Annotated in this window: 62 protein-coding genes, 1 pseudogene and 1 other annotated feature; of the genes and pseudogenes, 53 read left to right on the top strand and 10 right to left on the bottom strand. The window is 42.9% G+C overall.

The window, feature by feature from the left end; all coding sequences use genetic code 11:
• Window positions 1–7: 7 nt before the first annotated feature.
• Genes aroE through Q3W56_RS11410 form a run of 6 tightly spaced genes read left to right on the top strand, consistent with a single transcriptional unit; the run spans window position 8 to window position 3,379 of the window.
• The gene (gene aroE, locus Q3W56_RS11435) at window positions 8–850 is read left to right on the top strand and encodes a shikimate dehydrogenase (protein WP_302895553.1); all 843 of its coding nucleotides are present in this window, start codon (window positions 8–10) and stop codon (window positions 848–850) included.
• Window positions 844–1,134: a ribosome assembly RNA-binding protein YhbY gene (gene yhbY / locus Q3W56_RS11430; protein WP_003226133.1), complete on the top strand. Its 291-nt coding sequence runs from the start codon at window positions 844–846 to the stop codon at window positions 1,132–1,134. The genes aroE and yhbY overlap by 7 nt, the downstream gene beginning before the upstream one ends.
• A gap of 11 nt (window positions 1,135–1,145) precedes the next feature.
• Entirely contained in the window at window positions 1,146–1,715 is a 570-nt protein-coding gene (locus Q3W56_RS11425) for a nicotinate-nucleotide adenylyltransferase (protein WP_166850596.1), read from the top strand.
• The gene (gene yqeK / locus Q3W56_RS11420; protein WP_166850599.1) at window positions 1,705–2,265 is read left to right on the top strand and encodes a bis(5'-nucleosyl)-tetraphosphatase (symmetrical) YqeK; all 561 of its coding nucleotides are present in this window, start codon (window positions 1,705–1,707) and stop codon (window positions 2,263–2,265) included. The genes Q3W56_RS11425 and yqeK overlap by 11 nt, the downstream gene beginning before the upstream one ends.
• 17 nt (window positions 2,266–2,282) lie before the next feature.
• Window positions 2,283–2,639: a ribosome silencing factor gene (rsfS, locus tag Q3W56_RS11415; protein ID WP_166850602.1), complete on the top strand. Its 357-nt coding sequence runs from the start codon at window positions 2,283–2,285 to the stop codon at window positions 2,637–2,639.
• On the top strand, window positions 2,636–3,379 hold the full coding sequence (locus Q3W56_RS11410; RefSeq protein WP_302895552.1) for a class I SAM-dependent DNA methyltransferase: 744 nt from the start codon (window positions 2,636–2,638) through the stop codon (window positions 3,377–3,379). Before rsfS ends, Q3W56_RS11410 begins: the two co-directional genes overlap by 4 nt.
• Before the next feature lie 65 nt (window positions 3,380–3,444).
• Here Q3W56_RS11410 and comER read toward each other — a convergent pair whose 3' ends face one another.
• Window positions 3,445–4,266 carry a late competence protein ComER gene (gene comER, locus Q3W56_RS11405; RefSeq protein WP_302895551.1) on the bottom strand — a complete coding sequence of 274 codons (822 nt, stop codon included), beginning with the start codon at window positions 4,264–4,266 and terminating at the stop codon, window positions 3,445–3,447.
• Between the two features lie 83 nt (window positions 4,267–4,349).
• Here comER and Q3W56_RS11400 point away from each other — a divergent pair, with 83 nt between their 5' ends.
• From Q3W56_RS11400 to Q3W56_RS11390, 3 genes and pseudogenes are all read left to right on the top strand, one after another.
• Entirely contained in the window at window positions 4,350–4,973 is a 624-nt protein-coding gene (locus Q3W56_RS11400) for a helix-hairpin-helix domain-containing protein (protein ID WP_302895550.1), read from the top strand.
• Window positions 4,974–5,039: 66 nt separating this feature from the next.
• Window positions 5,040–5,609, top strand: coding sequence for a ComE operon protein 2 (locus tag Q3W56_RS11395; RefSeq protein WP_019715037.1), 570 nt, complete (start codon window positions 5,040–5,042; stop codon window positions 5,607–5,609).
• A gap of 3 nt (window positions 5,610–5,612) precedes the next feature.
• Window positions 5,613–7,900 (top strand): annotated as a pseudogene (locus Q3W56_RS11390) (DNA internalization-related competence protein ComEC/Rec2).
• Window positions 7,901–7,940: 40 nt separating this feature from the next.
• On the opposite strand, the gene Q3W56_RS11385 reads toward Q3W56_RS11390, so the two are convergent.
• Entirely contained in the window at window positions 7,941–8,075 is a 135-nt protein-coding gene (locus Q3W56_RS11385; RefSeq protein ID WP_003229983.1) for a YqzM family protein, read from the bottom strand.
• A 40-nt stretch (window positions 8,076–8,115) separates the two neighbouring features.
• Here Q3W56_RS11385 and Q3W56_RS11380 point away from each other — a divergent pair, with 40 nt between their 5' ends.
• Window positions 8,116–8,265, top strand: coding sequence for a hypothetical protein (locus tag Q3W56_RS11380; protein ID WP_302895549.1), 150 nt, complete (start codon window positions 8,116–8,118; stop codon window positions 8,263–8,265).
• A 39-nt stretch (window positions 8,266–8,304) separates the two neighbouring features.
• Window positions 8,305–9,348 (top strand): DNA polymerase III subunit delta, encoded by a 1,044-nt coding sequence (gene holA / locus Q3W56_RS11375; protein ID WP_302895548.1) that lies wholly within the window; start codon window positions 8,305–8,307, stop codon window positions 9,346–9,348.
• A gap of 14 nt (window positions 9,349–9,362) precedes the next feature.
• Here the strand turns inward: holA and rpsT are convergent, their stop codons facing one another.
• Window positions 9,363–9,629: a 30S ribosomal protein S20 gene (gene rpsT / locus Q3W56_RS11370; protein ID WP_003229989.1), complete on the bottom strand. Its 267-nt coding sequence runs from the start codon at window positions 9,627–9,629 to the stop codon at window positions 9,363–9,365.
• Window positions 9,630–9,832: 203 nt separating this feature from the next.
• Here rpsT and gpr point away from each other — a divergent pair, with 203 nt between their 5' ends.
• From gpr to mtaB, 12 genes are all read left to right on the top strand, one after another.
• Window positions 9,833–10,939: a GPR endopeptidase gene (gpr, locus tag Q3W56_RS11365; RefSeq protein ID WP_019715034.1), complete on the top strand. Its 1,107-nt coding sequence runs from the start codon at window positions 9,833–9,835 to the stop codon at window positions 10,937–10,939.
• A 62-nt stretch (window positions 10,940–11,001) separates the two neighbouring features.
• On the top strand, window positions 11,002–12,207 hold the full coding sequence (gene spoIIP, locus Q3W56_RS11360; RefSeq protein ID WP_302895547.1) for a spore autolysin SpoIIP: 1,206 nt from the start codon (window positions 11,002–11,004) through the stop codon (window positions 12,205–12,207).
• A 16-nt stretch (window positions 12,208–12,223) separates the two neighbouring features.
• Complete coding sequence (locus Q3W56_RS11355; RefSeq protein WP_019715032.1) at window positions 12,224–12,562, top strand: YqxA family protein; 339 nt, start codon at window positions 12,224–12,226, stop codon at window positions 12,560–12,562.
• Window positions 12,563–12,695: 133 nt separating this feature from the next.
• A complete protein-coding gene (lepA, locus tag Q3W56_RS11350) occupies window positions 12,696–14,531 on the top strand; it encodes a translation elongation factor 4 (RefSeq protein WP_114150366.1) in 1,836 nt (611 codons plus the stop codon).
• A gap of 55 nt (window positions 14,532–14,586) precedes the next feature.
• Window positions 14,587–15,726, top strand: coding sequence for a radical SAM family heme chaperone HemW (gene hemW / locus Q3W56_RS11345; protein ID WP_302895546.1), 1,140 nt, complete (start codon window positions 14,587–14,589; stop codon window positions 15,724–15,726).
• A gap of 80 nt (window positions 15,727–15,806) precedes the next feature.
• Window positions 15,807–16,838: a heat-inducible transcriptional repressor HrcA gene (gene hrcA, locus Q3W56_RS11340; RefSeq protein ID WP_302895545.1), complete on the top strand. Its 1,032-nt coding sequence runs from the start codon at window positions 15,807–15,809 to the stop codon at window positions 16,836–16,838.
• Window positions 16,839–16,909: 71 nt separating this feature from the next.
• Complete coding sequence (gene grpE, locus Q3W56_RS11335; protein ID WP_019715028.1) at window positions 16,910–17,473, top strand: nucleotide exchange factor GrpE; 564 nt, start codon at window positions 16,910–16,912, stop codon at window positions 17,471–17,473.
• A 23-nt stretch (window positions 17,474–17,496) separates the two neighbouring features.
• The gene (gene dnaK, locus Q3W56_RS11330; protein WP_302895544.1) at window positions 17,497–19,332 is read left to right on the top strand and encodes a molecular chaperone DnaK; all 1,836 of its coding nucleotides are present in this window, start codon (window positions 17,497–17,499) and stop codon (window positions 19,330–19,332) included.
• A 197-nt stretch (window positions 19,333–19,529) separates the two neighbouring features.
• Window positions 19,530–20,657 (top strand): molecular chaperone DnaJ, encoded by a 1,128-nt coding sequence (gene dnaJ / locus Q3W56_RS11325; RefSeq protein ID WP_302895543.1) that lies wholly within the window; start codon window positions 19,530–19,532, stop codon window positions 20,655–20,657.
• A 24-nt stretch (window positions 20,658–20,681) separates the two neighbouring features.
• A complete protein-coding gene (gene prmA, locus Q3W56_RS11320) occupies window positions 20,682–21,617 on the top strand; it encodes a 50S ribosomal protein L11 methyltransferase (RefSeq protein ID WP_019715025.1) in 936 nt (311 codons plus the stop codon).
• Between the two features lie 22 nt (window positions 21,618–21,639).
• Window positions 21,640–22,410, top strand: coding sequence for a 16S rRNA (uracil(1498)-N(3))-methyltransferase (locus tag Q3W56_RS11315; protein WP_302895542.1), 771 nt, complete (start codon window positions 21,640–21,642; stop codon window positions 22,408–22,410).
• Window positions 22,410–23,765, top strand: a complete 1,356-nt coding sequence (mtaB, locus tag Q3W56_RS11310) for a tRNA (N(6)-L-threonylcarbamoyladenosine(37)-C(2))-methylthiotransferase MtaB (protein WP_302895541.1) — start codon at window positions 22,410–22,412, stop codon at window positions 23,763–23,765. Before Q3W56_RS11315 ends, mtaB begins: the two co-directional genes overlap by 1 nt.
• Window positions 23,766–23,798: 33 nt before the next feature.
• Here mtaB and Q3W56_RS11305 read toward each other — a convergent pair whose 3' ends face one another.
• A complete protein-coding gene (locus tag Q3W56_RS11305) occupies window positions 23,799–24,722 on the bottom strand; it encodes a Na/Pi symporter (protein WP_302895540.1) in 924 nt (307 codons plus the stop codon).
• Between the two features lie 172 nt (window positions 24,723–24,894).
• Between Q3W56_RS11305 and rpsU the strand changes: the two genes are divergently transcribed.
• From rpsU to Q3W56_RS11180, 25 genes are all read left to right on the top strand, one after another.
• A complete protein-coding gene (gene rpsU, locus Q3W56_RS11300; protein WP_003152957.1) occupies window positions 24,895–25,068 on the top strand; it encodes a 30S ribosomal protein S21 in 174 nt (57 codons plus the stop codon).
• A gap of 14 nt (window positions 25,069–25,082) precedes the next feature.
• Complete coding sequence (locus Q3W56_RS11295; RefSeq protein ID WP_302895539.1) at window positions 25,083–25,529, top strand: GatB/YqeY domain-containing protein; 447 nt, start codon at window positions 25,083–25,085, stop codon at window positions 25,527–25,529.
• Window positions 25,530–25,659: 130 nt separating this feature from the next.
• Window positions 25,660–26,973, top strand: coding sequence for an NfeD family protein (locus Q3W56_RS11290; protein WP_302895538.1), 1,314 nt, complete (start codon window positions 25,660–25,662; stop codon window positions 26,971–26,973).
• 21 nt (window positions 26,974–26,994) lie between these two features.
• Window positions 26,995–27,990, top strand: a complete 996-nt coding sequence (floA, locus tag Q3W56_RS11285; RefSeq protein WP_302895537.1) for a flotillin-like protein FloA — start codon at window positions 26,995–26,997, stop codon at window positions 27,988–27,990.
• Window positions 27,991–28,014: 24 nt separating this feature from the next.
• A complete protein-coding gene (locus Q3W56_RS11280; RefSeq protein ID WP_302895536.1) occupies window positions 28,015–28,428 on the top strand; it encodes a hypothetical protein in 414 nt (137 codons plus the stop codon).
• Between the two features lie 56 nt (window positions 28,429–28,484).
• Window positions 28,485–28,766 carry a sporulation protein YqfC gene (gene yqfC / locus Q3W56_RS11275; RefSeq protein WP_003226191.1) on the top strand — a complete coding sequence of 94 codons (282 nt, stop codon included), beginning with the start codon at window positions 28,485–28,487 and terminating at the stop codon, window positions 28,764–28,766.
• Between the two features lie 18 nt (window positions 28,767–28,784).
• The gene (gene yqfD / locus Q3W56_RS11270) at window positions 28,785–29,981 is read left to right on the top strand and encodes a sporulation protein YqfD (RefSeq protein WP_019715018.1); all 1,197 of its coding nucleotides are present in this window, start codon (window positions 28,785–28,787) and stop codon (window positions 29,979–29,981) included.
• On the top strand, window positions 29,978–30,937 hold the full coding sequence (locus tag Q3W56_RS11265; protein ID WP_003226195.1) for a PhoH family protein: 960 nt from the start codon (window positions 29,978–29,980) through the stop codon (window positions 30,935–30,937). Before yqfD ends, Q3W56_RS11265 begins: the two co-directional genes overlap by 4 nt.
• Before the next feature lie 78 nt (window positions 30,938–31,015).
• Window positions 31,016–33,151 carry a cyclic-di-AMP phosphodiesterase PgpH gene (gene pgpH, locus Q3W56_RS11260; RefSeq protein ID WP_302895535.1) on the top strand — a complete coding sequence of 712 codons (2,136 nt, stop codon included), beginning with the start codon at window positions 31,016–31,018 and terminating at the stop codon, window positions 33,149–33,151.
• Complete coding sequence (gene ybeY, locus Q3W56_RS11255; protein WP_302895534.1) at window positions 33,152–33,625, top strand: rRNA maturation RNase YbeY; 474 nt, start codon at window positions 33,152–33,154, stop codon at window positions 33,623–33,625.
• Window positions 33,606–33,977, top strand: coding sequence for a diacylglycerol kinase family protein (locus Q3W56_RS11250; RefSeq protein WP_019715015.1), 372 nt, complete (start codon window positions 33,606–33,608; stop codon window positions 33,975–33,977). Before ybeY ends, Q3W56_RS11250 begins: the two co-directional genes overlap by 20 nt.
• Before the next feature lie 120 nt (window positions 33,978–34,097).
• Complete coding sequence (locus tag Q3W56_RS11245; protein WP_019715014.1) at window positions 34,098–34,508, top strand: cytidine deaminase; 411 nt, start codon at window positions 34,098–34,100, stop codon at window positions 34,506–34,508.
• A complete protein-coding gene (gene era, locus Q3W56_RS11240; RefSeq protein ID WP_302895533.1) occupies window positions 34,489–35,394 on the top strand; it encodes a GTPase Era in 906 nt (301 codons plus the stop codon). The genes Q3W56_RS11245 and era overlap by 20 nt, the downstream gene beginning before the upstream one ends.
• A gap of 144 nt (window positions 35,395–35,538) precedes the next feature.
• Window positions 35,539–35,682, top strand: coding sequence for a YqzL family protein (locus Q3W56_RS11235; protein WP_003230053.1), 144 nt, complete (start codon window positions 35,539–35,541; stop codon window positions 35,680–35,682).
• Window positions 35,683–35,718: 36 nt separating this feature from the next.
• The gene (gene recO / locus Q3W56_RS11230) at window positions 35,719–36,486 is read left to right on the top strand and encodes a DNA repair protein RecO (RefSeq protein WP_302895532.1); all 768 of its coding nucleotides are present in this window, start codon (window positions 35,719–35,721) and stop codon (window positions 36,484–36,486) included.
• 39 nt (window positions 36,487–36,525) lie between these two features.
• Window positions 36,526–36,701: a binding site (T-box leader), on the top strand.
• Window positions 36,702–36,783: 82 nt separating this feature from the next.
• Window positions 36,784–37,671, top strand: a complete 888-nt coding sequence (gene glyQ / locus Q3W56_RS11225) for a glycine--tRNA ligase subunit alpha (protein WP_003226213.1) — start codon at window positions 36,784–36,786, stop codon at window positions 37,669–37,671.
• Entirely contained in the window at window positions 37,664–39,703 is a 2,040-nt protein-coding gene (glyS, locus tag Q3W56_RS11220; RefSeq protein WP_302895531.1) for a glycine--tRNA ligase subunit beta, read from the top strand. Before glyQ ends, glyS begins: the two co-directional genes overlap by 8 nt.
• Before the next feature lie 132 nt (window positions 39,704–39,835).
• Window positions 39,836–40,474 (top strand): transcriptional regulator CcpN, encoded by a 639-nt coding sequence (ccpN, locus tag Q3W56_RS11215; protein WP_003237058.1) that lies wholly within the window; start codon window positions 39,836–39,838, stop codon window positions 40,472–40,474.
• A gap of 25 nt (window positions 40,475–40,499) precedes the next feature.
• Window positions 40,500–41,312 (top strand): pyruvate, water dikinase regulatory protein, encoded by an 813-nt coding sequence (locus Q3W56_RS11210; protein WP_003226219.1) that lies wholly within the window; start codon window positions 40,500–40,502, stop codon window positions 41,310–41,312.
• Between the two features lie 253 nt (window positions 41,313–41,565).
• On the top strand, window positions 41,566–42,060 hold the full coding sequence (locus Q3W56_RS11205) for a YaiI/YqxD family protein (RefSeq protein ID WP_302895530.1): 495 nt from the start codon (window positions 41,566–41,568) through the stop codon (window positions 42,058–42,060).
• Between the two features lie 33 nt (window positions 42,061–42,093).
• Window positions 42,094–43,905 (top strand): DNA primase, encoded by a 1,812-nt coding sequence (dnaG, locus tag Q3W56_RS11200; RefSeq protein ID WP_302895529.1) that lies wholly within the window; start codon window positions 42,094–42,096, stop codon window positions 43,903–43,905.
• A 198-nt stretch (window positions 43,906–44,103) separates the two neighbouring features.
• Entirely contained in the window at window positions 44,104–45,219 is a 1,116-nt protein-coding gene (gene rpoD, locus Q3W56_RS11195) for an RNA polymerase sigma factor RpoD (protein WP_003226225.1), read from the top strand.
• A gap of 328 nt (window positions 45,220–45,547) precedes the next feature.
• Window positions 45,548–45,910 carry a cytochrome c550 gene (cccA, locus tag Q3W56_RS11190; RefSeq protein WP_019715007.1) on the top strand — a complete coding sequence of 121 codons (363 nt, stop codon included), beginning with the start codon at window positions 45,548–45,550 and terminating at the stop codon, window positions 45,908–45,910.
• Window positions 45,911–46,166: 256 nt separating this feature from the next.
• Complete coding sequence (gene trmK, locus Q3W56_RS11185) at window positions 46,167–46,817, top strand: tRNA (adenine(22)-N(1))-methyltransferase TrmK (protein WP_302895625.1); 651 nt, start codon at window positions 46,167–46,169, stop codon at window positions 46,815–46,817.
• Window positions 46,810–47,931: a Nif3-like dinuclear metal center hexameric protein gene (locus Q3W56_RS11180; protein ID WP_302895528.1), complete on the top strand. Its 1,122-nt coding sequence runs from the start codon at window positions 46,810–46,812 to the stop codon at window positions 47,929–47,931. The genes trmK and Q3W56_RS11180 overlap by 8 nt, the downstream gene beginning before the upstream one ends.
• A 22-nt stretch (window positions 47,932–47,953) precedes the next feature.
• Here the strand turns inward: Q3W56_RS11180 and Q3W56_RS11175 are convergent, their stop codons facing one another.
• On the bottom strand, window positions 47,954–48,898 hold the full coding sequence (locus tag Q3W56_RS11175; RefSeq protein WP_302895526.1) for a 4-hydroxy-3-methylbut-2-enyl diphosphate reductase: 945 nt from the start codon (window positions 48,896–48,898) through the stop codon (window positions 47,954–47,956).
• 122 nt (window positions 48,899–49,020) lie between these two features.
• Window positions 49,021–49,743, bottom strand: a complete 723-nt coding sequence (vrrA, locus tag Q3W56_RS11170) for a VrrA/YqfQ family protein (protein ID WP_302895525.1) — start codon at window positions 49,741–49,743, stop codon at window positions 49,021–49,023.
• A gap of 168 nt (window positions 49,744–49,911) precedes the next feature.
• Here vrrA and cshB point away from each other — a divergent pair, with 168 nt between their 5' ends.
• Window positions 49,912–51,228: a DEAD-box ATP-dependent RNA helicase CshB gene (cshB, locus tag Q3W56_RS11165; protein WP_302895524.1), complete on the top strand. Its 1,317-nt coding sequence runs from the start codon at window positions 49,912–49,914 to the stop codon at window positions 51,226–51,228.
• 9 nt (window positions 51,229–51,237) lie between these two features.
• Window positions 51,238–52,131, top strand: coding sequence for a deoxyribonuclease IV (locus tag Q3W56_RS11160; RefSeq protein WP_302895523.1), 894 nt, complete (start codon window positions 51,238–51,240; stop codon window positions 52,129–52,131).
• 26 nt (window positions 52,132–52,157) lie between these two features.
• On the opposite strand, the gene Q3W56_RS11155 is transcribed toward Q3W56_RS11160, so the two are convergent.
• Window positions 52,158–52,412 (bottom strand): DUF2624 domain-containing protein, encoded by a 255-nt coding sequence (locus tag Q3W56_RS11155; protein WP_019715000.1) that lies wholly within the window; start codon window positions 52,410–52,412, stop codon window positions 52,158–52,160.
• Window positions 52,413–52,527: 115 nt separating this feature from the next.
• On the opposite strand from Q3W56_RS11155, the gene Q3W56_RS11150 reads away from it, so the two are divergent.
• Complete coding sequence (locus Q3W56_RS11150) at window positions 52,528–53,409, top strand: YitT family protein (protein WP_302895522.1); 882 nt, start codon at window positions 52,528–52,530, stop codon at window positions 53,407–53,409.
• A 139-nt stretch (window positions 53,410–53,548) separates the two neighbouring features.
• Window positions 53,549–53,968 (top strand): zinc uptake transcriptional repressor Zur, encoded by a 420-nt coding sequence (zur, locus tag Q3W56_RS11145; RefSeq protein WP_302895521.1) that lies wholly within the window; start codon window positions 53,549–53,551, stop codon window positions 53,966–53,968.
• A 54-nt stretch (window positions 53,969–54,022) separates the two neighbouring features.
• Here zur and Q3W56_RS11140 read toward each other — a convergent pair whose 3' ends face one another.
• The gene (locus tag Q3W56_RS11140) at window positions 54,023–54,604 is read right to left on the bottom strand and encodes a hypothetical protein (RefSeq protein ID WP_302895520.1); all 582 of its coding nucleotides are present in this window, start codon (window positions 54,602–54,604) and stop codon (window positions 54,023–54,025) included.
• A 133-nt stretch (window positions 54,605–54,737) separates the two neighbouring features.
• Between Q3W56_RS11140 and Q3W56_RS11135 the strand changes: the two genes are divergently transcribed.
• A complete protein-coding gene (locus tag Q3W56_RS11135) occupies window positions 54,738–55,127 on the top strand; it encodes a DUF308 domain-containing protein (protein ID WP_302895519.1) in 390 nt (129 codons plus the stop codon).
• Between the two features lie 25 nt (window positions 55,128–55,152).
• Here Q3W56_RS11135 and ispG read toward each other — a convergent pair whose 3' ends face one another.
• Together ispG and Q3W56_RS11125 are read right to left on the bottom strand one after the other, a co-directional pair.
• Entirely contained in the window at window positions 55,153–56,274 is a 1,122-nt protein-coding gene (gene ispG / locus Q3W56_RS11130) for a flavodoxin-dependent (E)-4-hydroxy-3-methylbut-2-enyl-diphosphate synthase (RefSeq protein WP_302895623.1), read from the bottom strand.
• 115 nt (window positions 56,275–56,389) lie between these two features.
• On the bottom strand, window positions 56,390–56,689 hold the full coding sequence (locus Q3W56_RS11125; RefSeq protein ID WP_302895518.1) for a LysM peptidoglycan-binding domain-containing protein: 300 nt from the start codon (window positions 56,687–56,689) through the stop codon (window positions 56,390–56,392).
• Window positions 56,690–56,908: the final 219 nt, after the last annotated feature.

Below are 56,908 nucleotides of genomic sequence, written 5' to 3'. Positions count from 1 at the left end.
GAGGAGTATGAAAAAGCTGTACGGGGTTATCGGAAATCCGATTGGCCATTCCATGTCACCTGATATTCATAACGCATCATTGAAAGATCTCAGTCTAGACGGACATTACCATGCCTTCAAAGTAGAAGCGGATGATCTGGAAGATGCGGTAAAAGGAATAAAAGCACTTGGCGTACAAGGAATCAATGTGACTGTTCCTCATAAGGTTTCCATTATGGATTACCTGGATCATATTGATGATAGTGCAAAAGTGATCGGTGCCGTAAATACGGTCAGAAGAGAGGGAGACAAGCTTGTTGGATACAATACCGACGGGGAAGGCTTTGTGAAGTCATTAATGAAGGTATTGGACAAGCCCATCTCTGAACTGTCATTCTTAATGATCGGCGCGGGCGGAGCGGCAAGAGCCATTTTCACAACAATTGCCCGCAATGTTCCGAAAAAGTTTGACATTTGCAACCGGACGTTGGAAAAAGCAAAGCAGCTTACAGAATCCACTCCCTCGTTTCACAATAAAGAAGTGTTAAGCATAAAAGAAGCAGAAGCAAGGCTTGAGCAGTATGATGTTATTATCCATACAACGTCTGTGGGCATGTATCCGAACGTGAACGATGTGCCGATTTCATTACAGCGTGCCGCAAGCAGTGCCGTCGTATGTGATATCGTGTATAATCCAATTCAGACGGCTCTTTTAAAAGAAGCAAACCAAAAAGGCCTGAAAACACTCGATGGAGTGGGCATGTTTCTTGAACAAGCAGCATTGTCTTTCCAACTGTGGACTGGACAAGAGCCTGATATTGAAAAAATGAGATCAATTGTCATAGGAAAATTAGGAGGAACAGAATGTTAACAGGTAAACAAAAACGTTTTTTGCGCTCAAAAGCGCATCATTTAACGCCGATTTTTCAAGTAGGTAAAGGCGGAGTAAACGACAACATGATTAAGCAAATTGCTGAGGCGCTTGAAGCGAGAGAGCTGATTAAAGTCAGTGTTCTTCAGAATTGCGAAGAGGATAAAAACGATGTAGCGGAAGCCCTAGTAAAAGGAAGCCGCTCTCAATTGGTGCAGACAATCGGCAATACGATTGTGTTATATAAGGAATCAAAGGAAAATAAACAAATCGAGCTTCCTTAAAGGTGGTTGAAATGAAGAAAATCGGAATTTTCGGAGGCACGTTTGATCCTCCGCATAACGGTCACCTCTTAATGGCCAATGAGGTGCTGTATCAAGCGGGGCTTGATGAAATTTGGTTTATGCCCAATCAAATTCCGCCGCATAAACAGGACGAAAACTATACGGACAGCTTTCATCGCGTGGAAATGCTGAAGCTTGCGATTCAGTCTAATCCGTCCTTTAAGCTGGAACTCGCTGAAATGGAAAGAGAAGGGCCTTCATATACCTTTGATACCGTTTCTTTACTGAAGCAGCGTTATCCGAATGATCAGTTGTTTTTTATTATCGGTGCCGATATGATTGAATATTTGCCGAAATGGTATAAGCTGGACGAGCTGCTGAACCTCATTCAATTTATTGGAGTAAAGCGCCCCGGTTTTCATGTTGAAACCCCTTATCCGCTTCTCTTTGCAGACGTTCCGGAATTTGAGGTATCATCAACTATGATAAGGGAACGGTTTAAAAGCAAGAAGCCCACTGACTACTTAATCCCTGACAAAGTGAAGAAGTATGTAGAGGAGAATGGTTTATATGAATCGTGAGGAGGCACTTGCATGCGTTAAGCAGCAATTGACCGAACACCGATATACCCACACGATTGGCGTGATGAACACGGCGATCGAACTTGCGGAGCGTTTTGGAGCCGATCCTAAAAAAGCGGAAACAGCAGCTATCTTTCATGATTACGCCAAATTCCGCCCGAAAGAAGAAATGAAACAAATTATTGCGCGAGAAAAAATGCCTTCACATTTATTGGATCATAATCCGGAGCTATGGCACGCTCCGGTCGGCGCTTATTTGGTCCAAAGAGAAGCGGGAGTTCAAGATGAAGACATTCTTGACGCCATCAGGTATCATACCTCTGGGCGGCCTGGCATGACACTTTTAGAAAAAGTCATTTACGTTGCCGATTACATTGAGCCCAACCGGGCATTTCCCGGTGTCGATGAGGTACGTAAACTTGCTGAGACAGATTTAAATCAAGCGCTGATTCAATCCATCAAAAATACAATGATGTTTCTTATGAAAAAAAATCAACCGGTTTTTCCAGACACATTTTCAACGTATAACTGGCTTGTGTCTGGCAACTGAACAGGAGGAATTTGTGAATGAACCAAAAGTCCATTTTAAAGATCGCAGCTGCGGCTTGCGATGATAAACGGGCAGAGGATATTTTAGCACTGGATATGGAAGGCATTTCTCTGGTTGCTGATTATTTTCTGATCTGCCACGGGAATTCAGATAAACAGGTGCAAGCGATTGCCCGTGAAATCAAAGATCAAGCTGAAGAAAACGGCATTCAAGTCAAAAAGATGGAAGGCTTCGATGAAGCAAGATGGGTGCTCGTTGATCTTGGTGATGTGATTGTCCATGTCTTCCACAAGGACGAAAGAAGCTACTACAACCTTGAAAAGCTGTGGGGGGACGCTCCGCTCGCAGATCTTGAGCTTGGATTGAACCAATGATTTACCAAGGCTTTGCAAGCGTGTATGACGAGTTAATGTCACACGCACCTTACGATCAATGGACAAAGTGGATTGAAACATCTCTCCCGGAAAAAGGCCGTATCCTCGATCTTGCATGCGGCACGGGAGAAATCTCAATCCGGCTTGCCGACAAAGGCTTCGAGGTCACGGGGATCGACCTCAGTGAGGAAATGCTTTCCTACGCCCAGCAAAAGGTCTCTAGTAACCAGCCTATTCTTTTTCTTCAGCAGGATATGAGAGAGATTACCGGCTTTGATGGCCAGTTTGACGCTGTTGCGATATGCTGTGACTCATTAAATTATTTAAAATCGAAAAATGATGTGATCGAAACCTTTAAAAGTGTATTTCGAGTGCTGAAGCCTGGAGGCATTTTGCTGTTTGATGTTCACTCATCTTATAAAATGGCCGAAGTCTTTCCAGATAGCACATTTGCTGACCAAGATGAAGATATCAGCTATATTTGGCAGAGCTTTGCCGGGAGTGAAGAGCTTTCTGTCATTCATGACATGTCGTTTTTTGTGTGGAACGGTGAAGCGTATGACCGCTTTGATGAGACGCACGAGCAAAGAACGTTCCCAGTGGATGAATACCAAGAAATGCTGAATAGCTGCGGTTTTCAGCTTCATCGCGTGACAGCTGATTTTACGGATTCAGAGCCATCAGCACAATCAGAACGCCTATTTTTCAAGGCGCAGAAATTAAAAACCATCGTTTCCTAAGACGATGGTTTTTTAAAATGTTTTTTTATGTTTTTGCAGTACAGACAAACGTATGACATACTCGTCTACACATCAAACTGCTTCTTCACTGCGGATATATCCTCTTCGTACTTCAAATGAGTATTTTGAAACACCCGGTGAAACATATCCTGCACACCGCTTTCCAGTGCTTTAATGCCTTCTCCTGTCACACCGCCTTTAACGCAAACCTTTTCCTGTAATGCAGGCAGGGTATACAATTCGGTTTCTAACAGTTTCCCCATTCCGACAAGCATTTCCTTACACATCAGAATGGCGTCCTGTTTGGACACTGACGTTTCCGAAACAGCTGCATCTATAAACCGCTGAATCAGATAGCTCATAAAAGCGGGACCGCAGCTTACAATATCTGATGCCACCCTCGTGATGTCACTTTCAATTTGCAGCGGATGAGAGATATGCTTCATCAGCTCATTGATTTTCGTTTCTGCAGATTCTCCGCAGCTTGTGCCAAAAGTGACGAGAGAAACGCCTGCCAGCGCCCGGTTCGTAATACTTGGGATCACTCGCGCCACTTGACATGGCACATACTGTTCGAGCTGTTCGGTTTGAACTGGGCTTGTTATTGAAATGAGAATATGATCCTTTCTTAAATAAGGTAACGCTCTTGCAAGTAAAGGATATATATCAAGCGGCTTAACACAAATAAAAATCATTTCGTTCTCAGAAACAAGCTTTTCCAGACTTTCTGTTACGTTTATGCTGTTGTAGCGGTTTTTTATGTGCAACGCTTTTTCAATTGTGCGGTTTGTGATTGTCATGTTTGAGGGATCGGCTGCTCTTGATTCAATAAATGATTCTATAAGGATCGTACCCATATTTCCTGTGCCGATAAAGCCTATCTTCAATGGTTTCCCCTCCTTTTAGCTATTATCCTCTAAACCATATGTGTTATTAAAATAAAATATGACGAAAGCGGGGAACATGCACGATGAATTGGTTGAATCAGCATAAGAAAGCAATTATGTTAGTGGCCTCTGCCGCTGTTTTCATAGCGATTATTTTCTTCCTGGCCAGCGGGAGCGGGAAAAACAAAGAGCAGATAAAGCAGACTGTATTAGCTGAGACAGATTATACGGAGGTAAAGCAGGAAGCGGTCAAAGATGAGTCAAACGAAACGATTGTGATTGACATCAAAGGAGCTGTTAAGCACCCTGGTGTTTATGAAATGCAAACAGGGGACAGAGTATCTCAGGCAATTGAGAAAGCCGGCGGGACCAGTGAACAAGCAGACGACATGCAAGTGAATTTGGCGGAGCTGCTGCAGGACGGGGTAGTGGTGTATATTCCGAAAAAGGGAGAGGAGTCACCAGTGTCGCAAGGAACCGGAGGCGCAGTCAAAACCAATGGAGAGAAGGGATCACTTGTAAATATCAATACAGCAACCTTAGAGGAGTTACAAGGCATCTCAGGGGTGGGGCCATCCAAAGCTGAAGCTATTATTGCATACAGGGAAGAAAATGGGCGGTTCAAGACAATTGAAGATATCACGGAGGTTTCAGGAATCGGTGAAAAGTCGTTTGAGAAAATAAAGTCTTCCATTACAGTAAAGTGATTTGACGGTCATGCATATTGATAGGTAAACTATAGGTCAGGCAACACAACATTTGGAGGGAACAACGTGGAAAGAATTTCATGGAATCAATACTTTATGGCTCAAAGCCATTTACTGGCGCTGCGCAGCACCTGCCCGAGATTGTCTGTCGGCGCTACTATAGTCAGAGACAAACGCATGATTGCAGGAGGCTATAACGGGTCAATCGCGGGCGGCGTGCATTGTGCAGACGAAGGATGCCTGATGATAGATGATCATTGCGCAAGAACGATTCATGCGGAAATGAATGCAATTCTTCAATGCTCTAAGTTTGGAGTGCCGACAGATGGAGCGGAGATTTATGTGACGCATTATCCATGCATTCAATGCTGTAAATCTATCATTCAAGCTGGTATCAAAACGGTTTATTATGCTGAGGATTACAAAACAAATCCGCATGCACAGGAATTATTTGAACAGGCGGGTGTAACTGTTGAACAGGTTGAACTCGATGAAATGATTGTTGATCTGAAAAACAGAGAAAAGCTTTCATTTGTAGCAGGTCTATTAGAGAAACTAGCGGATGCCGGTCTAGCAGAGGAAGATTTGAAAAAGATACATGAACAGGCTAATACACTTTTCACGAGCTACGTGTGATTCATGCGTAATTCGCGTTTGTTATTGCCTTTGGCGGCAGCTTCGGCAACTGCTGGAATTACTGCCGCCGCTTATTTCTCCGCTGTTTTTCTCTTCTTCCTCTTTCTCCTTATCGTTTTAATCAAAACGAGACATGCTTTTCTCATTTTAGTTTGTTTCTTCTCATTTATATTGTTTTTTTTACTGTATACAGTCACAGACTCCCTGAATGTTTCTTTATATCAGCGGGGCACCTATCAATTCAAGGCAGTGATTGACAGCATTCCTAAAATTGATGGTGACCGTATGTCTATGGTAGTTAAGACACCTGATAGTGAAAAATGGGCCGCATCATATCGCATTCAGTCTGCTGATGAAAAAGATCGGCTTTCACACATAGAACCAGGAACGGCATGTGAATTAACAGGTTCATTAGAAGAACCGAAACATTCAACTGTGCCGGGTACATTTGATTATAACGAATATCTTTACCGGCAGCATATTCACTGGAACTACTCTGTCACATCGATCCAGAATTGCGGCGAACCTGCAAATTTTAGGTATAAGCTGCTCAGTTTGAGAAAATACATAATATCATTCACAAACGCCCTGCTGCCCCCTAATACGGCAGGGACCGTACAAGCACTTACAGTCGGTGACAGATTTTATGTGGAGGACGAAGTGCTTCACGCGTATCAAAAGCTTGGTGTCGTCCATCTCTTGGCGATTTCAGGACTTCACATTGGCATTTTGACAGCCGGCTTGTTTTATATCATGATCCGTATTGGTATAACAAGAGAAAAGGCGTCAATCATGTTGCTGTTATTTCTGCCGCTCTATGTGGTGTTGACAGGCGCTGCTCCTTCAGTGCTTCGCGCCGCTCTGATGTCGGGGATTTACTTAGCTGGAAGTCTCGTGAAATGGCGTGTGCATTCAGCCGGTGCTGTCTGCCTTTCATATATCGTTCTCTTGCTCTTCAATCCTTACTATCTCTTCGAGGCCGGTTTTCAGCTGTCGTTCGCCGTCAGTTTTTCTTTAATCCTTTCCTCTCTTATTTTTCAGCAAGTCAAAACCTTCCTAGGTCAGCTGGCAATGGTATCGATGATTGCTCAGTTGGGCTCACTTCCTGTTCTCCTATATCATTTCCAGCAGTTTTCTATAATCAGCATACCGATGAACATGTTGCTGGTTCCTTTTTATACATTCTGTGTTTTGCCGGGAGCTGTAGCAGGTGTTTTTCTATTAAGCCTTTCCGTTTCTGCCGGTCGATTGGTTTTCAGCTGGTTTGATTTCTTGATGGGCTGGACCAACAAGCTCATCACAAAAATTGCAGAGATTGATGTATTCACGATCATCATTGCACGCCCCGCACCCGCTCTGCTCTTTTTGTTCACGGTCACGATTATCCTATTGCTTATGGCGATTGAAAAACACTCCTTTTCACAGCTGATGGTAACTGGCGGCATGTGTTTCGCTGTGCTCAGTCTTCTCATTGTTTATCCTCGTCTTAGTTCTGAAGGAGAGGTCGATATGATTGATATTGGGCAGGGTGATAGCATGTATGTAGGTGCTCCGCATCAGCGAGGCCATGTCTTAGGGAAAAACAGCACCCGTTTTCACTGGGAGAAAAGGTGCTGATTCCGTTTTTAACTGCTAAGGGAATTAAACAGCTTGATGCTTTAATTCTGACGCACGCTGACCAAGATCATATTGGAGAGGCGGAGACTCTGCTAAAGCATCATAAAGTGAAGCGCCTTGTGATTCCGAAAGGGTTCGTTTCTGAACCTAAAGACGAAAAAGTGCTGCAGGCTGCCAAAGAGGAGGGAGTGCCAATTGAAGAGGTGAAGCGAGGCGATGTATTGCAAATAAAGGACCTGAAGTTCCATGTACTGTCACCGGAAACACCTGATCCGGCTAGCAAAAATAATTCTTCTCTCGTTCTGTGGATGAAAACGGGCGGTATGAGCTGGATATTGACGGGGGATCTGGAGAAAGAAGGAGAACAGGAGGTAATGAATGTGTTTCAAAACATAAAAGCGGATGTATTAAAGGTGGGTCACCATGGAAGCAAAGGCTCTACTGGTGAAGAATTCATTAAACAGCTTCAGCCGAAAACGGCCATTATCTCGGCGGGGGCAAACAATCGATACCATCATCCCCATGAAGAAGTTCTGCAAATATTACAGAGACATTCCATCCGTGTGCTCCGCACCGATCAAAACGGAACAATCCAATATAGATATAAAAACAGAGTTGGAACCTTTTCTGTCTATTCTCCATATGATACATCAGATATAACAGAGACGAACTAAAAAAAGACTGCTGAGAAATCAGCAGCCCGGGCAGTCGCTGTTATGAACCAACCAGGTGAATAACCGTTGCCATGACAAACAAGAAGGCGAAAAATCCGAAGGACACAACAAAACCAACAGCTGAATCTACAGCATCATTTCGTTTGCTTTGAACGTTTTTTTCAAAATCATTCAACTTTATCCCTCCTGACTGATTTAAGTATAATGGAATCGTTTTGAAAAATCTAGAAGCGAAGGTAACGTTTACTGTTCTGGTGATTATCGCCTTTTTAAAAGCTGTCCCGGGGGCTTGCGAACAGGCGTTTAATATAAATGGGGAAGCAGCAGTCAGGCTTCCTCTTTACTATTTTGCAAACTCAATTTAGGATAGAAGGGGATGATGAAAGAGAGGAAGTCGTACAATAATGGTATTTGATGTGTGGAAAAGCCTGAAAAAGGGAGATGTTCATCCGGTTTATTGTTTATACGGAAAAGAGACGTATCTGCTGCAAGAGACCGTCAGCAGGATCAGACAGACGGTCATTGATCAGGAGACAAAGGATTTTAACCTATCCGTTTTTGATCTGGAAGAGAACCCGCTGGATCAAGCAATTGCAGATGCTGAAACGTTCCCGTTTATGGGGGAGCGGCGTCTTGTTATTGTGAAAAATCCATATTTTTTAACAGGTGAAAAGAAAAAAGAAAAAATTGAGCACAACGTCAGTGCGCTTGAAACATATATACAATCGCCTGCGCCTTATACGGTCTTTGTCCTGCTTGCCCCGTATGAAAAGCTGGATGAGCGGAAAAAACTAACGAAAGCATTAAAGAAGCACGCGTTTATGATGGAGGCGAAGGAATTAAACGCAAAGGAGACGACAGATTTTACTGTCAACCTTGCAAAGACCGAGCAGAAAACAATCGGCATTGAAGCGGCGGAGCATTTGGTTCTGCTTGTGAATGGACATCTGTCATCGATTTTTCAGGAGATTCAAAAGCTCTGCACGTTTATTGGAGATCGTGAAGAAATTACCTTAGATGATGTAAAAATGCTTGTTGCGAGAAGCCTTGAACAAAATATTTTTGAGCTGATTAATAAAATCGTCAACAGGAAACGAACGGAGAGTCTGCAAATTTTTTATGATTTGCTCAAACAAAATGAAGAACCAATTAAAATCATGGCGCTTATTTCAAACCAGTTCCGGCTGATTCTGCAAACAAAATACTTTGCGGAACAAGGGTACGGACAAAAGCAAATCGCTTCTAATTTAAAAGTTCACCCATTTCGAGTAAAACTGGCGATGGATCAAGCAAGGCTTTTTTCAGAGGCGGAGCTGCGGTCAATTATTGAACAGCTTGCCGTGATGGACTATGAGATGAAAACCGGGAAAAAGGACAAGCAACTCCTGCTCGAACTGTTCCTTTTACAGCTGTTAAAAAGAAATGAAAAAAACGATCCCCATTATTGAGGATCGTTTTTATATTATGCAGAAAGTCCGTTCACTTTTTTCGCTAGTCTTGATTTGTATCGAGCTGCGGTATTTTTGTGTACAAGACCTGTTTTCACTGCTTTATCAATACGTTTAGCTGCTTCAGTAAGAGCAGTTTTCGCTTTGTCAGCTTCGTTGTTGGCAACAGAAGCTTCAACTTGTTTGATTGCAGTACGCATAGCAGATTTGATTGTCGCGTTATGAACGCGGCGTTCGTTGTTTGTTTTTGTACGTTTAATCGCTGATTTAATGTTTGGCATGTGTTTCACCTCCTAAGATACAACCTGTAGCACAGTGTCTTAAGGTTAAATCTTCTTCACAATAGAACAAATTGTATTCTATCAAACACATCTTTAGATTGCAATATAAATGTAAAGTATTTTTCTTTGAAGGGTCTCTTTTTAGCATGATTCATTCAGCAAATGGCAACAATATAGGTACTTAATGTGAAGGAGGCCCCCTGATGAAAAAGAGTGAGCTGGATGTTAATCAGTATTTGATACGTACCGATTTAGCAGTTGAAACGAAGGAAGCGATGGCCAATCAGCAGGCTGTGCCGACAAAAGAAATTAAAGGTTTTATTGAAAAAGAACGAGATCGCGGAGGCATTAAAATCCGCACTGTTGATATTACAAAGGAAGGCGCGGAGCTCTCGGGAAAAAAAGAAGGGCGCTATTTAACGCTTGAGGCGCAAGGAATCAGAGAAAATGATTCGGAAATGCAGGAAAAGGTCTCTGCTGTCTTTGCGGAGGAATTCTCGGCTTTTCTAGAAAGCCTTGATATCTCAAAAGATGCGAGCTGTTTAATCGTCGGGCTCGGCAATTGGAACGTAACACCTGACGCACTGGGACCGATGGCTGTAGAAAATCTATTGGTAACAAGACACTTGTTTAAGCTTCAGCCGGAAAATGTGCAGGAAGGCTACAGGCCTGTCAGTGCGTTTGCACCTGGTGTGATGGGGATTACGGGAATCGAAACAAGCGACATTATTAAAGGGGTGATTGAGCAATCGAAGCCTGATTTTGTCATTGCTATTGATGCATTGGCGGCGCGGGCGGTGGAAAGGGTCAACACTACCATTCAAATATCGGATACAGGCATTCATCCGGGATCAGGGGTGGGGAATAAACGAAAAGATTTAAGCAAAGACACGCTTGGCGTACCGGTGATTGCCATCGGAGTTCCCACGGTCGTGGATGCTGTGACGATTGCCAGCGATACAGTGGACTACATATTAAAACATTTTGGCAGAGAAATGAAGGATAACAGGCCGTCAAGATCGCTTGTTCCGGCCGGCATGACGTTTGGGAAAAAGAAAGTGCTCACTGAAGGGGATCTTCCCGATCAAAAGCAGCGTCAATCGTTCCTTGGCATTGTCGGAACCCTTCAAGAAGATGAAAAACGACAGCTCATTCACGAGGTGCTTTCGCCTTTAGGCCACAACTTAATGGTTACGCCAAAGGAAGTGGATTCTTTTATCGACGATATGGCAAATGTGCTGGCAAATGGGTTAAACACAGCGCTTCACGAAAAAGTGTCACAAGAAAACAAAGGCTCCTACAATCACTAAAAAGTTCTACTTCCTCTAGCTTGTTCATAGAGTAATTACTAGACAAGCGCTGGAGGGATTCAATGAGAAATAAACGCAGAAACAGACAAATTGTTGTTGCGGTAAATGGCGGGAAAGCGGTAAAAGCCATCTTTCTATTTATCGTAAGCCTAATCGTGATTTTTGTTCTATCCGGTGTGCTGACGTCTCTCCGGCCGGAACTCAGGCCTTCGTCTGACTCTTTTTATGGGATTGCTGAAGAATTGCCGGGTGACGTGTTTGCACACTTGCTGCGGATGGAAAACCATTATTTCGCTTCTGATCTTTCTCAAACCGATAGCTCATTTCATCTTTCGCGTCTTTCTTTGAAGCTGGCGACAAGTATTAATCTCGAAGATCCGCGGAGCTTTCTCGGCCGGGAGCTTCCGGGGTTTGCGCAATTTGATACCGAGATTCTGTTGGCTGGACAAGGCACGGACTATACGAATATGCCGGCGGAATCTCCGCCGCCATCTAAGGTGATGGAGGAAGAAAGAGAAGCGAATTTGGCGGAAATTAAAAAACAGCAAACACAATCAGACAATGCGCAAAAAGATCCGCCGAAACAAACAACTGGTGACAAAAAGGTTGTCTTTATCTATCACACGCATAATACGGAATCATATCTCCCGCTATTAAAAGGCGAGACCGATCCTGATATGGCGCGCCATTCTAAAGCCAACGTCACGCTCGTAGGAGATATGTTCGGAAAAGCGCTAGAATCCCAAGGCATCGGTTCCACAGTAAACAAAACCGATATACAGGCAAAGCTGAGCAAAAAAGGTTTAAACTATGCCAGATCCTATGATGAATCAAGACCGGTCGTCAAAGATGCGCTCGCCTCAAACAAAAATCTGCAATATATCATTGATATCCATAGAGATTCAAGGCGCAAAAAAGATACGACGGCAACGATTAGAGGGAAAAGTTATGCCCGCGTAGCCTTTGTCGTCGGCAAAAAAAGCAAAAACTTTGAAGAAAACTATAAAATTGCGAGCGAGCTTCATAAGCTGATGGAGAAAAAATACCCCGGACTCAGTACAGGTGTCTTTTCAAAAGGCTCGCCAGGCGATAATGGTGTATACAATCAGGATTTAACCGACAGAGCGCTTTTGCTCGAATTTGGCGGAGTAGATAATAATCTTGAAGAGCTGCAGCATGCGGCTGACGCAGCCGCGGACGTATTCAGCGAAATGTACTGGGATGCTGAAAAGGTCAACGCGGAGAGCGGAGAGACGAAAAAACAATAAGAAATAGGTGGTTGATTTGATTGCTTACTTTGGCAAATGCTTGCTGCTTGTCACGATCATGTTTTTAGGCGTTCTGTTCGGCATGCAGCAGGCGAATAACGGGATGCTCAGTATGAAGGGTTATCATGACCCGTCACTTAAGGGGGCGTTTACGCTCACCGACGGAAAAAATAATGAAAAAGAAGCGTCGATCTTAGGAGAAACAGTCACAGCGAAAGATTTAGAAGAAAAACAAAAACAGCTGGAACAGGTGGAAACGTTCAATTTGTTTTCTAAAGCCGGAAAAGCGCTTTCTGATACCGTAACCAACACTGCCCAGTCAATGTATGAATGGATACGCGATATGAATCAATAGGTGCGTGAAAGAGAAAAGCAGCCCAGGTATGACAGGGAACTTTTCTCTTTCTTGTTTTACATTGAATCTTTACAATCCTATTGATATAATCTAAGCTAGTGTATTTTGCGTTTAATAGTAGGAGTGATAGATTGTGACAGATAAAGAAAAGCGTTTAGAGAGGCAGTCGAGAATACGGAACTTCTCTATCATTGCCCATATTGACCACGGAAAATCGACCTTAGCGGATCGCATTTTAGAAAAAACGTCGGCAATCACTCAACGAGAAATGAAAGAACAATTGCTCGATTCTATGGATCTTGAACGTGAACGGGGCATAACGATTAAGTTAAACTCTGTTCAGCTTAAATACAAAGCAAAAGATGGAGAGGAATACATTTTTCACTTGATTGATACGCCGGGACACGTCGACTTCACGTACGAAGTATCCCGAAGCCTAGCTGCCTGCGAAGGAGCGATTCTTGTCGTGGATGCAGCACAGGGAATCGAAGCGCAGACGCTCGCCAATGTCTACTTAGCGCTTGACAACGATCTTGAAATACTTCCAGTCATCAATAAAATCGATCTGCCGAGCGCCGAGCCGGAACGCGTGCGCCAAGAGGTAGAGGATGTTATTGGACTTGACGCATCAGAAGCCGTGCTTGCTTCAGCAAAAGCCGGTATCGGGATTGAGGAGATTTTAGAACAGATCGTAGAAAAGGTGCCCGCTCCGACCGGAGATCCGGAGGCGCCGCTCAAAGCCCTGATCTTCGACTCACTTTATGACGCTTACCGCGGTGTCGTGGCGTATATCAGAGTTGTTGAAGGAACGGTAAAGCCGGGGCAAAAAATCAAAATGATGGCAACCGGCAAAGAGTTTGAAGTGACAGAAGTCGGTGTGTTCACGCCGAAAGCAACTCCGACAGATGAACTGACCGTCGGCGATGTAGGCTTTTTAACTGCTGCGATCAAAAATGTCGGTGACACACGCGTCGGTGACACGATAACAAGCGCGGCTGATCAGGCTGCCGAAGCATTGCCTGGATATCGTAAGCTGAACCCGATGGTGTATTGCGGTTTATATCCAATCGATACGGCCAAATACAACGATTTAAGGGAAGCTCTTGAAAAGCTTGAGCTGAATGACTCATCGCTTCAATATGAAGCAGAAACATCCCAAGCGCTCGGATTCGGTTTCCGCTGCGGATTTTTAGGTATGCTTCACATGGAAATCATTCAGGAGCGGATTGAGCGTGAGTTTAAAATCGACCTCATCACAACAGCACCTAGTGTTATATATGATGTGTATATGACAGACGGGGAAAAAGTGGTGGTTGATAATCCGTCAAATATGCCTGATCCTCAAAAGATTGAACGGATAGAAGAGCCTTATGTAAAAGCGACAATGATGGTGCCGAACGATTATGTCGGTGCAGTGATGGAGCTTTGCCAAGGGAAACGCGGCAATTTTATCGACATGCAATATTTAGACGCTAATCGCGTCAGCATTGTTTATGACATGCCATTAGCGGAAATCGTCTATGAGTTTTTTGATCAGCTGAAATCAAGCACAAAAGGCTACGCGTCATTTGATTACGAACTGATTGGCTACAAACCGTCTAAACTTGTCAAGATGGACATTATGCTGAACGGAGAAAAAATCGACGCCCTTTCATTTATCGTGCATCGCGATTACGCGTACGAACGCGGAAAAGTAATTGTAGAAAAATTGAAAGAGCTCATTCCGCGCCAGCACTTTGAAGTACCGATTCAAGCGGCGATCGGCCAGAAAATTGTGGCCCGCTCGACCATTAAAGCGATGCGTAAAAACGTATTGGCTAAATGTTACGGCGGAGACATCTCGCGGAAACGGAAGCTTCTTGAAAAACAAAAAGAAGGAAAACGCCGAATGAAGCAGGTCGGCTCTGTTGAAGTGCCGCAAGAAGCATTTATGGCAGTCCTGAAAATGGACGACAGTCAGAAAAAATAATAGAAGCCGCCGCAGTCCTGTACTGCGGCTTCTTTCTGTAAAGAAGGTGAATACATTGAAATCAGCTTATATCCATATTCCATTTTGTGAGCATATTTGCCACTACTGTGATTTCAATAAATATTTTATTCAAAGCCAGCCTGTTGACGAGTATTTAAACGCGCTCGAACAGGAAATGATAAATACTATAGGAAAAACAGGGGAGCCTGACCTCAAAACGATCTTTATCGGAGGAGGCACGCCGACCTCTCTCTCTGAGGAACAGCTCAAAAAGCTGATGGACATGATCATACGAGTGCTGAAGCCCTCAAGCGCCTTATCGGAATTTGCGGTTGAAGCGAATCCGGACGACTTGTCCGCAGAGAAATTAAACATTTTAAAAGAATCCGGTGTAAATCGCCTCAGCTTTGGTGTCCAAACGTTCGAAGACGATCTGTTAGAAAAAATCGGCCGGGTGCACAAACAAAAAGATGTGTTTGCATCTTTTGAAAGGGCGCGGGAAATCGGTTTTGACAATATCAGTCTTGATTTAATGTTCGGGCTCCCGGGACAAACCCTTAAGCATCTGGATCATTCTTTAAATACTGCTTTAGCGCTGGATGCCGAGCATTATTCTGTATACTCCCTCATTGTAGAGCCGAAAACGGTATTTTATAATTTGATGCAAAAAGGGCGGCTTCATCTTCCGCCGCAGGAGCAGGAAGCCGAAATGTATGAAATGGTGATGAGGCGCATGGAAGCTCACGGTATTCATCAATATGAAATCAGCAACTTTGCTAAGGCGGGTTTGGAATCAAAGCACAATTTGACGTATTGGAGCAACGAGGAATATTTCGGCTTCGGAGCAGGGGCCCATGGATATATCAGAGGCTCACGGACAGTCAACGTAGGACCTGTCAAACATTACATTGACCTGATAGCCGAAAAAGGATTTCCGTACAGAGATACACATGAAGTGACAACAGAAGAACAAATTGAAGAAGAAATGTTTTTAGGCTTGAGAAAAACAGCCGGTGTCGGCAAAAAACGATTTGCAGATAAATATGGTCGTTCACTGGATGAACTTTTTCCACATGTATTAAAAGACCTCACTGAAAAAGGGCTGATTCACAATTCGGAGTCTGCTGTTTGTTTGACACATCAGGGGAAATTATTAGGCAATGAAGTTTTTGCCGCTTTTTTAGGTGAGTTATAATTGACATTTTTCTTGTGGTTTGATACTTTTGTTATAGAATTAGCACTCGCTTATCGAGAGTGCTAACAGAGGTGATGATGATGTTAACAAATCGTCAGCTGCTGATCCTTCAGGTCATAATCAACGATTTTATTAAATCGGCACAGCCGGTAGGATCAAGAACTCTTTCGAAAAAAGATGAAATCACATTTAGCTCTGCAACAATTAGAAACGAGATGGCTGACTTGGAAGAACTGGGCTTCATTGAAAAAACCCATTCATCCTCAGGACGTGTTCCGTCAGAAAAAGGGTACCGGTATTATGTTGACCATTTGCTTTCACCCGTCAAACTGACAAAGAGCGACCTGGACCAAATCCACTCGCTCTTCAAAGAGAAAATTTTCGAGCTGGAGAAGACAGTTCAAAAATCAGCGCAAATTTTGTCCGATCTGACGAACTACACATCCATCGTACTCGGGCCGAAGCTGAGTGAGAATTATCTTAAACAGATTCAAATCATACCGATTCAGCCCGATATGGCGGTAGCAATTCTCGTTACCAATACAGGGCATGTGGAAAACAAAACGATTAATTTTCCAGCCGAAATGGATCTGTCTGATATTGAAAAACTGGTAAATATATTGAACGACCGTTTAAGCGGCGTTCCAATGGATGAACTGAATGAGCGCATATTTAAGGAAGTTGTCATGTACCTAAGACAGCACATTAAGAACTATGACAATATGCTTGACGCGCTTCGTTCAACCTTTCATTCCACGAATCACGTTGAAAAATTGTTTTTCGGCGGAAAAATCAATATGCTGAACCAGCCGGAGTTCCATGATATCACCAGAGTTCGGTCGCTGCTTTCTTTAATTGAAAAAGAACAGGATGTTTTAAAGCTCGTTCAATCCCCACACACGGGGATTTCAATTAAAATCGGGAAAGAAAACGACTATGAAGAGATGGAAAACTGCAGTCTGATTACGGCTTCTTATTCCGTTGATCATAAGCAAATCGGCTCAATTGCGATCATCGGTCCGACGCGCATGAATTATTCCAGGGTTGTCAGCCTGCTTCAGCATGTGACTTCGGACTTGTCAAAAGCATTAACAAATTTGTATGATGAATAAGGGAAATTTGGCAAATTTTATCGAAGGGCAGCACCCGCCCTTCTCCTTACACTTTGAGGGAGGTGAACACAATGTCAGAAGAAAAACAAACCGTAGAACAAAACGAAACAGAAGAGCAAGAAGTCATTGAAGAACAAGCTGCTGCTGAAGAACAGCAGGAAGAAACAAATGAAAGCGAACTTCTTCAAAATCAAATTAACGAATTGCAAGGTTTGCTTGAGGAAAAGGAAAACAAACTTTTGCGTGTTCAAGCAGACTTTGAAAACTATAAACGACGCAGCCGTTTAGAGATGGAAGCGTCCCAGAAATACCGTTCTCAAAACATCGTTAGTGAATTGCTGCCGGCTATAGACAGCTTTGAAAGAGCGCTTCAGGTCGAGGCCGACAATGAACAGACGAAAAGTTTGCTCCAGGGAATGGAGATGGTCCACCGCCAGCTCGTAGAAGCCTTGAAAAAAGAAGGCGTCGAAGCCATCGAAGCTGTAGGGCAGGAATTTGATCCGAACCTTCACCAGGCCGTTATGCAGGCTGAAGATGAAAACTATGGCTCCAACATTGTTGTTGAGGAAATGCAAAAAGGCTACAAGCTGAAGGATCGCGTCATTCGCCCTTCCATGGTCAAAGTGAATCAATAATTACATAGCAGGAGGTTATTCAAGTGAGTAAAGTTATCGGAATCGACTTAGGTACAACAAACTCATGTGTGGCAGTGCTTGAAGGCGGCGAGCCTAAAGTTATTGCTAACGCTGAAGGAAACCGCACAACGCCATCAGTTGTCGCATTCAAAAACGGCGAACGCCAAGTAGGGGAAGTGGCAAAACGCCAATCTATCACAAACCCTAACACAATCATGTCTGTTAAACGCCATATGGGTACTGATTACAAAGTAGAAATTGAAGGAAAAGATTACACTCCTCAAGAAGTGTCTGCAATCATCCTTCAACACCTTAAATCATACGCTGAAAGCTATCTTGGCGAAACAGTATCAAAAGCAGTTATCACAGTTCCTGCTTACTTTAACGATGCTGAGCGTCAAGCGACAAAAGACGCTGGTAAAATTGCAGGTCTTGAAGTAGAACGTATCATCAACGAGCCGACTGCAGCAGCGTTAGCATACGGACTTGATAAAACAGATGAAGATCAAACGATCCTAGTATACGACCTTGGCGGCGGTACATTCGACGTTTCCATCCTTGAACTTGGCGACGGTGTATTCGAAGTTCGTTCAACAGCCGGTGACAACCGTCTGGGCGGTGACGATTTTGATCAAGTGATCATCGATCACCTTGTGTCTGAATTCAAAAAAGAAAACGGCATCGACCTGTCAAAAGACAAGATGGCGCTTCAACGTTTGAAAGACGCAGCTGAAAAAGCGAAAAAAGATCTTTCCGGCGTATCTTCTACGCAAATTTCTTTACCGTTTATCACAGCTGGAGAAGCAGGGCCGCTTCACCTTGAACTTACATTAACTCGCGCTAAATTTGAAGAGCTTTCTTCTCATTTAGTAGAGCGCACAATGGGTCCTGTCCGTCAAGCGCTTCAAGATGCAGGACTTTCTGCAAACGAAATCGACAAAGTCATTCTTGTCGGCGGATCAACTCGTATTCCTGCCGTGCAAGAAGCAATCAAAAAAGAAACTGGAAAAGAAGCGCATAAAGGCGTAAACCCGGATGAAGTTGTAGCGCTTGGTGCTGCGATTCAGGGCGGCGTTATCACTGGTGACGTAAAAGACGTAGTTCTTCTTGACGTTACACCGCTTTCTCTCGGTATTGAAACAATGGGCGGCGTGTTCACAAAACTGATCGACCGCAACACAACAATTCCGACAAGCAAATCACAAGTGTTCTCAACTGCTGCTGATAACCAAACAGCTGTTGATATCCATGTTCTTCAAGGTGAGCGCCCAATGTCTGCCGACAACAAAACACTCGGCCGCTTCCAGCTTACTGATATCCCGCCAGCACCGCGCGGCGTGCCTCAAATCGAAGTTTCTTTCGATATTGACAAAAACGGTATCGTAAACGTAAGAGCAAAAGACTTAGGCACAGGAAAAGAACAAAACATCACAATCAAATCTTCTTCAGGTCTTTCTGATGATGAGATCGAACGCATGGTAAAAGAAGCGGAAGAAAATGCTGACGCTGATGCGAAGAAAAAAGAAGAAATCGAAGTCCGCAACGAAGCAGATCAGCTTGTTTTCCAAACTGAGAAAACATTAAAAGATCTTGAAGGCAAAGTGGACGAAGAACAAGTGAAAAAAGCCAACGATGCCAAAGACGCTTTGAAAGCAGCGATTGAGAAAAACGAATTTGAAGAGATCAAGGCGAAAAAAGATGAGCTTCAAGCAATCGTTCAAGAGCTTTCTATGAAGCTTTACGAAGAAGCTGCTAAAGCACAGCAAGCTCAAGGCGAAGCAAATGCTGAAGGCAAAGCTGATGACAATGTTGTCGACGCTGAGTACGAAGAAGTAAACGACGACCAAAACAAAAAATAAGTTTCTTTCTGAGTCAGCCCGCTTTTTGGCTGGCTGACAAGAACATATTTCATAATCTGATTCAATGGTTAGAAAGTCAAAGTCAGGCATCTCTTGGCTTTGACTTTTTTTCTTGCCCGGGATAAAAGGAATTGAAAAATCATAATTCAAAATGATACAATCTAATTTATGTGAGAAATTCGGGAGAGTGAAGCGAGATGAGTAAGCGTGATTACTATGAAGTGCTGGGAGTAAGTAAGAGCGCTTCAAAGGATGAAATTAAAAAAGCTTATCGAAAGCTGTCAAAAAAATATCATCCTGACATTAACAAAGAAGCCGGATCAGATGAAAAGTTTAAAGAAGTCAAAGAAGCATACGAAACGCTGTCTGACGATCAAAAGCGGTCTCATTACGATCAATTTGGCCATACTGATCCTAACCAAGGCTTCGGTGGCGGCGGTTTTGGCGGCGGCGATTTCGGCGGTTTTGGTTTCGATGATATTTTCTCAAGTATTTTCGGCGGTGGCACAAGACGAAGAGATCCAAACGCACCGCGCCAAGGTGCAGATTTGCAATATACGATGACCTTGTCGTTTGAGGATGCCGTCTTCGGTAAAGAAACAACGATTGAAATTCCGCGCGAGGAAACGTGTGATACATGTAAAGGCTCAGGTGCAAAACCTGGAACAAAACCGGAAACGTGCTCGCACTGCGGTGGGTCCGGCCAGTTAAACGTGGAGCAAAATACGCCGTTTGGAAAAGTTGTGAACAGACGGGTTTGTCACCACTGTGAAGGTACGGGAAAAATGATTAAAGACAAATGTGCGGATTGCGGCGGCAAAGGAAAAATTAAAAAACGCAAAAAAATTAACGTGACAATTCCAGCCGGTGTAGATGACGGGCAGCAGTTGCGTCTCTCAGGACAGGGTGAACCAGGCGTAAACGGGGGCCCTGCCGGGGATCTATTTGTCGTGTTCCATGTGCGAGCCCACGAATTCTTTGAGCGTGACGGAGATGATATTTACTGTGAAATGCCGTTAACGTTCGCTCAAGCCGCTCTTGGAGATGAAGTGGAAGTTCCGACGCTTCACGGGAAAGTGAAATTGAAAATTCCTGCCGGTACACAAACAGGAACAAAATTCAGATTAAGAGGCAAAGGCGTTCAAAATGTCAGAGGCTATGGTCAGGGTGACCAGCATATCGTCGTCCGTGTTGTCACACCGACAAACCTGACAGATAAACAAAAAGACATTATCCGCGAATTTGCCGAGGTCAGCGGAAACCTGCCTGACGAACAGGAAATGAGTTTCTTTGATAAGGTAAAACGCGCGTTTAAAGGCGATTAATTATTGGATGAGGAGTTGGTAGTTTTGAAATGGTCCGAATTAAGCATTCACACAACACATGAAGCGGTCGAACCTATCTCAAATATATTGCATGAAGCTGGTGCGAGTGGGGTTGTGATAGAGGACCCGCTTGATTTAATTAAAGAACGTGAGAATGTGTACGGGGAAATCTACCAGCTCGACCCCAATGATTATCCGAACGAGGGTGTCATTGTCAAAGCATATCTGCCGGTCAACAGCTTTCTTGGAGAAACGGTAGAGGGCATTAAAGAAACAATTAATAATCTGCTCCTTTATGATATTGATTTGGGCAGAAACCATATTACGATTTCCGAAGTGAATGAAGAGGAATGGGCGACTGCTTGGAAAAAGTATTACCACCCTGTGAAAATTTCTGAAAAGTTTACGATTGTACCAACGTGGGAGGAATATACGCCGGTCAATACAGATGAACTGATTATAGAAATGGACCCTGGTATGGCTTTCGGCACAGGCACACACCCGACAACCGTACTCTGCATTCAGGCGCTTGAACGCATTGTGCAAAAGGGTGATAAGGTGATTGATGTCGGTACAGGTTCCGGAATTTTAAGTATTGCGGCTGCAATGCTTGAGGCTGAATCGGTCCATGCTTATGATCTTGATCCCGTGGCTGTAGAAAGTGCACGCCTCAACCTCAAGCTGAACAAAGTGAGCGATATTGCTCAAGTAAAGCAAAACAATTTGTTAGACGGGATTGAAGGGGAACATGATGTGATTGTTGCCAACATTTTGGCTGAAGTCATTCTTCGCTTTACCTCACAAGCGTACAGCCTGTTAAAAGAAGGCGGCCATTTTATTACGTCGGGAATCATCGGGCATAAAAAACAAGAAGTTAGAGAAGCACTGGAACAAGCTGGCTTTACCATTGTAGAAATTCTTTCAATGGAAGATTGGGTCAGCATTATTGCGAAAAAATAACAGTTAGTAGGTGTCACAGCGTATGCAACGATATTTTATCGAGCTCACGAAGCAGCAAATGGAGGAAGCGCCGGCTTTTTCGATTACCGGCGAAGATGTTCATCATATTGTGAACGTGATGAGAATGAATGAGGGAGATCAGATTATCTGCTGCTCTCAGGACGGCTTCGAGGCAAAATGTGAACTTCAATCTGTTTCCAAAGATAATGTGTCCTGCCTTGTGGTAGAATGGACGGATGAAAACAGAGAGCTTCCGATAAAGGTCTATATTGCGAGCGGCCTCCCGAAAGGAGATAAGCTTGAATGGATTATCCAAAAGGGGACAGAGCTCGGAGCTCACGCCTTTATTCCTTTTCAAGCCGCGCGTTCTGTTGTTAAGCTGGATGACAAAAAGGCAAAGAAAAAGCGGGAAAGATGGGCGAAAATTGCAAAGGAAGCGGCTGAACAATCGTACCGTAACGAAGTGCCGCAAGTGATGGATGTCCATTCTTTTCACCAGCTTCTTCAACGGATGCAAGATTTCGATAAATGTGTCGTTGCATACGAGGAGTCATCGAAGAAAGGTGAAATAAGCGCATTCAGCGCAGTTCTAAGAAGCCTTCCGAAAGGATCATCCCTTTTGATTGTATTTGGTCCCGAAGGCGGTTTAACAGAAGCGGAGGTTGAACGGCTCACAGAGAAAGACAGTATGCCGTGCGGCCTTGGACCGAGAATTTTAAGGACAGAAACCGCTCCGCTATACGCGTTGAGTGCGATTTCTTATCAAACAGAGTTATTAAGAGGTGATCAGTAATGGCAACCGTTGCTTTCCATACGCTTGGCTGTAAGGTCAACCATTATGAAACAGAAGCAATCTGGCAGCTTTTTAAAGAAGCGGGCTATGAAAGAAGAGACTTTGAACAAACAGCTGATGTATATGTCATTAATACATGTACGGTAACAAATACGGGGGATAAAAAAAGCCGCCAAGTGATCAGACGCGCCATTCGTCAAAATCCTGACGGTGTCATCTGTGTCACAGGCTGCTATGCGCAAACCTCGCCTGCTGAGATTATGGCGATCCCTGGTGTCGATATTGTAGTCGGAACGCAGGACCGGGAAAAAATGCTCGGCTACATCGACCAATACCGTGAAGAACGCCAGCCGATTAACGGCGTCAGCAACATCATGAAAGCAAGAGTGTATGAAGAGCTTGATGTTCCTGCATTCACTGACCGAACAAGAGCTTCATTGAAAATACAGGAAGGCTGCAACAATTTCTGCACATTCTGTATCATTCCGTGGGCGCGCGGCCTACTTCGCTCCCGTGACCCTGAAGAAGTCATTAAACAAGCCCAGCAGCTCGTCGATGCCGGATATAAAGAAATTGTTCTTACAGGTATTCATACAGGCGGCTACGGCGAAGATATGAAAGATTACAACTTCGCAAAGCTCTTGAGCGAATTAGACACTCGTGTTGAAGGCGTGAAACGAATCAGAATTTCTTCAATTGAAGCCAGCCAAATTACAGACGAAGTGATCGAGGTCTTAGACCGATCAGATAAGATTGTGAATCATTTGCACATTCCTATTCAATCTGGATCCAACACAGTGCTTAAACGGATGAGACGTAAATATACGATGGAGTTTTTTGCAGACCGTTTAAACAAACTGAAAAAAGCACTGCCAGGCTTAGCTGTTACTTCTGATGTTATTGTAGGCTTCCCTGGCGAAACAGAAGAAGAATTTATGGAAACCTATAACTTTATTAAAGAACATAAATTCTCTGAACTGCATGTCTTCCCTTACAGTAAACGTACAGGAACGCCAGCCGCGCGAATGGAAGACCAAGTGGATGAAAACGTAAAAAATGAACGTGTACACCGCCTGATTGCTCTATCTGACCAGCTTGCGAAGGAATATGCATCTCATTATGAAAGTGAAGTCCTTGAGATCATCCCTGAGGAAGCGTATAAGGAAACGGAAGAAGAGAACATGTTTGTCGGTTACACAGACAACTATATGAAGGTTGTTTTCAAAGGGACGGAAGATATGATCGGCAAAATCGTGAAAGTCAAAATCCTAAAAGCAGGCTATCCTTACAACGAAGGGCAATTTGTCCGTGTTGTTGAGGATGAAATAACTGAACACATGCGTTTGTCTTCTTAATCTAAAACCGGTGCATCTACATGTACCGGTTTTTTATTTAGCTGGAATAAGAAAGTGAATCAAGCGGTAAAACAAGTTTGTAAGCGGAAGAAACAAAAGAGCTGTCACCACATTAAATAAAAGGCTGAAATGCGCGATCTTTTGTGCGGGATCAGGTGATAACTGTTCCACAAATCCTGTTGTTGCTGTCAGAAAAGGAAATACGAGAGCCACGCCTAGCACATTAAACACTACATGGGCATACGCAGTCTGTTTTGCTGCATATCCGCCGGATACAGCAGCCATGACAGCTGTAATGCATGTCCCGATATTTGAACCGAGCACGACGCCCATCGCCTGTGCCAGTCCGATCATACCTTCATTCATAAAGCTCATCAAAATGCCGATACAGGCAGAGCTTGAGTGGATGATTGCAGTTAACACCATACCGATAAACAAGGCGGACCAGTTTGAATCGTTAACATGGTAAAGAACATCAGCTCCCGTTTTCAGCTTTGTGAGCGGTCCTGCTAGATGGCTGAACCCGCTGATGCAAAAAAAGATGATGCCGAGACCGAGGAAGCTCGTTCCAAGCTGTTTCAAAGGATACCTGCCAGTCAGAAAAAACAATAAACCGCCTATCAAAAGAATCCAAATCAAAACATCCATTTTGATAGCAATAAATTCAGTTGTAAAGGTAGATCCGACATTTGTTCCGAGTATCATCGGTATCGAACGCTTAAAAGAAAGAACGCCCGCACTGACAAAGCCGATGACAATAACCATAAAGGCTGAACTGCTCTGAAGAATCCCTGTAAATACAATGCTAATTAGAAACGCTTTTAACGGATGGTCCGTAAATAAAAGCAAACGTTCTTCAATTTTTGAGTATGCCATTGAAATTAAGCCTTTTCGAAGCATGTTCATGCCTGCGAGAAAGAATAATATAAGAGCAGTAAAGCTAATAAGAATGGACATCCTATTCACCAACCCCTTTCTATCATTATATAGACAGGCAGTCCCACACATGACGGAAAAGTGAATTCACTTAGTTGACCTGACTGATGGCTTATATTATAATGTCAAAGTACATGTTTATATGTGTAACTTAAAGGTAGTCGATTGGTGTATTCGGAGGGAGGGAAAGAGAATGTCAAAAACGGTCGTTAGAAAAAACGAATCGCTTGAAGATGCTCTTCGTCGCTTCAAACGCAGTGTATCAAAGACAGGTACTTTGCAAGAAGCAAGAAAGCGCGAATTTTATGAAAAACCTAGCGTAAAGCGCAAGAAAAAGTCTGAAGCTGCTAGAAAACGCAAATTCTAAAAGAGGGTGGATTTATGAGTCTTCTTGAGCGTCTTAACCAGGATATGAAGCTATATATGAAAAACCGTGAGAAAGACAAACTGACTGTCGTTCGAATGGTTAAGGCTTCACTTCAAAATGAAGCAATTAAGCTTAAGAAAGACAGTTTGACCGAGGATGAGGAACTCACTGTCCTTTCTCGTGAACTTAAGCAACGTAAAGACTCCCTCCAGGAATTTTCAAACGCTAATCGTTTAGATTTAGTAGATAAAGTTCAAAAAGAGCTGGACATTTTAGAAGTTTATTTACCCGAGCAGCTGTCAGAAGAAGACCTGCTTACAATCGTAAATGAAACCATTGCTGAGGTTGGTGCGAGCTCAAAAGCGGACATGGGAAAAGTAATGGGTGCAATTATGCCTAAAGTAAAAGGTAAAGCTGACGGAAGCTTAATTAACAGGCTTGTCAGCAGTCAATTGTCTTAAATGGCGTAAAAAAGGACATCTTTCTAAGAGAGATGTCTTTTTTTATACATAAAAGAATGAAACCTTTGATACATTTGTTACGTATGAAGAAAAGGCACCTATTAAAAATGGAAGGAGGGATACACCGCCCTTGCTTCAAACCAAAGGATTCCGTGCTGCTCTATTGAGTATATTTTTACTTTCTTTATTAGGCGTACAGCTGAACGCCAAAGCAGAAAACCAAACGGTTTATGTGATCCCGGTTGAGAATAATGTCGAAAAGGGCCTCGCCTCGTTTTTGTCCCGTTCGTTACAGGATGCAAAAGAAGCACATGCAGATCATATTATTCTTGATATCAATACGCCGGGAGGATTGGTCAAATCAGCTATTGATATAGCGGACTCGATAACCGAAAGCGAGATCCCCGTAACTGCATATGTAAACAAACGTGCATTGTCAGCTGGTGCATATATTGCCCTGCAGGCCGATAACATTTATATGGCGCCCGGCGGAAAAATGGGGGCCGCCGCGATTATTGACGGTAAAGGCAATGCCGCTGACCAAAAAGCTGAATCACTTTGGCTGGCAGAGCTGGAAGATGCCGCAGTGAAAAATAATCGCGATCCAAAATATGCCCTTGCAATGGCTGACCCGGATATAGATGCCAAGGAAGCTGGCGCGCCGAAGGGAGATCTGCTGACACTTAACGCTGATAAGGCAATTGATGTAGGTTATTCAGAAGGCACGGCTGACAATTTATCTGTGCTCGTTAAGAAGCTTGGATTCGAAAAGGCGGAAACCATCTATGCAAAGGAAAGCTTTGCAGAAAAGACAGCAAGGTGGCTGACGAACCCGGTTATTGTTCCTATACTGCTGACAATTGCTTTTTTAGGTCTGACAGTAGAACTTTTTTCCCCAGGCGTCGGCATTCCTGGGACGGTTGGATTTATCGCCTTGTTGCTGTTCTTTTACGGGCATCTTGCAGCCGGCTTTGCCGGATACGAGACAGTTCTTCTCTTTATAGCAGGGGTAATCCTCATCCTGCTTGAGATATTCCTTCCGGGAGGAATCATTGGATTACTGGGCTTAGGAGCGATTATTGCGAGCCTGTTTTTAGCAGCGGGGAGCTTCACTGTCATGGCGGTTTCTCTCTTGATCGCCTCAGCTGTTTCTATTACAGCTTTCATCTTACTGACAAGGGTGTTGGGAAAGCGTATGAAATTCTTTAAGAAATTTGTATTAAATGATTCAACAAATACGGAGAGCGGCTACGTATCAAATCAAACGCGCATGGACTTAATAGGCAAAGTAGGTGTAACCTGTACCCCTTTGCGTCCTGCCGGTACCGTTATTATTGATGATGAACGCCTTGACGTTGTTTCAGAGGGATCGTTTACAGAAAAGGATAAGAAAGTAAAAGTGGTTAAAGTGGAAGGCTCACGCATCGTCGTGAGAGAAATTTAAACAGAAACGAGGAGAATAGATATGGATCCATCAACACTTATGATTCTGGCTATTATCGTAGTAGGGATCATTGTTTTAGCTGTATTTTTTACATTTGTGCCTGTTATGCTTTGGATTTCAGCATTAGCAGCCGGAGTGAGAATTAGCATATTCACTTTAATCGGAATGAGGCTTCGCCGCGTTATACCAAACCGAGTGGTGAACCCATTGATTAAAGCGCATAAGGCTGGGCTTAATGTTGCCACCAATCAGCTTGAAAGCCATTATCTCGCCGGAGGAAATGTTGACAGAGTCGTCAACGCGCTGATTGCTGCTCAGCGAGCCAACATTGAACTATCATTCGAACGCTGTGCCGCTATCGATCTTGCCGGCCGCGACGTATTGGAAGCCGTTCAAATGAGCGTTAATCCTAAGGTAATTGAAACACCGTTTATTGCCGGTGTGGCTATGGACGGGATTGAAGTAAAAGCGAAAGCAAGAATTACAGTAAGAGCGAATATCGACCGTCTCGTTGGGGGAGCAGGGGAAGAAACCATTGTGGCTCGTGTCGGCGAAGGGATTGTCTCGACAATTGGTTCATCGGAAAGTCACAAAAAAGTGCTTGAAAACCCTGACATGATCTCTCAAACAGTGCTTGGAAAAGGATTGGACTCAGGAACTGCGTTTGAAATTCTCTCGATCGATATTGCGGATGTTGACATTGGCAAAAACATCGGAGCGATTTTACAAACCGATCAGGCCGAGGCTGATAAAAACATCGCGCAGGCAAAAGCGGAAGAACGCCGTGCGATGGCTGTCGCTCAAGAACAGGAAATGCGCGCCCGCGTAGAGGAAATGCGCGCGAAAGTGGTAGAAGCCGAAGCGGAAGTGCCGCTTGCGATGGCAGAAGCTTTGCGTGAAGGGAATATTGGCGTCATGGACTACATGAATATCAAAAACATCGATGCTGATACAGAAATGCGTGATTCATTCGGTAAGTTGACGAAAGATTCGTCTGATGAAGATAGCAAATCATAATCTCTCTAAGAAGGGAGAAATCTGATGGAAGAGATACTGACCAATCCGCTCATTATCGCAGCGGTTATCGGAATCATTTCTATGATTTTCGGTAAAAAGAGCAAAGAGGAAAATAAAAACAGCCAAAACAGAAATAAACCTCAGCAGGTGAAAACTGCTTCTCCTCAACAGAAGCAGTCAAAAGAAGAAATACCTATTCCTAACCGAATAGAACAGGTAAGACGGGAAGCGGAAGAAAGACGCAAGGAAACAGAAAGAAATCTGAAAGGGCTGGAACGTGATCTTACTGCAGTTAAACAAAAAGCAGTATACACAAAACAAAAAATGCTCCAGGTTAATAAAGACACTGTGGTACAGGGAATCGTCTTAGGAGAGGTATTCGGGCCTCCAAGGGCAAAAAAACCTCACCATACGATGCGCTCGGCCCGTAAAAATTAAAGTGTTAGAACCTCCTTTCAAATCATACATATGAGATGAAAGGGGGTTCTTTTTGTATGGGGCAAAGAAAGAATCGTATGAAAGCTTGGCTGACAAGAGCATTGGAAATTCCCCCGGACGTTATGATGGATCTGCCGCGGATTACAATGGTTGGCAGACTTCATATCTACATAGAAAACCACAGAGGCCTTTTGCTTTTCAGTGAGAATGAAGTGAGGCTCATGCTGAAGCAGGGCCAGTGCATCATATCTGGTAAAAATTTTGTCATCAAGGCGATTCTTCCGGAAGAAATTCTTTTGGAGGGTACGATTGATGTCGTTCGATATGTTGAGTCATAAAGCCGAGGGGGAAATGTTGTGAAGAATAAATGGCTGTCTTTTTTTTCGGGGAAGGTCCAGCTTGAATTGACGGGAAGAGGGATTGAACGGCTCCTTAATGAATGCACAAGACAGGGAATTCCGGTCTTTCTTGTCAAAAAAAAGAAAGAAGCCGTATTGTTATATATACAGCTTCAGGATGTACATGCCTTTCGGCGGGTGAGAAGAAAATTCGAATGTAAAGCCCGATTTATCAATCGGCAGGGTTTTCCTTTCCTGTTGCTGAAATCAAGGCTGAATATAGGGTTTACGATTGGTTTTGCAATGTTTTTCATCCTTTTGTTTTTGCTTTCCAATATGGTGTGGAAGATTGATGTGACAGGCGCTAAGCCTGAAACGGAACATCAAATGATGCAACATCTTAATGAAATCGGCGTCAAGAGGGGGCGTCTGCAGTTTTTAATGATGTCGCCTGAAAAAATACAAAAATCATTAACCAATGGAATAGACAATATCACCTGGGTCGGAGTTGATCTCAAGGGGACGACTATTCATATGAAAGTCGTGGAGAAAAATGAGCCCGAAAAAGAAAAGTATGTTAGCCCCCGCGATATTGTCGCCAAAAAGAAAGCAACCATTACAAGAATGTATGTGCAAAAAGGTCAGCCGATGGCCGCAATCCACGATCATGTGGAAAAGGGACAGCTGCTTGTTTCGGGACTGATCGGCAGTGAAGAGCATCAGCAGGAAGTCGCCTCAAAAGCAGAAATTTACGGAGAAACCTGGTACAGATCCGAAGTGACGGTCCCTCTTGAGACATTATTTAACGTCTATACGGGCAAAGTAAGGACAAAGCACAAGCTTTCTTTTGGTTCTTTGGCAATCCCGATCTGGGGGATGACGTTTAAAAAAGAGGAAATGAAGCACCAAAAAACAGAACAAGAAAAGCATTCGCTGAATTTTCTTGGATTTAAGCTCCCTGTATCCTATATCAAAGAGCAAACGAGAGAAAGTGAAGAGGCTTTGCGAAAATATACAAGAGAAGAAGCAGTTCAAGAAGGCATTAAATTGGGTAAACAGGATGTAGAGGGTAAAATAGGCGAAGACGGCGAAGTGAAAAGTGAAAAAGTTTTGCACCAGACTGTTGAGAATGGTAAAGTAAAGTTGATTATTCTCTACCAAGTTATAGAAGATATTGTTCAAACCACACCTATTGTCAGGGAGACTGAAGAATGACAGAACATTTACTTGCGATGAATCAAAAACTGAAAAGCCCGGACGAGGCGCTTTCACTGTTCGGGAACCAAGATTCTTTTTTGAAATTGATGGAGAAAGATCTGAATGTAAATATCATTACGCGCGGCGAAACGATCTATGTTTCAGGCGATGAAGAATCGTTTCAAATTGCAGACCGGCTGCTGGGATCGCTCCTCGCTTTAATTCGCAAGGGGATAGAGATCTCTGAACGTGATGTGATTTACGCCGTCAAAATGGCAAAGAAGAATGAACTTGAATACTTTGAAAGCATGTATGAAGAAGAAATTACAAAAACCGCAAAAGGCAAACCAATCCGTGTAAAAACGATGGGGCAGCGGGAGTACGTGGCCGCTATGAAGCGGAATGACCTTGTATTCGGCATCGGTCCGGCGGGAACCGGGAAAACGTACCTGGCTGTCGTAAAAGCAGTCCATGCTTTAAAAAATGGACATATCAAAAAGATCATTTTAACAAGGCCTGCCGTAGAAGCCGGTGAAAGCCTCGGTTTTCTCCCAGGTGACCTCAAAGAAAAAGTAGATCCTTATTTGCGCCCGCTGTATGACGCTCTTCATGATGTGCTTGGGGCAGATCATACAGAACGTCTGATGGAAAGAGGCATTATTGAAATTGCTCCGCTGGCATATATGAGGGGACGGACGCTTGATGATGCTTATGTTATACTTGATGAAGCACAGAACACTACACCTGCTCAAATGAAAATGTTTTTGACGAGACTGGGTTTTGGCTCTAAAATGATCATTACAGGTGACGTTAGCCAAATTGATCTGCCGAAAGGCGTCAAATCGGGACTTGCAGTAGCGAAGGAGATGCTGAGAGGAATAGACGGCATTTCTATGATTGAGCTAGACCAGACAGACGTGGTCAGACATCCGCTTGTTGCGAAAATTATTGAAGCATACGATAAGCAAAATTAATGCTGAATGACCCGATCGCGCGTTATCGGGTCATTTTTATGATTGCTTATGGGCTTGATGTTTCAAGAGGAGGTTCTTGTGTTGAAAAAGAAGGGGAAGACCAAAAGCAGCTCAAAAAAATGGAGCAGCTTTAAAAACGCCCGCTCCATGCATGTACTGCTGTATCTTCTGCTGGCTGCCATTATGTTTGCTTTGCTCTTTGTACATGTTAAGCCGGAAACACTTGATTTAGACCTATTTTCAGTCAGCGACAAGACCATTTATGCTCCGGCAACCGTGGAAGATCAAAAAGCCACAGAGGAAAAAAAGCAAGCCGCTGAGGACGCGGTTGAAGATCAATATACCTTAAAAAAAGAATATACAGACAATCGGATTGACCTTGTGACATCTATATTTGACAGTATTAGCGAAGTGAAAAAATCATCAGAAGAAGACAGTAAATCACCATCGGAAAAAGCAATTGTTAAGTCTGTGAAGAACAAATTAACGTCAGATGTGAATGATTCCATATCAGAGGATTCCATCAAGATATTGCTGAAAGCAAACAGTGAAGACTTTTCTTTTGTCAGAGATACGGTCATCACAGTAGTGAATACGGTCATGAGCAGTGAAATCTCATCGGATAAACTATCTGATGCAAAGGATAAAGTGGAAAAAGAGCTAAAGGGCAATTCTATCCCATCTAAATACTTGGGAGCTGCGACAGAAATCGGGCGTTTTGCTATTATCCCGAATTACGTCTTCGATCCAAAAGCGACAGAGGCAAAGCGGCAGGAAGCGTCAGACAATGTCCAGCAGGTTCAGATCAAACAGGGGCAGGTGCTCGTGGAAGAAAATGACCTCATTGATCGAGAAGTGTACAGAAAACTTGAGCTGACCGGGTTATTAAATAACTCAAATCTCTTTAAACCGATCAGCGGCCTATTGATTATGATCGGACTTTTCATTGCAACGCTTGTCTATTATTTTGAAAAACAGAAACAAAACCTAAAGGTTAAAAACCAATCCATCCTGCTGTTCTCCATTATCACAACGCTTTTGCTTGTTATTATGGAGGTTGTCAGTTTGTTCCAGAAGATGGAATATCATAATATCGGCTATCTGGTCCCCATTGCGGCCGGCGCGATCTTAATCAAACTGCTGATGAATGAACGCATTGCCATTCTAGGAAGTATCATTCTTGCGATTTGCGGAAGTATGATGTTTAATCAGGGTGTGACAGGAACATTCAATTATGTCATAGGGATTTATTATTTGATCAGCGGGATTTCAGGTGTTTTATTTTTAGGAAAACACAATGCAAGATCTAAGATTTTGCAGACTGGGCTTTTCGTAGCGTTTATTAATATGATTGTCGTTCTTTCCTTGTTATTGATCCAAAACACTGCGCTATCAGGACTTGAAATCGGTACGCTAATGCTGATGGGCGTCGTGTCGGGATTTGCTTCTTCTGTATTGATCATCGGCCTGATGCCGTTTTTTGAGACAGGCTTTGGCATTTTATCCACTATGAGGCTGCTTGAGCTGTCAAATCCTAACCACCCGCTGCTGCGAAAAATATTAACAGAAACACCAGGTACATATCATCACAGTGTAATGGTCGCCAATTTGTCAGAGGCAGCCTGTGAGGCTGTTGGAGCCAATGGTTTGCTTGCAAGAGTCGGCGCGTATTATCATGATCTTGGAAAAACAAAGCGTCCGCAATATTTTATTGAAAACCAAATGAATATAGACAATCCGCATGACAAGCTGTCTCCTCAGTTGAGTAAAAATATCATCATTTCTCATACCACTGACGGTGCGAATATGCTGAGAAGCTATAAATTTCCGAAGGAGCTTGTCGACATTGCTGAGCAGCATCATGGAACGTCGCTTTTAAAGTTCTTTTATTATAAAGCGAAGGAAAAAGGGGACCAGATTACTGAAGAAGAGTTCCGTTATCCAGGACCAAAGCCGCAGTCAAAGGAAGCCGCGATTATATCAGTTGCTGACAGTGTTGAAGCGGCCGTCAGATCCATGCATAATCCAAATCCTGAACGAATTGAAAAGCTTGTCCGGGGTATTATATCCGATAAGCTTCAGGACGGACAGTTCAGTGAATGCGATCTGACATTTAAGGAGCTGGATACAATCGCAAAAACGCTCTGTGCAACATTAAAAGGAATTTTCCACTCCCGGATTGAATATCCGGAGGCTACTAAGAAGGTGAAATAGATGAGTTTACTGATTGATATCGTTGATGAAACGGGGAGTGTCTCTGAAGAGATGCTCAAAGAAGTAGAAAACCTGCTTCAATTTGCCGCTGACCGTGAAGGCGTTCAGGATCAGGCTGAAGTTTCTGTCACGATCGTTACCAATGAAGACATTCAGCAGATCAATAAAGAATACCGAGGAAAGGATACGCCGACAGACGTCATCTCATTTGCTCTTGAAGAAGAGGGAGAAGGCGAGGTTGAAATCGTGGGCGCAGAAATGCCGCCGGTTTTAGGTGATATTATCATCAGTGCGGATCGCACAAGAGAGCAGGCAGAGGAGTATAATCATTCTTTTAAAAGAGAGCTCGGATTTCTTGCCGTGCATGGATTTCTGCATCTTTTAGGATATGACCATATGACGAAAGAGGAAGAAGAGGAGATGTTTACTAAGCAAAAGGATTTGCTGGACGCCTATGGACTCAAGAGATCATAGAAATGAGCTGCAGCGGTTCTTCAAAAGCTTCGTCCATGCAGGCCGGGGCATCTGGGAAACAGCGCGGACGGAGCGGAATTTCCAATTTCATCTCGCAGCCGCCTGCGCTGTTCTTATTTGCGGCTTCCTCGTGGAGCTCAGCCCGATTGAATGGGTGATTATTTTCTTTTTGATCGGAGGAATGTTTTCGCTGGAGCTTTTAAATACAGCCGTTGAGCATACGGTTGATTTAATTACAGACAAACATCACCCTCTTGCTAAAGCGGCTAAGGACGCTGCCGCCGGGGCTGTTTGCGTTTTTGCCGTCATTTCGGGTATCATTGGCTTACTTATTTTTTTGCCAAAGCTGTAATGGCTGAAGATTCTTACATTTATTTTACATTTTTAGAAATGGGCGTGAAAAAAAGCGCGCGATTATGTAAAATATAAAGTGATAGCGGTACCATTATAGGTAAGAGAGGAACATGTACACATGAACAAACAAGAATTAATAACAGAAGCTTTAAAAGCACGTGATATGGCATATGCGCCGTACTCCAAATTTCAAGTAGGAGCCGCTCTTCTTACCAAGGATGGAAAAGTGTACAGAGGCTGCAACATCGAGAACGCGGCATACAGCATGTGCAATTGCGCTGAGCGTACCGCTTTGTTTAAAGCTGTTTCCGAAGGAGATACAGAGTTTCAGATGCTGGCCGTTGCGGCTGACACCCCAGGACCGGTATCTCCGTGCGGAGCCTGCCGCCAGGTGATTTCTGAGCTTTGCACAAAGGATGTTATTGTCATACTGACTAATTTACAAGGACAAATAAAAGAAATGACTGTGGAAGAATTATTGCCAGGCGCATTTTCATCGGAGGATTTACATGACGAACGAAAGCTTTAAATCAGGATTTGTATCCATTATCGGAAGACCAAACGTAGGAAAATCTACATTCTTGAACAAAGTCATTGGACAAAAAATCGCAATTATGAGCGATAAGCCCCAAACGACGAGAAACAAGGTGCAAGGAGTTTTGACGACAGGCACATCACAAACGATTTTTATTGACACACCAGGGATTCATAAACCTAAGCATAAGCTTGGGGACTTTATGATGAAAGTGGCGCAAAATACATTAAAAGAAGTTGATTTGATCTTGTTTATGATCAACGCCGAGGAAGGCTACGGGAAGGGCGACGAATTCATCATTGAGAAATTGCAGAAGATGTCTACGCCTGTATTTTTAATCGTAAACAAAATTGACAAAATTCATCCCGATCAATTGCTTCTGTTAATTGACGAATACCGTGGACGTTATCCTTTTAAGGAAATTGTTCCGATTTCTGCTTTAGAAGGAAATAATATCGAAACATTGCTCGCTCAGATTGAAGCATATTTGCCGGAAGGGCCGCAATTCTATCCGAGTGATCAGGTAACCGACCACCCAGAGCGCTTTATCATTTCTGAATTAATCAGGGAAAAGGTACTGCATCTAACGAGAGAAGAAATCCCGCACAGCATTGCGGTAGCCATCGAATCCATCAAAGCACAGGACAACGGTTCTGTGCACGTAGCGGCAACGATTGTGGTCGAACGGGATTCCCAAAAAGGCATTGTGATTGGAAAAAAAGGAAGCCTGCTGAAAGAGGTTGGAAAAAAAGCGAGAGCGGATATTGAAGCACTGTTAGGCTCCCGTGTCTACCTTGAATTGTGGGTCAAAGTGCAGAAAGACTGGCGTAATAAAATGTCCCAGCTTCGCGATTTTGGCTTTAAAGAGGACGAATATTAATCTCCTTGCTGTGTCATTTTCTCACAGCAAGAGGGATACATTAGCAAATTTTGTTTAACATGAAATGGAGGACATCTGGTCAAGATAAAGGTAAGAATTTGGAATTTAGGTAAGCTAGTTTAACTACAGAAAGGTGGGTTTCTTGTGTTGAATTTTACCTGGAACGTATTTTCTCAAACAGGAAATGTTGATACGTATCTTCTTTTTAAAGAACTGGAAAAAGAGAACATGGAAAGACCCGAAGAACTAGAAGATGAGCTAGCCCGATTTGATTATCCAATTTTATAAACATCTTGGCCGCTCCTGCTTTAGGAAGGTGCGGAAATGCTGACAAAATGTGAAGGAATCGTTCTTCGCACAAATGATTACGGAGAGACGAATAAAATCGTTACATTACTGACAAGAGAACACGGAAAAATAGGTGTTATGGCAAGAGGCGCCAAAAAACCGAACAGCCGTTTATCAGCAGTCAGCCAGCCCTTTTTGTATGGTTCGTTCCTAATGCAAAAAACATCGGGCCTCGGAACCCTTCAGCAGGGTGAAATGATCCTCAGCATGAGAGGCATCAGGGAAGATTTATTTTTAACAGCATATGCGGCGTATATTGCTGAGCTAGTGGACAAAGGCACAGAAGAAAAGAAGCCAAACCCTTATTTGTTTGAATTTATTTTAGAATCGTTTAAACAGCTGGATGAAGGAACAGATCCGGATGTCATCACCTTCATTGTTCAAATGAAGATGCTCGGTGTCATGGGGCTGTATCCTGAGCTGAATCACTGTGTGCATTGCAAAAGCCAGGACGGGACCTTTCATTTTTCTGTTCGTGATAACGGTTTTATTTGCCATCGCTGCTTTGAAAAAGATCCTTACAGGGTTCCAATTAAACCGCCAACGGCAAGGCTTTTGAGACTGTTTTATTACTTCGATCTGTCGAGGCTGGGCAATGTGTCCTTAAAGCAGGAAACAAAAGCTGAGTTAAAGCAAGTAATTGATTTATATTACGAAGAATATTCAGGGTTATATTTAAAGTCAAAGCGCTTTTTAGATCAAATGGAAAGCATGAAACATCTAATGGGTGAAAACAAAAGTTGACATCTGGTCCATCTTTTTATATGATCATTTATTATAAAATATGTTGCAGTGAGAGAAAGAAGTACTTGCGTTTACCTCATGAAAGCGACCTTAGGACGGTGTAAGCTAAGGATGAGCACGCAACGAAAGGCATTCTTGAGCAATTTCAAAAAAAGAGGCTGGGATTATGTTCTCAGCAACTAGGGTGGAACCGCGGGAGAACTCTCGTCCCTATGTTTGCGGCTGGCAAGCATAGAGACGGGAGTTTTTTGGTTGCTGCCGCAGTCATTTTATGAAGGAAAAGTGGAGGTGCTTGAAATGAATATTCAAGACATGATTCTAACATTGCAAAAGCATTGGTCCAGTCAGGGCTGTGTGCTTATGCAGGCTTACGATGTAGAAAAAGGGGCCGGCACGATGAGCCCGTATACGTTTTTGCGCAGTATCGGTCCGGAGCCGTGGAAAGTGGCTTATGTAGAGCCTTCCAGACGCCCTGCAGACGGCCGATACGGGGAGAACCCGAACAGACTGTATCAGCATCATCAGTTTCAGGTCATTATTAAACCGTCTCCTGACAACATTCAAGAGCTGTATTTAGATTCCTTGCGTGCTCTTGGAATTGATCCCCTTGAGCACGATATTCGCTTTGTTGAAGACAATTGGGAAAACCCATCTTTAGGCTGCGCAGGTCTTGGCTGGGAAGTATGGCTTGACGGAATGGAAATCACACAATTTACGTATTTCCAGCAGGTCGGAGGACTAGAGTGTAAACCGGTTTCTGTAGAGATTACGTACGGAATTGAGCGTCTCGCGTCTTATATCCAGGATAAAGAAAATGTTTTCGACTTGGAATGGACGTCAGGGTTTACAGTAAAAGATTTATTCATGATGGCGGAATACGAACATTCCGTTTATACGTTTGAAACGTCAGATGTTGATATGCTGTTCCAATTGTTCAGCACGTATGAAAAAGAAGCGATTAAGCAAATGGATAACGGACTTGTTCATCCTGCATATGACTATGTGCTGAAATGCTCGCACACCTTCAACCTGCTTGACGCCAAAGGTGCGATCTCTGTTACCGAACGGACAGGCTATATTGCAAGAGTGCGAAATTTAGCGAGAAAAGTAGCAAAAACCTATTATGAGGAACGAGAAAAACTAGGGTTCCCAATGCTTAAAGGGGAGGGTTCTTCTCATGAGTAAACAGGATTTACTTTTAGAGATCGGTTTAGAGGAAATGCCGGCGCGCTTTTTAAATGATAGCATGGTTCAGCTTGGTGAGAAGCTGACAGGCTGGCTTAAAGAAAAAAATATCACACACGGTGAAGTGAAGCTCTTCAATACACCAAGACGCCTTGCTGTCTTCGTAAAGGATGTAGCAGAAAAGCAGGATGATATAAAAGAAGAGGCGAAAGGGCCTGCGAAAAAAATTGCCCTTGATGCAGACGGCAACTGGACAAAAGCGGCAATTGGCTTTTCAAAGGGCCAAGGCGCAGACGTGAAAGACCTGTACATCAAAGAAGTAAAAGGCACAGAGTATGTATTTGTGCAAAAGTTCCAAGCCGGCCAAGAAACGAAATCGCTTCTGCCGGAACTGAACGGTTTGGTTACTAGCTTACATTTCCCGAAAAACATGCGCTGGGGAAATGAGGATTTGCGTTATATCCGGCCAATCAAATGGATTGTCGCTTTATTTGGACAGGAGGTCATTTCATTTTCGATCACAAACGTTGAGTCTGGACGGACAACACAAGGACACCGTTTCCTTGGACATGAAGTGTCAATTGACTCACCTTCAGCTTATGAAGAGCAGCTGAAAGAACAGCACGTTATTGCTGATCCAAACGTCCGGAAACAAATGATTCAATCTCAGCTGGAAGCGATGGCTGCAGAAAACAATTGGAGCATTCCAGTTGACGAAGATCTTCTTGATGAAGTGAATCATTTAGTGGAATACCCAACAGCTCTTTACGGTTCATTTGAATCTGAGTTTCTGTCCATTCCTGAGGAAGTGCTTGTCACGACAATGAAAGAGCATCAGCGCTACTTCCCTGTCAAAGATAAGAACGGAGAATTGCTCCCTCACTTTATCACAGTCAGAAACGGGAACAGCCACGCGATCGAAAATGTGGCCCGAGGCAATGAAAAAGTGCTGCGTGCGCGTTTATCTGATGCTTCATTCTTCTACAAGGAAGATCAGAAACTAAACATTGATGCAAATGTGAAGAAGCTTGAAAACATTGTTTTTCATGAAGAGCTTGGTTCTCTTGCTGATAAGGTTAGAAGAGTTACTTCAATCGCAGAAAAGCTTGCCGGCCGTCTACAGGCTGATGAAAATTCATTAAAACATGTGAAGCGGGCTGCTGAAATTTCTAAATTCGACCTCGTTACGCATATGATATACGAATTCCCTGAGCTTCAAGGAATTATGGGTGAAAAGTATGCGAGAATGCTTGGCGAAAATGAAGCTGTGGCTGTGGCAGTCAACGAACACTATATGCCTAGATCAGCAGGCGGAGAAACGCCCTCTACTTTCACCGGAGCTGTTGTAGCAATGGCGGATAAGCTAGACACAATCGTTTCATTCTTCTCTATCGGTGTTATTCCGACCGGTTCTCAGGATCCTTATGGGCTGCGTCGCCAAGCGAGCGGTATTGTTGCGATTCTTCTTGACCGCAACTGGGGAATTTCGTTTGAAGAGCTGCTTACTTTTGTACAAACGGATAAAGAAAATGAACTGCTTGATTTCTTCACTCAGCGTCTGAAGTATGTCTTAAATGCTGAACAGATCAGACACGATGTCATCGATGCCGTGCTGGAAAGCTCTGAGCTTGAGCCGTACTCAGCGCTGAATAAAGCACAAGTTTTGGAACATAAGCTTGGTGCACCGGGATTTAAGGAAACAGCTGAAGCATTAGGCCGAGTGATCTCTATCAGTAAAAAAGGAGTCCGAGGAGACATTCAGCCTGATCTGTTTGAAAATGAATACGAGGCCAAACTGTTTGATGCCTACCAAACAGCGAAGCAAAACCTGCAGGAAAACTTCAGCAAAAAAGATTATGAGGCGGCACTTGCTTCACTTGCAGCCTTAAAAGAACCGATCGATGCTTACTTCGATCATACAATGGTTATAGCAGATAATGAGACATTAAAGGCAAACCGTTTGGCGCAAATGGTAAGCTTGGCGGATGAGATCAAGTCCTTTGCGAATATGAATGCCCTTATTGTAAAATAAAGATAGAAAAGGCGGTTGCTGTGTAATCGGTAATCGTCTTTTCCCCATTTATAAGTTTTTTGTTTGATTACAAGATATTTACGATATAATATGGATTATTATTTCTTTACATAGATATGAAATGAAAAGGTGGTGAGTACGATCGAACTAAATAAACGGCAAGAACATATTTTGCAGATTGTAAAAGAAAACGGGCCGATTACAGGGGAGCATATTGCAGAAAAGCTGAACCTAACCAGAGCAACATTGCGTCCGGATTTAGCCATACTCACCATGTCAGGATTCCTTGAGGCGCGTCCGAGAGTCGGTTATTTCTACACTGGAAAAACCGGAACACAGCTTTTGGCGGATAAACTCAAAAAGCTTCAGGTGAAAGACTTTCAATCTATCCCCGTCGTGATTCATGAAAATGTTTCTGTGTACGATGCGATTTGCACCATGTTTTTAGAAGATGTAGGTACTCTGTTTGTGGTGGACCGTGATGCTGTTTTAGTGGGGGTGCTTTCACGAAAAGACTTGCTGAGAGCGAGCATAGGCCAGCAGGAGCTTACATCTGTCCCTGTTCATATCATCATGACAAGGATGCCGAATATTACGGTGTGCAGACGTGAGGATTATGTGATGGACATTGCAAAGCATTTGATAGAAAAACAAATTGATGCACTGCCTGTCATCAAAGATACCGATAAAGGCTTTGAAGTAATCGGGAGAGTGACAAAAACAAATATGACAAAAATACTTGTCAGTTTATCTGAAAATGAAATCCTATAAGATCGCAAACTAACGGGGGGATAATATGAATAACCGCATCATCTATGTTGTATCGGATTCCGTCGGTGAAACAGCTGAATTGGTAGTAAAAGCAGCACTCAGCCAATTTAACGGTTCAGCGGACGATACACATGTCAGAAGAATTCCTTATGTTGAAGATATAGGCACTATCAATGAAGTGATTTCACTTGCAAAGGCAGACGGCGGCATTATCTGTTTCACACTAGTTGTGCCCGAAATCAGAGAATATTTGATTGCCGAAGCGGATAAAGCAAATGTTTTATATTATGATATTATCGGCCCGTTAATTGATAAAATGGAAACAGCCTACGGTTTAACGGCGAAATACGAACCGGGGCGGGTGCGCCAGCTTGATGAAGACTATTTTAAAAAAGTGGAAGCGATCGAGTTTGCAGTTAAATACGATGATGGACGTGATCCAAGAGGGATTTTAAAAGCTGATATCGTTTTGATCGGGGTATCCAGAACGTCTAAAACCCCGCTGTCTCAATATCTCGCCCACAAGCGCCTAAAGGTTGCAAATGTTCCGATTGTTCCCGAGGTTGACCCGCCGGAAGAACTCTTTAACGTTGATCCGAAAAAATGCATTGGCTTAAAGATTAGCCCAGATAAACTGAATCATATCAGAAAAGAACGGTTAAAATCACTTGGGCTTAATGACAAAGCGATCTATGCAAATATCAACAGAATCAAAGAGGAACTGGAATATTTCGAAAAGATTGTGGACAGGATCGGGTGCCAGGTTGTTGATGTTTCAAATAAAGCGGTTGAAGAAACAGCAAATATTATCCATCATCTCAAAACAAAAAATATGTAACTCAGGACGCTCTATCCTGGGTTTTTGGCTATGCAAATAGGGAATAATGAAAAATAATAGCATCTTTGTGAAGTTTGTATTATAATAAAAAATTGTGATAAAATGATTAATTTTAGGTTTAAGGTTCGTGTGATACGAATAAACTATTATGGGTAAGATGTCAAGAATTTCTCCCGGAAATTTTTCGACAAATTCATATACGTCCGCATTGATAAAGGATGTGCGATTTTGCTTGCTTTTATGCAGGAGTTTAATGGAGGGATGGAGAATTACTCTTCTTAATGAACAAGAAAAGACGATTTTTGTCGATGCAGATGCTTGTCCGGTAAAAGATGAAATTTTACAAACAGCATCTGAGTATGAAGTTGAAGTACTTTTTGTCGCTTCATTTGAACATTATCAGCTTTCCAGAAGCAATGAAGAAAAATGGAAATATGTTGATCCTCATAAAGAAGCTGCTGATTTATATATCGCAAATCACGTAAAACCGGGAGATATTGTTGTGACGCAGGACATCGGGTTAGCATCCCTGCTGTTGAACAGAAATGTCTCCGTCATGTCGGAAAGAGGGCGTCTTTACAAAGAAGGCATGATTGATTTTGCTCTTGAGAGCCGTCATTTTTCCGGCAAACAAAGGAGAAAAGGCATATACGCCAAAGGGCCTAAAAAATTGAATGAAGAAGATCGAGAACGATTTATTACTCTGCTGCAAAAAATCCTGTCGAATGATGAAGGGATTTTGCACTAAAGCATCGAATAATGTACGACGGAGTGTTATAAGATGGGAAATCGGATACCAGATGAAATTGTGGATCAGGTGCAAAAGTCGGCAGATATCGTTGAAGTCATAGGTGATTACGTTCAATTAAAGAAGCAAGGCCGAAACTACTTTGGACTCTGTCCTTTTCATGGAGAAAGCACACCTTCGTTTTCCGTATCGCCCGACAAACAGATTTTTCATTGCTTTGGCTGCGGAGCGGGCGGCAATGTTTTCTCTTTTTTAAGGCAGATGGAAGGCTATTCATTTGCCGAATCGGTTTCTCACCTTGCTGACAAATACCAAATTGATTTTCCAGATGATATAACAGTCCATTCCGGGGCCCGGCCAGAGTCTTCTGGAGAACAAAAAATGGCTGAGGCTCATGAGCTCCTGAAGAAATTTTACCATCATTTGTTAATAAATACAAAAGAAGGTCAAGAGGCGCTGGATTATCTGCTTTCAAGAGGCTTTACGAAAGAGCTGATTGATGAGTTTCAGATCGGCTATGCTCTTGATTCTTGGGACTTCATTACGAAATTTCTCGTAAAGAGAGGCTTTAGTGAGGCGCAAATGGAAAAAGCGGGTCTCTTGATCAGACGAGAAGACGGAAGCGGATATTTTGACCGTTTTAGAAACCGCGTCATGTTTCCGATCCATGATCATCACGGAGCTGTTGTTGCTTTTTCAGGCAGGGCTCTTGGCAGCCAGCAGCCTAAGTATATGAACAGTCCTGAAACACCGCTCTTTCATAAAAGTAAACTGCTTTACAATTTTTATAAAGCCCGCCTTCATATCAGAAAGCAGGAAAGAGCGGTCTTATTTGAAGGATTTGCCGATGTCATATCGGCTGTAAGCTCGGGTGTAAAAGAAAGCATAGCTACAATGGGAACGTCTCTGACAGATGATCATGTCAAGATCTTGAGAAGAAATGTCGAAGAAATCATTCTTTGCTATGACTCTGATAAAGCCGGTTATGAAGCCACTTTAAAAGCTTCAGATCTTCTGCAAAATAAAGGCTGCAAAGTCAGAGTTGCAATGATTCCTGACGGATTGGACCCTGACGATTACATCAAAAAGTTCGGCGGGGAAAAATTTAAAAACGACATTATCGACGCCAGTGTCACCGTAATGGCGTTCAAAATGCAATATTTCCGCAAGGGAAAGAACCTGTCTGATGAAGGAGACCGCTTAGCTTACATTAAAGACGTACTGAAAGAAATCAGCACGCTTTCAGGGTCTCTTGAGCAGGAAGTCTACGTAAAACAGCTTGCTTCAGAGTTTTCGCTTTCACAGGAGTCTTTAACCGAGCAGCTGTCTGTTTTCAGCAAGCAAAATAAACCTGCTGACAATGGCGGTGAAACGAAAACGCGGCGAGCGCATCTGACGACAAAAGCAAGGCAAAAACGTCTGCGTCCGGCGTATGAAAATGCAGAAAGGCTGTTACTCGCCCATATGCTTCGAGATCGAAGCGTTATCAAAAAAGTGATTGACCGCGTAGGCTTTGAATTTAACATTGATGAGCACCGCGCATTAGCCGCCTATCTTTACGCTTTTTATGAAGAAGGTGCCGAGTTGACGTCTCAGCATCTGATGGCCAGAGTGACGGATGATCAAATTAGCCAGCTCTTGTCAGATATACTAATGCTTCAGATTAATCAAGAGCTCAGCGAAGCCGAGTTATCAGATTATGTAAAAAAAGTGTTGAATCAAAGAAATTGGTCAATGATAAAAGAAAAAGAGGCGGAAAGAGCCGAAGCCGAAAGACAAAAAGATTTTTTAAGAGCTGCTTCTCTGGCTCAAGAAATCGTTACATTGAACCGATCTTTAAAATAACTGAAAAACCGGTGAGGAGCATTTATTGGCAATGATTCCTTGCGGAGGAGCAAATAGATCGCTTAACCTCATCATGAATTGTCATTTCATTATTCGCACATTATTAAAGGCAGTTCACATAGAAAACGCCTGAATGGACCGAATAAGAATCATACCGCTTATAGAATTCGTTGCAAGCTTTGGAAGGAGGGATCCATAATGGCTGATAAACAAACCCACGAGACAGAATTAACATTCGACCAAGTGAAAGAGCAATTAACAGAGTCTGGTAAAAAACGTGGCGTTTTGACATATGAAGAAATTGCCGAGCGTATGTCCAGCTTTGAAATTGAATCAGACCAAATGGATGAGTATTATGAATTTTTAGGTGAACAAGGTGTTGAATTAATTAGTGAGAATGAAGAAACAGAAGATCCTAATATTCAGCAGCTTGCCAAAGCCGAAGAAGAATTTGACCTTAATGACCTAAGTGTACCGCCTGGCGTCAAAATCAATGACCCAGTTCGTATGTATCTAAAGGAAATCGGCCGGGTTAACCTTCTTTCTGCAAAAGAAGAAATCGCCTACGCTCAAAAGATTGAAGAGGGTGACGAAGAATCTAAACGCAGATTGGCTGAAGCGAACCTACGGCTTGTTGTCAGTATCGCAAAACGGTATGTCGGACGCGGAATGCTGTTTCTTGATCTGATCCAGGAAGGTAACATGGGTCTGATGAAAGCCGTTGAAAAATTTGATTACCGTAAAGGTTATAAATTCAGTACGTATGCTACGTGGTGGATCAGACAGGCGATTACTCGCGCCATTGCCGATCAGGCGAGAACGATCCGGATTCCCGTTCATATGGTTGAAACCATTAATAAATTAATCCGTGTGCAGCGTCAACTGCTGCAAGATTTAGGCAGAGAGCCAACACCTGAAGAAATTGCGGAAGATATGGATTTAACACCTGAAAAAGTACGTGAAATTTTAAAGATCGCACAAGAGCCGGTATCGCTGGAAACACCGATCGGTGAAGAAGATGATTCGCATCTTGGTGATTTCATTGAAGACCAGGAAGCAACTTCACCATCAGACCATGCCGCATACGAGCTATTGAAAGAGCAACTGGAAGATGTACTTGATACGTTAACTGATCGTGAAGAAAATGTATTGCGTCTTCGATTCGGTCTTGATGACGGCCGTACAAGAACATTAGAAGAGGTCGGCAAGGTATTTGGAGTAACAAGAGAGCGTATTCGACAAATCGAAGCCAAAGCGCTGCGGAAACTAAGACATCCTAGCAGAAGTAAACGTTTGAAAGATTTCCTCGAATAAGATGGAACGGGTCTTGCAGATCCGTTCTTCTTTTTTTCAAAAATGTATATGGATAATATGCCTTTATTTTACTGAAAAATGATGTCATTTGCAAATGGACAATGTGATGAAAAATTCTAAATATGATTCCATATTTTATATTGTAAGCGTATACAATGCATTATACAATAGAATAAGATGGATATCAGAGAAATAGGCATGTTTCTATTCAATTTTGTATAAATTGTGAATAAAAAACTTTTGAATAGCAATCCATTTACTTTTTGTAAAAATAAGTTAGAATTAGAAGTGTTTACATAGGGGGAAGGATCAAAAAGGGGGAAGGGAAATGAAATGGAACCCGCTTATTCCATTTTTATTAATCGCTGTTTTAGGAATTGGTCTAACTTTCTTTTTATCAGTAAAGGGGCTTGATGACTCTCGGGAGATTGCAAGCGGCGGAGAAAGTAAATCTGCTGAAAAGGAAGATGCAAACGCTTCACCGGAGGATATTTACAAGGCAAACTGTATCTCGTGCCATGGTGAAAATTATGAAGGTGTTTCCGGTCCGAGCTTAAAAGGTGTAGGGGATAAAAAAGATGTCAGTGACATTAAAACAAAGATCGAAGAAGGTGGCAATGGAATGCCTTCCGGTCTTGTTCCGGCTGATAAGCTAGATGATATGGCAGAGTGGGTGTCAAAAATTAAATAAAAAATCTACCTTTCTCCTAATACGTTCTCAGGCCGCCGAGATGTTCTCGACAGCCTTTTATTTTTGTCTGCGTATGTAGAAGACACACATGAAAAGAAAAGACTGAAAATCGTTCGCACAGCTTGGATTCCGGGCTGATTTTTTATATGATAGTATAGGAAAAAATGATTGAGAAAAGTTGTGATGAAAAGTGAACGAATTAAATTTATCTAAACGGTTGCAAACAGTAGCGAAATACATACCGAATGGAGCGGTGATGGCTGATATCGGGTCTGATCACGCTTACCTTCCTTGTTATGCGGTGCTGAATCATAAAGCCAGCGGGGCAATTGCGGGAGAAATAACAGACGGCCCGTTTTTGTCTGCCAAGCGGCAGGTTGAAAAATCAGGTTTAAGCGCGCACATTTCTGTAAGACAGGGAGACGGCCTGGAAGTCATTAAAAAAGGTGAAGCCGATGCCATTACGATTGCAGGAATGGGCGGTTCTTTAATCGCTCACATTTTAGAAGCGGGTAAAGACAAATTAACGGGGAAAGAACGTCTTATTTTACAGCCGAATATTCATGCTGTTCATATCAGGGAGTGGCTTTATAAAGAAGGATATGCGCTGACAGATGAAGTGATCTTGGAAGAAGACGGAAAGTGCTATGAGGTGCTTGTCGCTGAAGCGGGAGACAGAGATGCGGCTTATGCCGGTATTTCTTTATCAGCTGGTATGCTCGTCGGCCCTTTCTTGGCAAAAGAAAAGAGTGCTGTCTTTTTGAAAAAATGGACACAAGAGCTTCAGCACACGCAAAACATATATGAACAGATCAGCCGAGCTGCAAGTACAGAGCAAAATAAAGAGAAATTAAAGGAGCTCGCCGATCGAATGCAACTGCTAAAGGAGGTTATCAATCATGGCTAAAAGCGTAAATGGACAGCAGATTATCCAACTGTTTGAACAATTTTCCCCGAAAGCCTATGCGGTCGAAGGCGATAAAATCGGCCTGCAAATCGGCACTTTAAATAAACCGATTAAAAATGTGATGGTTACACTTGATGTGTTGGAGAGTGTTATTGATGAAGCGATTGAAAAAGAGGTTGATTTGATTATTGCACACCATCCTCCTATTTTCAGGCCGCTCAAGCATATTTCAACAGATCAGCCTGCAGGTAGGTTAATTGAAAAGTGTTTGAAGCATGATATCGCTGTTTATGCAGCCCATACAAATTTAGACATTGCGGACGGCGGCGTAAATGACTTGCTTGCTGAAGCATTAGAGCTGAGTGAAACGGAGGTGCTGGTTCCTACTTATACTGATCCTCTGAAAAAGCTGGCCGTATACGTGCCGAAGGAATATGAAGAGAAGGTCAGAACAGCGCTTGGAAATGCGGGAGCCGGCCATATCGGCGAATACAGCCATTGCGCATTCTCATCTGAAGGAATCGGCAGCTTTAAGCCATTGGACGGCGCTAAGCCTTTTATCGGTAAAGTGGGAGAGCTTGAGCTTGTTCATGAAGTTAGGCTAGAGACTGTGTTTCCTAAAAGCATCGAAAAAGCTGTTATAAATGCAATGATAAAAAGCCATCCATATGAAGAAGTCGCTTACGACATCTATCCTGTCGAACAGTCTCCTGCCGAAAAAGGGCTCGGCCGTGTCGGAACACTTAAAATTGAGATGACGCTTAAGGAATTCGCTTTATTTGTAAAAGACAAGCTTGAAGTGAATGGCGTCAGAATGGTGGGTGAAGCAGACAGCCTGGTGAAGAAGGTAGCTGTTCTAGGCGGAGATGGGAACAAGTATATTCATCATGCGAAACGAAAGGGCGCCGATGTTTACGTCACAGGAGATTTATACTTCCATGTTGCTCATGATGCGATGATGCTAGGCTTAAATGTTGTTGATCCGGGCCATTATGCGGAAAAAATCATGAAAGAAGGCGTCACGAGAAAATTGACGTCAATGTGCAAGGATAAAAAGCTGGACGTAAATATCTTTGTTTCTGAAACAGATACAAATCCATTTGCATTTCTATAAAAAAACTGAGGCTTATATAGCCTCAGTTTTTTGCTTTTACTTTCGGGAGTATTTTTTTGAGCGGTATATTGTGTTCCGTTGTCCAAGTTGATGGATCTTCATGCTTATATTGCTCTAAAAAGCGAATGACTTCTTTTGTGATCGGAGTTGGTGTTGAAGCCCCCGCAGTAACTGCAACGGTATTAACGCCTTTCAGCCATTCGAGCTTTAATTCGCTTAGGTCGCCGATTCGGTATGCTTTTGTGCCGGCTATTTCCTCTGACACTTGAGCGAGCCTATTTGAATTGTTGCTTTTCGGATCGCCGACAACGATTGTTAAGTCAGCTTTTTTCGCTTGTTCTGATACAGCTTCTTGCCGTACTTGAGTAGCGAGGCAAATCTCTTGATGATATTCGACATGAGGATATTTCTCTTTGACAAGCTCCATGATGTCGTGAACATCCCATTGAGACATCGTTGTCTGATTGGTCACGATTAATTTCTCTACTTTGATATCAAGGTTTTTCACATCTTCTTCTGTTTCAACTAAGTGAACAATCTCAGGCGCTACACCAACGGCTCCTTCAGGCTCTGGATGCCCTTTTTTACCGACATAGATCACGTGGTAACCTTTATCTTTCATCTCTAGAATTAAATTGTGAGTTTTTGTCACATCTGGACATGTAGCATCAATTGCGACTAATCCTTTTTCCTCAGCGATTCTTCTGACTTCGGGAGAAACACCATGCGCAGTGAAAATAACCGTTCCTTTTTCAACCTGCTTCAGGATGTCCAGACGGTTAGCACCGTCCAAAGTAAAGATTCCTTCCTCTTCAAACGCATCAGTGACGTGTTTATTATGAACAATCATCCCGAGTATATAGATGGGCCTTGGCAAGCTTTTATCTAGTGACGCGTTTTTGGCAATGACCATAGCATCAACTACGCCATAGCAATAGCCGCGCGGCGAAATTTTTATTACGTCCATTTCCGGTTGTCCTCCAATACTGAAGTGAGTAAAGGCAATATAAAAAGCCGTAATCAAACGGCTCTATTCTTGCATTCTTCTTATTTCATTATAGCCAATCTTACTTCAGATATCAAAGAATGTTAAATATATAATCTTGGCTTTGAACTGCTTGATGTTCTTTTCGGAGAAGGAGAGGCAGCTTCATTTTTCTTAGGGGCAGGTGCTTTTGATTTTGACTCTTTATTGTCAGAGATTTTTGATTTCTTAGATAGAGAAGAACTTTTAGATTGTGATTTTTTGCTCCCATCTGAGATTTTGGCTTGAACCTCGTTCTCTGTTTTTGAGGTTTCTTGTGAATCTGTTTGATTTTCATTTTCCACATTGCTCTCAGTATCATCACTTTTACTTAATTGGCTGTACAGCTTCATCATTGCCGGCAGATTGCGGACTAATGGGCCGTACTGCTGAATCATGGGGGTGACTTGCTGTGCCATGCCGAGCACTTTTTGCACATTCCCAAGCATACTGGATAAAGATGCAGGATTGGCGATATTTTGAATGCTTTGCAGACCTGTTCCCCCGCTCGCTGCTGCGCCTGCTCCTGGTGCTCCGGCGCCGCCAGCGCCTCCTCCGCCGGGTAAGAACCTTGACAGCATCCCCTTTAAGCCTCCGCCGGCACCATTTCTCGCCCCGGCATTTGCCTGAGAAAGAAATTGTCCGGATTGCTGAAAACCTTGCTGCTGCGGTCTAAATGAAGGTCTTGGCATATTAGGCGGTCTTCTGCCCATCATTTGCTGATTTGGCATGGGGCGGGGCGGTCCAGGCTGCGGATAATTTCTCATCGGCTGCTGCGGTGAAAACATACTTGTACCTCCTTTCAGCTCTCTCTGCTATTAGAATATGCATGGGCTGCGGTATTTGCTTTACATAACTGAATAAAACAAACGCCTTGCAAACGTGGTGTTTTTAAGCAAAATCGGGTATAATGTGATGATGGACACATAATGTGCCGCTTTAAGGAGCTGGGAAAAATGAAAGAAACGAAATTTGAACTTTACGAATTGAAACCATTTATTATAGATGCAGTACACCGCCTTGGTTTTTACGAACCGACTGATATTCAGAAAAGGCTGATTCCTGCAGTGTTAAAAAAAGAAAGCGTCATCGGCCAGTCACAGACGGGAACTGGAAAGACGCACGCTTATTTACTTCCTTTAATAAACAAAATTGATCCTGGCAAGGATGTCGTTCAGGTTGTCATTACGGCTCCGACTAGAGAGCTTGCCAACCAGATTCATCAGGAAGCGCTTAAAATCACACAGGGTGAGGAAGGCAGCCAGATTCGCTCGAAATGTTTTATCGGAGGCACAGATAAACAAAAATCGATTGATAAATTGAAGACACAGCCGCATCTTGTAGTCGGCACACCCGGCCGAATTGCCGATTTAATCAAGGAACAGGCGTTAAGTGTTCATAAAGCAGAATCTCTCGTCATTGATGAAGCGGATTTAATGCTGGATATGGGATTTATTACAGATGTAGATTATATTGGTTCCCGCATGCCTGAGGATCTGCAGATGCTTGTGTTCTCAGCAACGATTCCGGAAAAGCTGAAACCATTTTTGAAAAAATATATGGAAAATCCGAAATACGCCCACGTGGAGCCGAAACAGGTGACTGCTGCGAAAATTGAGCATATTCTCATTGCTTCAAAACATCGTGACAAGGACAAGCTCCTTTTTGACATCATGTCTCATCTGAATCCATACTTGGGCATTGTGTTTGCCAATACGAAAAACACAGCTGACCATATCGCTCAATATTTAACTGGTAAAGGTCTGAAAATCGGGCTGCTGCACGGCGGACTAACGCCTCGTGAACGAAAAAAAGTCATGAAGCAAATCAATGATTTGGAATTTACTTATGTCATTGCAACTGATCTTGCCGCAAGAGGCATTGATATTAAAGGTGTCAGTCATGTTATCAACTATGAGCTGCCGGATGATCTCGATTTCTATATTCACCGTGTGGGCAGAACGGCTCGCGCCGGCTCATCAGGACAAGCGATGACCATTTACGAGCTTTCTGATGAGGATGCATTAGCCAGACTTGAGAAAATGGGTATCGAATTTGATTACTTAGAGCTTGAAAAGGGCGAGTGGAAAAAAGGCGATGACCGCCAGCGCCGCAAAAAACGCAAAAAAACGACGAACGAAGCGGATGAAATTGCGCATCGTCTTGTGAAAAAGCCGAAAAAGGTAAAGCCTGGATATAAAAAGAAAATGAGCTACGAGATGGAGAAAATCAAGAAAAAACAGAGAAGAAACCAATCTAACAAAAGAAAGTAGGGGAACCTGATGCTGAGAATAGGCTCACACGTCTCTATGAGCGGAAAACATATGCTTCTTGCAGCTAGCCAGGAAGCAGTTTCTTATGGAGCAAATACGTTTATGATCTATACGGGCGCACCGCAAAATACGCGCCGAAAGAAAATTGAAGACTTAAATATAGAAGCTGGCCGGGCACATATGCAAGAAAACGGCATTGACGAGATTATTGTACACGCGCCTTATATTATTAATATTGGCAACACGACAAATCCGTCCACTTTTGAGCTAGGTGTCGATTTTCTTCGTTCTGAAATTGAACGGACAGCGGCCATCGGAGCGAAGCAAATTGTCCTTCATCCTGGCGCTCATGTGGGAGCGGGAGCTGAAGCAGGCATCAAAAAAATTATTGAAGGTTTAAATGAAGTGATTGATCCGAATCAAAATGTCCAAATTGCATTAGAAACAATGGCAGGAAAAGGATCAGAAATCGGCAGAAGCTTTGAGGAGCTTGCACAGATTATCGATGGCGTTACGCACAATGAGCATTTGTCAGTATGCTTTGACACGTGCCATACACATGATGCCGGATATCAGATTGTTGAAGACTTTGACGGAGTGCTGAATGAGTTCGATAAAATCGTTGGTATTGACCGTATTAAAGTACTTCATATCAATGACAGCAAAAATGTCAAAGGTGCAAGAAAAGACCGCCATGAAAACATTGGCTTTGGCGAAATCGGATTTGATGCACTGCAATATGTTGTTCACCATGAGCAGTTAAAAGACATTCCAAAAATTCTTGAAACGCCGTATGTCGGTGAAGATAAAAAGAATAAAAAACCGCCATACCGTTTTGAGATTGTAATGCTGAAAGAAAAACAATTTGATGACACATTGCTTGAAAAGATTTTACAGCAATAAAAAATGGGGGAGCTATCCCCCTTTTTTTAGGTTGTAAATTGTTTGAATAGTTCATTAACAGTTTGGGCTGTTTCTTTTGATGTAATTGCCTCTACTTGTTTCAGCAGCCGCATTCGTTCACTCTCATTAAAAATGTTCACATTTTTTCCGTATAACAGGTTTGCTACTTCAATGGCCTGCGGTCTTGTTAAACTGATTCCGTATTGTTTTGAGTACTTGAGCAAATCGTCAGCAGTAGCCTGATTAAGCCGCTGCAAAATAATTCTTTGAAATAAAATCATCGACCATTCCACCTCCAGACTTAATGTATGGGCAAAACAATAAAATGTGTCAGTGTTTAATGGTAAAATAGATTTATAATGTATTTAAAATAGTTATTGCAGGAAAGGAGATTTTATGACCCCAACAAAACAACATAAGAGAGAAACATTTTCCCACTTTATTTTCAGGGTTTTCATGATTCTGGCAGGAGCTGCATGTGCGGCTGTAAGTATAGAATTATTTTTAATCCCCAATGATTTTATTGATGGCGGGATCATCGGTGTATCACTAATTTTAGACCACCTCTTTAAGTCAACCCCAATTCTGAATTTCGCTTTATTTGTTGTCATGTTAAACATTCCTTTTATGATCTTCGGATATAAATATATCGGTAAGACCTTCCTTGTCTCTACGATGATTGGGATTGTTGGGCTTGCCGTTATTGAATCTTCGCTTCACCATGTAGAAGCCATTACAACTCAGCCTATTTTGGCCACTGTATTCGGAGGTCTTTTACTCGGCTTTGGAGTCGGGCTCGTTATTCGAAACGGAGGTTCAATGGATGGTACAGAAATTCTCGGTATTTTGCTGACGAAAAAGCTGCCGTTTTCAGTAGGTGAGTTCGTTATGCTCATTAATGTATTCATTTTCATTTGGGCTGTTTTTGTGTTCGGTCCTGAGCAAGCAATGTACTCTTTCATGACATATTATATAGCGATGAAAACAATTGATGCCGTCATTCAGGGGCTTGATGAAACAAAAGCTGTTATGATAGTGTCAGATCAGTATGATGAGATATCCGACGCGATTTTGCACCGTCTCGGTCGCGGGACAACCAAGCTGAAGGGGAAAGGCGGATATACGGACGAAGAAAAGGACGTGATTTACGCGGTTGTCACAAGGCTGGAAGTGACTAAGCTAAAATCGATCGTATTTGAAATCGATCCAAATGCTTTCATAACAATTATGAATACTCATGAAACGAGTGGCGGGAAATTCAAAAACGCAATCCACTAGGCTTTCATTTACTTTTATTCATTTTATGGGTATAATTTTATCTGCAGTAGAGAAAATGGCTTGCTGGTCAGACAGCTGCCATTTTCTTTTTCATACATGTGATACGTTCTTAAGAGCATAGCGAAAAGGGGGAACCTTCATGAACGTACAAGAAGCGCTGAACCTATTGAAAGAAAATGGATATAAATATACAAACAAACGGGAGGATATGCTGCAGCTTTTTGCTGATTCAGACAGATATCTTACCGCTAAAAACGTACTATCTGCATTAAATGATGATTATCCTGGCTTAAGCTTTGATACAATCTACAGGAATCTTTCTTTATATGAAGAACTTGGTATTTTGGAAACAACCGAGCTGTCCGGTGAAAAACTCTTCCGATTTAAGTGTTCATTTACCCATCATCATCATCACTTTATCTGTCTTGCTTGCGGTAAAACAAAGGAAATTGAATCATGCCCGATGGACAAGCTTTGTGATGATTTGGATGGCTATCAGGTCAGCGGGCATAAATTTGAGATTTACGGCACATGCCCTGATTGTACAGCGGAAAATTAAGAAAGCACGACTGCGTAATTGCAATGAGAAAAGGAGCCCAGTGTGGCTCCTTTTTCAGTTCCTGACCCGTATGAAGTGATGTTTGTTTTTATTGATCCATTGAACAGCTTCTAGCCAGTTGTTTACTCTGATGATGTTTGAATCAATCGGAAGCTGATTATAAGGGGAATTGAATAAAATGACCGGTATACCGGCTTCTTTCGCGATCATCATCGCGTTTCCGTGATGATCCTCAAAAAACAAGTCGATGTTATGATTTTTGACTGCCTCAACTTTATGATGACCGCCAACGAGTTCGATGTGGTCATAGTGAATGTTTTGCCTGTCAAACCATTCATAGGTAATATCAGTTAAATGAGTCCGTCTCGCTGTAATATAAATAAGCTTGTGCTCCTCTTTGAGGAGGTCAAGTGACTGTTTTGCATGCTGTGCAAGCAATGCTTCCTTATATATGGTCGCTTCATTTTGATTCATCCATTCCCAAAATTCTTCCTGCGAAATGTTTAACAGCTTTGTTAAATCATAATCCGTCATATCGTTTAATGAAATGGAAAGATTAAACGAGCGGTTTAAATATGGGACGAATGTATCCTGAGCCGTAATTGTGCCGTCAATATCTATTCCTAAGCGTAACATGCCCACACTCCTTCAGTTTCATCCCTTCAAGTGTAACATAAACAATTGACATTAACAGAAAAGTTTAGCAAACATGAATCAGGCGAAATAGATCAAACTATAAAAGCTCCTTTAATAAAAACAGAAGGGGGAATTGAAGGTGGCAAACGATTATGAAAAACGTGATAACAACGGTTACTATGTTGATCAAGGTTCTGAAGGGACAAATATAACCCGAGACAATAATGGTTTTTTTGAGGAAACGGCAGCTGAAGTCGCAGAACCTTACCGTGCTGCTGACCGCAGCAATGACCGAGACAATGACCGCAGCGGCGGCAATGTCAATGAAGGACGGGGAATAGGGTATATTGCTCTAGCCTTGTCCATTATTTCATTGTTTGTACTGCCTGTTTTATTGGGAGCTGCCGGTATTATTGTCGGCTATATCGCAAGAAGAAGAGGTGCCCAAGGCCTTGGAGCTTGGGCGATGGGGATCGGTGTCATCTCATTAGTGCTTGGAATATTTATTATTCCTTTCTTCTAACACAAAAAAGCTTGACGGGTTCCCGTCAAGCTTTTTGTGATTTTGCTTTTTCAGCTTCAAGCTTTGCATAGTGTTCCTCAGCAAGAATGTCGATTTCTTTCTTGAGTTCTTCTACCATTGTTTCCTCAGGAACCTTACGGACAATTTTCCCCTTCCGGAACAGCAGCCCTTCGCCGCGAGCTCCGGCGATGCCGATATCAGCTTCTCTTGCTTCACCAGGTCCGTTTACGGCACAGCCGAGAACAGCAACTTTAATCGGTGCTTTTACCTTAGAAATATATTCTTCCACTTCATTGGCAATGCTGATTAGGTCAATCTCAATACGGCCGCAAGTCGGACATGAGATGAGCGTGGCAGCATTGGAAGCTAAACCGAAAGATTTCAGAAGCTCTCTTGCTACTTTTACCTCTTCCACAGGATCTGCGCTTAATGAAATGCGCAGGGTATTCCCGATGCCCTTGCTTAAAATCGCGCCAAGTCCTGCTGCGCTCTTTACTGTGCCGGCAAACAGTGTTCCTGACTCGGTGATCCCGAGGTGGAGCGGATAGTCAAATGCTTTCGCCGCTTTTTCATAAGCCTCGATTGCAAGGTTCACGTCAGATGCCTTCATGCTGACAATAATATCGTGAAAATCAAGATCTTCAAGAATTTTAATGTGATGAAGTGCGCTTTCTACCATTCCGTCAGCAGTCGGATAACCGTATTTTTCTAAAATCCGTTTTTCAAGTGAACCGGCGTTTACTCCGATTCTGATCGGAATCCCTTTTTCTTTCGCCGCTTGAACGACCGCTTCGACTTTTTCGCGGCGGCCGATGTTGCCGGGGTTGATTCGGATTTTATCTGCGCCACCTTCAATGGCTTTTAATGCAAGTTTATAATCGAAATGTATGTCAACAACGAGCGGAATGGAAATGCGTTTTTTAATATCCGCAATGGCGTTTGCCGCCCGTTCATCCGGACATGCTACCCGGACAATTTGGCATCCGGCTTCAGCCAAACGGTTAATTTCCGCCACTGTTGCTTCTACATCATGTGTTTTTGTTGTTGTCATGCTTTGGATGACAACTTCATTGTTGCCGCCTATTGTTAAAGGTCCCACTTTGACGGGACGCGTTTTTGTACGATGTGTGATTTCACTCACTTGAATCGCTCCTTCATTGTAGTTGCCGCTTCTAGATATAACAATTCTAGTTTATGTGAATATAGTTTACAAATTATATTGTAACAGTGTCTTCGCCAAACTGACAAGAAATTAACGTTAATTAAGGGTAGACCGGGAATTTGTACGCTGTTCCTGCTTGAATGGCGTTAGCTTTCACATTCGGGTTCAGTGCTTCAAAATCCTTTACAATGTCGTCTGGAGAACCTGCTGCTCCGACAATCGACATAACTGTATCACCCGGGTTTACCTTTACTGTTTTATATGATGGTTCTTGTGCCGCCGTTTTTGCTGATGCTTCGTAGACAGGGAGGTCCTGAATCGGTATCGTTCCAATTTTAAGATCATAAAAAAGAATAAAAAGAATAAAAACAAAGCTGCTTACAAAAGTGAGACGCTTCATCGCTTTTCCTCCCGCATACGAAATTTTATACCATAGTATGCTTGTCCAATTAGATTCATGACAAAAGAAAAGAGACTGCCAAGGCAGTCTCGCAGCGTGTCGACAAAGTCACAATAAGTGGCTTCATCGACACGCTTTTTTTGTTAAAATATGAGTGAATCTAGATTTTGGAGGTTTTACCATGTTGTCCAAACACTCAAAAGATCAGCGTGAACAGCT

Origin of the sequence: Bacillus sp. C28GYM-DRY-1 (genome assembly GCF_030519405.1) — a bacterium.
GTDB classification, from domain to species: Bacteria; Bacillota; Bacilli; order Bacillales; family Bacillaceae; genus Bacillus; species Bacillus spizizenii_A.
This window is presented reverse-complemented; position numbering and strand designations above follow the sequence as displayed.

Excerpts from the sequence above, each read along its gene's own strand:
- aroE (WP_302895553.1), top strand. The coding sequence starts at position 8 with ATGAAAAAGCTGTACGGGGTTATCGGAAATCCGATTGGCCATTCCATG.
- yhbY (WP_003226133.1), top strand. The coding sequence starts at position 844 with ATGTTAACAGGTAAACAAAAACGTTTTTTGCGCTCAAAAGCGCATCAT.
- Q3W56_RS11425 (WP_166850596.1), top strand. The coding sequence starts at position 1,146 with ATGAAGAAAATCGGAATTTTCGGAGGCACGTTTGATCCTCCGCATAAC.
- yqeK (WP_166850599.1), top strand. The coding sequence starts at position 1,705 with ATGAATCGTGAGGAGGCACTTGCATGCGTTAAGCAGCAATTGACCGAA.
- rsfS (WP_166850602.1), top strand. The coding sequence starts at position 2,283 with ATGAACCAAAAGTCCATTTTAAAGATCGCAGCTGCGGCTTGCGATGAT.
- Q3W56_RS11410 (WP_302895552.1), top strand. The coding sequence starts at position 2,636 with ATGATTTACCAAGGCTTTGCAAGCGTGTATGACGAGTTAATGTCACAC.
- Q3W56_RS11400 (WP_302895550.1), top strand. The coding sequence starts at position 4,350 with ATGAATTGGTTGAATCAGCATAAGAAAGCAATTATGTTAGTGGCCTCT.
- holA (WP_302895548.1), top strand. The coding sequence starts at position 8,305 with ATGGTATTTGATGTGTGGAAAAGCCTGAAAAAGGGAGATGTTCATCCG.
- rpsT (WP_003229989.1), bottom strand. The coding sequence starts at position 9,629 with ATGCCAAACATTAAATCAGCGATTAAACGTACAAAAACAAACAACGAA.
- gpr (WP_019715034.1), top strand. The coding sequence starts at position 9,833 with ATGAAAAAGAGTGAGCTGGATGTTAATCAGTATTTGATACGTACCGAT.
- spoIIP (WP_302895547.1), top strand. The coding sequence starts at position 11,002 with ATGAGAAATAAACGCAGAAACAGACAAATTGTTGTTGCGGTAAATGGC.
- hrcA (WP_302895545.1), top strand. The coding sequence starts at position 15,807 with ATGTTAACAAATCGTCAGCTGCTGATCCTTCAGGTCATAATCAACGAT.
- grpE (WP_019715028.1), top strand. The coding sequence starts at position 16,910 with ATGTCAGAAGAAAAACAAACCGTAGAACAAAACGAAACAGAAGAGCAA.
- dnaJ (WP_302895543.1), top strand. The coding sequence starts at position 19,530 with ATGAGTAAGCGTGATTACTATGAAGTGCTGGGAGTAAGTAAGAGCGCT.
- Q3W56_RS11315 (WP_302895542.1), top strand. The coding sequence starts at position 21,640 with ATGCAACGATATTTTATCGAGCTCACGAAGCAGCAAATGGAGGAAGCG.
- mtaB (WP_302895541.1), top strand. The coding sequence starts at position 22,410 with ATGGCAACCGTTGCTTTCCATACGCTTGGCTGTAAGGTCAACCATTAT.
- Q3W56_RS11305 (WP_302895540.1), bottom strand. The coding sequence starts at position 24,722 with ATGTCCATTCTTATTAGCTTTACTGCTCTTATATTATTCTTTCTCGCA.
- rpsU (WP_003152957.1), top strand. The coding sequence starts at position 24,895 with ATGTCAAAAACGGTCGTTAGAAAAAACGAATCGCTTGAAGATGCTCTT.
- Q3W56_RS11295 (WP_302895539.1), top strand. The coding sequence starts at position 25,083 with ATGAGTCTTCTTGAGCGTCTTAACCAGGATATGAAGCTATATATGAAA.
- floA (WP_302895537.1), top strand. The coding sequence starts at position 26,995 with ATGGATCCATCAACACTTATGATTCTGGCTATTATCGTAGTAGGGATC.
- Q3W56_RS11280 (WP_302895536.1), top strand. The coding sequence starts at position 28,015 with ATGGAAGAGATACTGACCAATCCGCTCATTATCGCAGCGGTTATCGGA.
- yqfC (WP_003226191.1), top strand. The coding sequence starts at position 28,485 with ATGGGGCAAAGAAAGAATCGTATGAAAGCTTGGCTGACAAGAGCATTG.
- Q3W56_RS11265 (WP_003226195.1), top strand. The coding sequence starts at position 29,978 with ATGACAGAACATTTACTTGCGATGAATCAAAAACTGAAAAGCCCGGAC.
- ybeY (WP_302895534.1), top strand. The coding sequence starts at position 33,152 with ATGAGTTTACTGATTGATATCGTTGATGAAACGGGGAGTGTCTCTGAA.
- Q3W56_RS11250 (WP_019715015.1), top strand. The coding sequence starts at position 33,606 with ATGGACTCAAGAGATCATAGAAATGAGCTGCAGCGGTTCTTCAAAAGC.
- Q3W56_RS11245 (WP_019715014.1), top strand. The coding sequence starts at position 34,098 with ATGAACAAACAAGAATTAATAACAGAAGCTTTAAAAGCACGTGATATG.
- era (WP_302895533.1), top strand. The coding sequence starts at position 34,489 with ATGACGAACGAAAGCTTTAAATCAGGATTTGTATCCATTATCGGAAGA.
- recO (WP_302895532.1), top strand. The coding sequence starts at position 35,719 with ATGCTGACAAAATGTGAAGGAATCGTTCTTCGCACAAATGATTACGGA.
- glyQ (WP_003226213.1), top strand. The coding sequence starts at position 36,784 with ATGAATATTCAAGACATGATTCTAACATTGCAAAAGCATTGGTCCAGT.
- glyS (WP_302895531.1), top strand. The coding sequence starts at position 37,664 with ATGAGTAAACAGGATTTACTTTTAGAGATCGGTTTAGAGGAAATGCCG.
- Q3W56_RS11210 (WP_003226219.1), top strand. The coding sequence starts at position 40,500 with ATGAATAACCGCATCATCTATGTTGTATCGGATTCCGTCGGTGAAACA.
- Q3W56_RS11205 (WP_302895530.1), top strand. The coding sequence starts at position 41,566 with ATGGAGGGATGGAGAATTACTCTTCTTAATGAACAAGAAAAGACGATT.
- dnaG (WP_302895529.1), top strand. The coding sequence starts at position 42,094 with ATGGGAAATCGGATACCAGATGAAATTGTGGATCAGGTGCAAAAGTCG.
- rpoD (WP_003226225.1), top strand. The coding sequence starts at position 44,104 with ATGGCTGATAAACAAACCCACGAGACAGAATTAACATTCGACCAAGTG.
- cccA (WP_019715007.1), top strand. The coding sequence starts at position 45,548 with ATGAAATGGAACCCGCTTATTCCATTTTTATTAATCGCTGTTTTAGGA.
- trmK (WP_302895625.1), top strand. The coding sequence starts at position 46,167 with ATGGCTGATATCGGGTCTGATCACGCTTACCTTCCTTGTTATGCGGTG.
- Q3W56_RS11180 (WP_302895528.1), top strand. The coding sequence starts at position 46,810 with ATGGCTAAAAGCGTAAATGGACAGCAGATTATCCAACTGTTTGAACAA.
- Q3W56_RS11175 (WP_302895526.1), bottom strand. The coding sequence starts at position 48,898 with ATGGACGTAATAAAAATTTCGCCGCGCGGCTATTGCTATGGCGTAGTT.
- vrrA (WP_302895525.1), bottom strand. The coding sequence starts at position 49,743 with ATGTTTTCACCGCAGCAGCCGATGAGAAATTATCCGCAGCCTGGACCG.
- cshB (WP_302895524.1), top strand. The coding sequence starts at position 49,912 with ATGAAAGAAACGAAATTTGAACTTTACGAATTGAAACCATTTATTATA.
- Q3W56_RS11160 (WP_302895523.1), top strand. The coding sequence starts at position 51,238 with ATGCTGAGAATAGGCTCACACGTCTCTATGAGCGGAAAACATATGCTT.
- Q3W56_RS11155 (WP_019715000.1), bottom strand. The coding sequence starts at position 52,412 with ATGATTTTATTTCAAAGAATTATTTTGCAGCGGCTTAATCAGGCTACT.
- Q3W56_RS11150 (WP_302895522.1), top strand. The coding sequence starts at position 52,528 with ATGACCCCAACAAAACAACATAAGAGAGAAACATTTTCCCACTTTATT.
- zur (WP_302895521.1), top strand. The coding sequence starts at position 53,549 with ATGAACGTACAAGAAGCGCTGAACCTATTGAAAGAAAATGGATATAAA.
- Q3W56_RS11140 (WP_302895520.1), bottom strand. The coding sequence starts at position 54,604 with ATGTTACGCTTAGGAATAGATATTGACGGCACAATTACGGCTCAGGAT.
- Q3W56_RS11125 (WP_302895518.1), bottom strand. The coding sequence starts at position 56,689 with ATGAAGCGTCTCACTTTTGTAAGCAGCTTTGTTTTTATTCTTTTTATT.